57 protein-coding genes, 1 rRNA gene and 1 riboswitch (1 of these 59 running past the window's edge) are annotated in these 57,671 nt (G+C 45.7%); of the genes, 54 read left to right on the top strand and 4 right to left on the bottom strand.

The features are described 5' to 3' along the window. Positions 1-88 (top strand): 5S ribosomal RNA (gene rrf / locus BK120_RS30400); the annotation flags it as partial. A 111-nt stretch (positions 89-199) separates the two neighbouring features. On the opposite strand, the gene BK120_RS30405 is transcribed toward rrf, so the two are convergent. After that, on the bottom strand, positions 200-730 hold the full coding sequence (locus BK120_RS30405; protein ID WP_076271261.1) for a hypothetical protein: 531 nt from the start codon (positions 728-730) through the stop codon (positions 200-202). A 232-nt stretch (positions 731-962) separates the two neighbouring features. Here BK120_RS30405 and BK120_RS30410 point away from each other — a divergent pair, with 232 nt between their 5' ends. The 10 genes from BK120_RS30410 to rsmI all read left to right on the top strand — a co-directional run bounded on the left by BK120_RS30410 (position 963) and on the right by rsmI (position 8,432). Then, positions 963-1,154: a sigma factor G inhibitor Gin gene (locus tag BK120_RS30410; RefSeq protein ID WP_076271262.1), complete on the top strand. Its 192-nt coding sequence runs from the start codon at positions 963-965 to the stop codon at positions 1,152-1,154. A 105-nt stretch (positions 1,155-1,259) separates the two neighbouring features. Continuing rightward, positions 1,260-2,789, top strand: a complete 1,530-nt coding sequence (locus BK120_RS30415; RefSeq protein WP_076271263.1) for an aminotransferase class I/II-fold pyridoxal phosphate-dependent enzyme — start codon at positions 1,260-1,262, stop codon at positions 2,787-2,789. 113 nt (positions 2,790-2,902) lie between these two features. Then, positions 2,903-3,559, top strand: coding sequence for a dTMP kinase (tmk, locus tag BK120_RS30420; protein ID WP_076271264.1), 657 nt, complete (start codon positions 2,903-2,905; stop codon positions 3,557-3,559). Between the two features lie 127 nt (positions 3,560-3,686). Beyond that, on the top strand, positions 3,687-4,016 hold the full coding sequence (locus BK120_RS30425) for a cyclic-di-AMP receptor (protein ID WP_054025787.1): 330 nt from the start codon (positions 3,687-3,689) through the stop codon (positions 4,014-4,016). Between the two features lie 16 nt (positions 4,017-4,032). After that, positions 4,033-4,476: a YaaR family protein gene (locus BK120_RS30430; RefSeq protein WP_076271265.1), complete on the top strand. Its 444-nt coding sequence runs from the start codon at positions 4,033-4,035 to the stop codon at positions 4,474-4,476. 33 nt (positions 4,477-4,509) lie between these two features. After that, the gene (gene holB / locus BK120_RS30435) at positions 4,510-5,487 is read left to right on the top strand and encodes a DNA polymerase III subunit delta' (protein WP_076271266.1); all 978 of its coding nucleotides are present in this window, start codon (positions 4,510-4,512) and stop codon (positions 5,485-5,487) included. Between the two features lie 3 nt (positions 5,488-5,490). Continuing rightward, a complete protein-coding gene (locus BK120_RS30440) occupies positions 5,491-6,294 on the top strand; it encodes a PSP1 domain-containing protein (RefSeq protein WP_053373398.1) in 804 nt (267 codons plus the stop codon). Between the two features lie 62 nt (positions 6,295-6,356). Next, positions 6,357-6,758: an initiation-control protein YabA gene (locus tag BK120_RS30445; protein ID WP_076271267.1), complete on the top strand. Its 402-nt coding sequence runs from the start codon at positions 6,357-6,359 to the stop codon at positions 6,756-6,758. 127 nt (positions 6,759-6,885) lie between these two features. Next, positions 6,886-7,554, top strand: coding sequence for a tRNA1(Val) (adenine(37)-N6)-methyltransferase (locus BK120_RS30450; RefSeq protein WP_076271322.1), 669 nt, complete (start codon positions 6,886-6,888; stop codon positions 7,552-7,554). Beyond that, on the top strand, positions 7,551-8,432 hold the full coding sequence (gene rsmI / locus BK120_RS30455; RefSeq protein WP_076271268.1) for a 16S rRNA (cytidine(1402)-2'-O)-methyltransferase: 882 nt from the start codon (positions 7,551-7,553) through the stop codon (positions 8,430-8,432). The genes BK120_RS30450 and rsmI overlap by 4 nt, the downstream gene beginning before the upstream one ends. A 131-nt stretch (positions 8,433-8,563) precedes the next feature. Here the strand turns inward: rsmI and BK120_RS30460 are convergent, their stop codons facing one another. Continuing rightward, the gene (locus BK120_RS30460; RefSeq protein WP_054025791.1) at positions 8,564-8,818 is read right to left on the bottom strand and encodes an AbrB/MazE/SpoVT family DNA-binding domain-containing protein; all 255 of its coding nucleotides are present in this window, start codon (positions 8,816-8,818) and stop codon (positions 8,564-8,566) included. A gap of 270 nt (positions 8,819-9,088) precedes the next feature. Between BK120_RS30460 and BK120_RS30465 the strand changes: the two genes are divergently transcribed. The 25 genes from BK120_RS30465 (at position 9,089) to urtE (ending at position 35,627) form a co-directional block, all read left to right on the top strand. After that, entirely contained in the window at positions 9,089-10,387 is a 1,299-nt protein-coding gene (locus BK120_RS30465) for an HD domain-containing protein (protein ID WP_076271269.1), read from the top strand. Between the two features lie 17 nt (positions 10,388-10,404). Beyond that, positions 10,405-11,178 carry a TatD family hydrolase gene (locus tag BK120_RS30470; RefSeq protein WP_076271270.1) on the top strand — a complete coding sequence of 258 codons (774 nt, stop codon included), beginning with the start codon at positions 10,405-10,407 and terminating at the stop codon, positions 11,176-11,178. Positions 11,179-11,362: 184 nt separating this feature from the next. Then, a riboswitch (cyclic di-AMP (ydaO/yuaA leader) is annotated at positions 11,363-11,544 on the top strand. Between the two features lie 248 nt (positions 11,545-11,792). Next, positions 11,793-12,941 carry a resuscitation-promoting factor gene (locus BK120_RS30475; protein WP_076271271.1) on the top strand — a complete coding sequence of 383 codons (1,149 nt, stop codon included), beginning with the start codon at positions 11,793-11,795 and terminating at the stop codon, positions 12,939-12,941. Positions 12,942-13,065: 124 nt separating this feature from the next. Continuing rightward, positions 13,066-13,614: a ribonuclease M5 gene (gene rnmV, locus BK120_RS30480; RefSeq protein WP_076271272.1), complete on the top strand. Its 549-nt coding sequence runs from the start codon at positions 13,066-13,068 to the stop codon at positions 13,612-13,614. Positions 13,615-13,618: 4 nt separating this feature from the next. Next, positions 13,619-14,536, top strand: a complete 918-nt coding sequence (gene rsmA, locus BK120_RS30485; protein ID WP_076271273.1) for a 16S rRNA (adenine(1518)-N(6)/adenine(1519)-N(6))-dimethyltransferase RsmA — start codon at positions 13,619-13,621, stop codon at positions 14,534-14,536. Positions 14,537-14,612: 76 nt separating this feature from the next. Further along, positions 14,613-15,497: a sporulation peptidase YabG gene (gene yabG / locus BK120_RS30490; protein ID WP_076271274.1), complete on the top strand. Its 885-nt coding sequence runs from the start codon at positions 14,613-14,615 to the stop codon at positions 15,495-15,497. 282 nt (positions 15,498-15,779) lie between these two features. Continuing rightward, entirely contained in the window at positions 15,780-16,055 is a 276-nt protein-coding gene (gene veg / locus BK120_RS30495) for a biofilm formation stimulator Veg (RefSeq protein ID WP_053373389.1), read from the top strand. A gap of 205 nt (positions 16,056-16,260) precedes the next feature. Further along, a complete protein-coding gene (locus BK120_RS30500; RefSeq protein WP_054025797.1) occupies positions 16,261-16,446 on the top strand; it encodes a small, acid-soluble spore protein, alpha/beta type in 186 nt (61 codons plus the stop codon). A 137-nt stretch (positions 16,447-16,583) separates the two neighbouring features. After that, the gene (gene ispE / locus BK120_RS30505; protein ID WP_076271275.1) at positions 16,584-17,438 is read left to right on the top strand and encodes a 4-(cytidine 5'-diphospho)-2-C-methyl-D-erythritol kinase; all 855 of its coding nucleotides are present in this window, start codon (positions 16,584-16,586) and stop codon (positions 17,436-17,438) included. A gap of 83 nt (positions 17,439-17,521) precedes the next feature. Further along, the gene (gene purR / locus BK120_RS30510; protein ID WP_076271323.1) at positions 17,522-18,349 is read left to right on the top strand and encodes a pur operon repressor; all 828 of its coding nucleotides are present in this window, start codon (positions 17,522-17,524) and stop codon (positions 18,347-18,349) included. Between the two features lie 51 nt (positions 18,350-18,400). Further along, the gene (locus BK120_RS30515; RefSeq protein WP_305953918.1) at positions 18,401-18,799 is read left to right on the top strand and encodes a RidA family protein; all 399 of its coding nucleotides are present in this window, start codon (positions 18,401-18,403) and stop codon (positions 18,797-18,799) included. 130 nt (positions 18,800-18,929) lie between these two features. Then, a complete protein-coding gene (gene spoVG, locus BK120_RS30520; RefSeq protein WP_028609566.1) occupies positions 18,930-19,211 on the top strand; it encodes a septation regulator SpoVG in 282 nt (93 codons plus the stop codon). Between the two features lie 319 nt (positions 19,212-19,530). After that, a complete protein-coding gene (glmU, locus tag BK120_RS30525; RefSeq protein WP_076271276.1) occupies positions 19,531-20,928 on the top strand; it encodes a bifunctional UDP-N-acetylglucosamine diphosphorylase/glucosamine-1-phosphate N-acetyltransferase GlmU in 1,398 nt (465 codons plus the stop codon). A gap of 256 nt (positions 20,929-21,184) precedes the next feature. Beyond that, positions 21,185-21,835, top strand: coding sequence for a 50S ribosomal protein L25/general stress protein Ctc (locus tag BK120_RS30530; protein ID WP_076271277.1), 651 nt, complete (start codon positions 21,185-21,187; stop codon positions 21,833-21,835). A 184-nt stretch (positions 21,836-22,019) separates the two neighbouring features. Further along, positions 22,020-22,580 (top strand): aminoacyl-tRNA hydrolase, encoded by a 561-nt coding sequence (gene pth, locus BK120_RS30535; RefSeq protein WP_076271325.1) that lies wholly within the window; start codon positions 22,020-22,022, stop codon positions 22,578-22,580. Positions 22,581-22,643: 63 nt separating this feature from the next. Then, positions 22,644-22,874 carry an anti-sigma-F factor Fin gene (fin, locus tag BK120_RS30540; protein WP_076271278.1) on the top strand — a complete coding sequence of 77 codons (231 nt, stop codon included), beginning with the start codon at positions 22,644-22,646 and terminating at the stop codon, positions 22,872-22,874. 109 nt (positions 22,875-22,983) lie between these two features. Then, positions 22,984-26,511 carry a transcription-repair coupling factor gene (mfd, locus tag BK120_RS30545; RefSeq protein WP_076271279.1) on the top strand — a complete coding sequence of 1,176 codons (3,528 nt, stop codon included), beginning with the start codon at positions 22,984-22,986 and terminating at the stop codon, positions 26,509-26,511. Between the two features lie 71 nt (positions 26,512-26,582). After that, a complete protein-coding gene (locus BK120_RS30550) occupies positions 26,583-27,653 on the top strand; it encodes a peptidylprolyl isomerase (protein ID WP_076271280.1) in 1,071 nt (356 codons plus the stop codon). Between the two features lie 85 nt (positions 27,654-27,738). Beyond that, positions 27,739-29,313, top strand: coding sequence for a helix-turn-helix domain-containing protein (locus BK120_RS30555; RefSeq protein WP_076271281.1), 1,575 nt, complete (start codon positions 27,739-27,741; stop codon positions 29,311-29,313). A gap of 147 nt (positions 29,314-29,460) precedes the next feature. Continuing rightward, complete coding sequence (locus tag BK120_RS30560; RefSeq protein WP_076271282.1) at positions 29,461-30,468, top strand: iron-hydroxamate ABC transporter substrate-binding protein; 1,008 nt, start codon at positions 29,461-29,463, stop codon at positions 30,466-30,468. A 326-nt stretch (positions 30,469-30,794) separates the two neighbouring features. Continuing rightward, positions 30,795-32,069, top strand: coding sequence for an urea ABC transporter substrate-binding protein (gene urtA / locus BK120_RS30565; protein ID WP_076271283.1), 1,275 nt, complete (start codon positions 30,795-30,797; stop codon positions 32,067-32,069). Positions 32,070-32,198: 129 nt separating this feature from the next. Beyond that, positions 32,199-33,104 (top strand): urea ABC transporter permease subunit UrtB, encoded by a 906-nt coding sequence (urtB, locus tag BK120_RS30570; RefSeq protein ID WP_076271284.1) that lies wholly within the window; start codon positions 32,199-32,201, stop codon positions 33,102-33,104. 22 nt (positions 33,105-33,126) lie between these two features. Further along, complete coding sequence (urtC, locus tag BK120_RS30575; protein ID WP_076271285.1) at positions 33,127-34,209, top strand: urea ABC transporter permease subunit UrtC; 1,083 nt, start codon at positions 33,127-33,129, stop codon at positions 34,207-34,209. After that, a complete protein-coding gene (gene urtD / locus BK120_RS30580; protein WP_076271286.1) occupies positions 34,181-34,954 on the top strand; it encodes an urea ABC transporter ATP-binding protein UrtD in 774 nt (257 codons plus the stop codon). Before urtC ends, urtD begins: the two co-directional genes overlap by 29 nt. Next, positions 34,932-35,627 carry an urea ABC transporter ATP-binding subunit UrtE gene (gene urtE / locus BK120_RS30585; RefSeq protein WP_076271287.1) on the top strand — a complete coding sequence of 232 codons (696 nt, stop codon included), beginning with the start codon at positions 34,932-34,934 and terminating at the stop codon, positions 35,625-35,627. The genes urtD and urtE overlap by 23 nt, the downstream gene beginning before the upstream one ends. 87 nt (positions 35,628-35,714) lie before the next feature. Here urtE and BK120_RS30590 read toward each other — a convergent pair whose 3' ends face one another. Beyond that, complete coding sequence (locus BK120_RS30590) at positions 35,715-36,587, bottom strand: phosphotransferase (protein WP_076271288.1); 873 nt, start codon at positions 36,585-36,587, stop codon at positions 35,715-35,717. 26 nt (positions 36,588-36,613) lie between these two features. Continuing rightward, entirely contained in the window at positions 36,614-37,105 is a 492-nt protein-coding gene (locus BK120_RS30595; RefSeq protein WP_076271289.1) for a hypothetical protein, read from the bottom strand. Positions 37,106-37,260: 155 nt separating this feature from the next. On the opposite strand from BK120_RS30595, the gene BK120_RS30600 reads away from it, so the two are divergent. The 18 genes from BK120_RS30600 to ftsH all read left to right on the top strand — a co-directional run. Continuing rightward, on the top strand, positions 37,261-38,133 hold the full coding sequence (locus BK120_RS30600) for an SPFH domain-containing protein (RefSeq protein ID WP_076271290.1): 873 nt from the start codon (positions 37,261-37,263) through the stop codon (positions 38,131-38,133). 12 nt (positions 38,134-38,145) lie between these two features. Then, positions 38,146-38,331 carry a type II toxin-antitoxin system antitoxin gene (locus tag BK120_RS30605; protein ID WP_076271291.1) on the top strand — a complete coding sequence of 62 codons (186 nt, stop codon included), beginning with the start codon at positions 38,146-38,148 and terminating at the stop codon, positions 38,329-38,331. A gap of 343 nt (positions 38,332-38,674) precedes the next feature. Next, positions 38,675-39,217, top strand: coding sequence for a stage V sporulation protein T (gene spoVT / locus BK120_RS30610; RefSeq protein WP_054025813.1), 543 nt, complete (start codon positions 38,675-38,677; stop codon positions 39,215-39,217). Between the two features lie 127 nt (positions 39,218-39,344). Next, entirely contained in the window at positions 39,345-41,699 is a 2,355-nt protein-coding gene (locus tag BK120_RS34730) for a polysaccharide biosynthesis protein (protein ID WP_083682657.1), read from the top strand. 1,393 nt (positions 41,700-43,092) lie between these two features. Further along, entirely contained in the window at positions 43,093-44,589 is a 1,497-nt protein-coding gene (gene yabN, locus BK120_RS30630; protein ID WP_076271292.1) for a bifunctional methyltransferase/pyrophosphohydrolase YabN, read from the top strand. Positions 44,590-44,769: 180 nt separating this feature from the next. Continuing rightward, a complete protein-coding gene (locus BK120_RS30635; RefSeq protein WP_053373361.1) occupies positions 44,770-45,042 on the top strand; it encodes an HU family DNA-binding protein in 273 nt (90 codons plus the stop codon). A 3-nt stretch (positions 45,043-45,045) separates the two neighbouring features. Continuing rightward, positions 45,046-45,336 carry an RNA-binding S4 domain-containing protein gene (locus tag BK120_RS30640; RefSeq protein ID WP_076271293.1) on the top strand — a complete coding sequence of 97 codons (291 nt, stop codon included), beginning with the start codon at positions 45,046-45,048 and terminating at the stop codon, positions 45,334-45,336. A gap of 130 nt (positions 45,337-45,466) precedes the next feature. After that, a complete protein-coding gene (locus BK120_RS30645; protein ID WP_076271294.1) occupies positions 45,467-46,210 on the top strand; it encodes a YciC family protein in 744 nt (247 codons plus the stop codon). Positions 46,211-46,376: 166 nt separating this feature from the next. After that, positions 46,377-46,664: a sporulation protein YabP gene (gene yabP, locus BK120_RS30650; protein WP_076271295.1), complete on the top strand. Its 288-nt coding sequence runs from the start codon at positions 46,377-46,379 to the stop codon at positions 46,662-46,664. Next, the gene (yabQ, locus tag BK120_RS30655; protein WP_076271296.1) at positions 46,661-47,269 is read left to right on the top strand and encodes a spore cortex biosynthesis protein YabQ; all 609 of its coding nucleotides are present in this window, start codon (positions 46,661-46,663) and stop codon (positions 47,267-47,269) included. The genes yabP and yabQ overlap by 4 nt, the downstream gene beginning before the upstream one ends. Positions 47,270-47,277: 8 nt before the next feature. Continuing rightward, a complete protein-coding gene (locus BK120_RS30660; protein WP_076271297.1) occupies positions 47,278-47,586 on the top strand; it encodes an FtsB family cell division protein in 309 nt (102 codons plus the stop codon). 148 nt (positions 47,587-47,734) lie between these two features. Next, positions 47,735-48,253: a S1 domain-containing RNA-binding protein gene (locus BK120_RS30665; RefSeq protein WP_076271298.1), complete on the top strand. Its 519-nt coding sequence runs from the start codon at positions 47,735-47,737 to the stop codon at positions 48,251-48,253. A gap of 503 nt (positions 48,254-48,756) precedes the next feature. Further along, entirely contained in the window at positions 48,757-51,249 is a 2,493-nt protein-coding gene (gene spoIIE / locus BK120_RS30670) for a stage II sporulation protein E (RefSeq protein ID WP_076271299.1), read from the top strand. A gap of 675 nt (positions 51,250-51,924) precedes the next feature. Then, entirely contained in the window at positions 51,925-52,650 is a 726-nt protein-coding gene (locus tag BK120_RS30675) for a vWA domain-containing protein (RefSeq protein WP_076271300.1), read from the top strand. After that, positions 52,634-53,557 carry a protein kinase domain-containing protein gene (locus tag BK120_RS30680; RefSeq protein ID WP_076271301.1) on the top strand — a complete coding sequence of 308 codons (924 nt, stop codon included), beginning with the start codon at positions 52,634-52,636 and terminating at the stop codon, positions 53,555-53,557. The genes BK120_RS30675 and BK120_RS30680 overlap by 17 nt, the downstream gene beginning before the upstream one ends. Before the next feature lie 39 nt (positions 53,558-53,596). After that, positions 53,597-55,009, top strand: coding sequence for a tRNA lysidine(34) synthetase TilS (gene tilS, locus BK120_RS30685; protein ID WP_076271302.1), 1,413 nt, complete (start codon positions 53,597-53,599; stop codon positions 55,007-55,009). 49 nt (positions 55,010-55,058) lie between these two features. Continuing rightward, positions 55,059-55,598: a hypoxanthine phosphoribosyltransferase gene (hpt, locus tag BK120_RS30690; RefSeq protein ID WP_076271303.1), complete on the top strand. Its 540-nt coding sequence runs from the start codon at positions 55,059-55,061 to the stop codon at positions 55,596-55,598. 98 nt (positions 55,599-55,696) lie between these two features. After that, a protein-coding gene (ftsH, locus tag BK120_RS30695) for an ATP-dependent zinc metalloprotease FtsH (protein ID WP_076271304.1) crosses the window boundary here: on the top strand, positions 55,697-57,671 show its 5' portion. 23 nt of this gene lie beyond the right edge of the window; 1,975 of the gene's 1,998 nt are visible here — the first part of the coding sequence; the start codon lies at positions 55,697-55,699; its stop codon lies off the right edge, out of view.

A 57,671-nucleotide genomic window follows, 5' to 3' on the forward strand; every position in this document is an offset into this window, starting at 1 on the left:
CGTTCCCATACCGAACACGACCGTTAAGCCCTTCAGCGCCGATGGTACTTAGACCGCAGGGTCTTGGGAGAGTAGGACGTCGCCAAGCACGAGAGACCTATCGCATGTGATGCGATAGGTTTTTTGTTTCTTCCGTGTCTAATTTTGATTAAAAATTCAGGCCTTAGAACGCTCTGTATGAGCTTCTAAGGCCTCTTTGTTATCTGCGATAATAAGATGCTTCTCTAGACTGAAGCCTAAGTACGCCGTCCTTCTGCTCCTTACGGAAAGAGAAGGACAGAAGCATACGCGGGATCAGCAGCCATAGGTGCCAACTTACAATGCTAATCATCAATGATTCTTTGATCCATGGATATAGAAGCGCAATGGCACAAAGGCCGATCCAGAACATATGACGATGAACTCGGCGAAATAGGAACAGCTTTATATCATTAGCCGGTTTAAATCCAATCCATGGGGGTGTAATACGCCACACCCATTGCCTGTCAGCTGCTTCGTCCACTCGGATAAAAGTAAGCAGTATAATCGCGATATGGATGATTTGCACGACTGCAAAGCCGAAAAGCCATGAAAACAGACCATCCATTTCATACATAAGCATTTGGAAAGCCAATAATACGGCTGCAATAAGCAAATGGCTCTGAATAAGTTCAGGGCGAATGATTTTTCGTTTTACAAGCTGATATTGATAAATTGTAGCATTTTGTTGTTCGGATAATTTTTGACGCATATTTACTTTTCCTTTCCTTCTCAGAGATACTGTGACTCTCGTTAACTATATCGGTATTTACAAGCATTCTGTCCATAGCTTTATGAAACATTTTTACATATGCTGTAACCATTAGCCCATACGGGGCATACGATATATAAATATTTGAAATGCGCTATGAAACAAGTATAAATAGATAGACTATGTGTCATAATAATAGTTAATAAGGGACGATCAGAAAGCGGGGATTGTTATGGACGATAATCGCGAGTATCAGTGTATTATTTGTAACGAAGAAAAGGCTGAAGGTCAGGGTATTCGGATAGTGACCGGTTTTATATGTGATACCTGTGAAGCGGAAATGATAAAAACAGATGTTAAAGATGCCAAATACCCTTTTTTCATTAACCAAATGAAGCAAATATTTTTGGGTAAAAATGCATGAGCGGTTTCTGATTACAGAAGCTGCTCTTTTTTTGTAGTGTTTATTGAATATTATATATAATAGAAATAGGAATGAATGTTTACTGGAGAGGATTGTACATAAACAATGAAGCCCTTTATTGCTCCGTTATTTGAAGCGATTGTGAATCATACCCGTATTAAGCCAATCGGATTTCACGTACCCGGCCATCATGGGGGACAAGCACTTAAGCAACCATCATGGAATGATCAATTAAATGATGATGTAGTCGATTATTTTTATAAAATAATGCAGCTTGATTTAACTGAAATCTCATCAACCGACGATTTGCATCATCCGGAAGCTTCTATTAAAGAAGCACAGCAATTGGCTGCAAAAACATTTGGTTCAGAGGAGACTTATTTTTTGGTTGGAGGAAGCACCTCTGGGAATATGGCGCTGCTGCTCGCCGCATGTGATCCAGATGATATTGTTATCGTTCAGCGGAATGTACATAAATCCATTATAAATGGTTTGAAGCTTGCTGGGGCCAAAGCAGTGTTCCTCTCGCCTCAGATTGAAACGTTATCGGGATTAGCAACGATTCCTTCTGTCCAGCAAGTGGAAGAAGCGCTTATTCAATATCCTGATGCAAAAGCTGTCTTTTTGACTAACCCGAATTATTACGGTATTAGTGTGAAGCTTAAATCATATGTTGAGACTGTCCATAGGTATAATAAGCCGATTTTCTTAGATGAAGCACATGGCGCGCATTATGGCTTGGAGCCAGCTTTTCCACAGTCGGCAATGTCAGAGGGAGCAGACGGCGTTGTACAGTCAGCGCATAAAACTTTACCAACACTTACAATGGGGGCTCTTCTTCACATTCAAGGCAACAGAATATCAAGGGAATTGCTGCGTCAGTCGCTTGCGATGATTCAAAGCTCAAGCCCGTCGTTTCCGATTTTGGCTTCAATAGATATTTCCCGAGCAATGATTGATGCTTTAGGCGCTGATCTTTTTAAACAAAGTCTTGAATCAGCGGCGTTTTTCCGTCAATGGCTGCATCGTCGCTCATCCGTTATACGGGAGATGAAAATCGAAGAAAATAGCGAATCAGGCTTGCGTTCAGATCCGCTGCGACTAGTGTTATACGATTCTAGCGGTAAGCGAACGGGTTATGAGCTGCTGAAGCACCTGGAGCAGCATGGCTGTTTTGCTGAGATGGCGGATCCTAAGTATATTGTACTTGTTGTAGGTATTCAGACATCATTAGAGGACATAAAGAGGCTGCAGGAGGCTGTTGAGGCACTTGAATCCAATGATTCGACTAATAAAAACTCTGATGGGCTGATGTCTGATGATAAAGAGGGGTGTGCGCTGCCAGCAGCTTCAATAGTTCCCTGTCATGAGAGCCGTTCGATCTCAGAGCCTGTTTCGTTTGCAAGATCTAGGTTTAAGAACAAATCAAGTGAGCGAATACAGCTGAAAGATGCTGTACATCATATATCAGCAGAGATGGTTATACCTTATCCGCCTGGCATCGCTATTTTGTATCCAGGAGAGAGAATCACGGCAGAGTTAATTGAGCATATACAACAACTTGCCGAGATGGGTGCAAAGTTTCAAGGCGCTGCTGATGGAATGATGAATACCATAGCTGTTTACCCTGAATAAGCGGAAATAGCAGAACGATTATGAACTTGAAGTAAATGTTGATTGTACTAGGAGTACCGCTTTGTTAATATAGAAGAAAGTATAGTTAACATAACGTTAGGAGAAGCCTTAGTTTGAAAAAAGGTGTATTCATTACCATAGAAGGCGGCGAAGGAGCCGGCAAATCGACACTGATTGAACAGTTGACGAATATAATGCTTCAAAGGGGAAAGTCGATCACGACGACGCGAGAACCAGGAGGCATTCCCATTGCAGAACAGATTCGTGCCGTTATATTGGATCGCGAGAATACTGCAATGGATGCAAGAACAGAAGCACTGCTTTATGCAGCTGCAAGAAGACAGCATTTGGTGGAAAAGGTCGTTCCAGCACTAGAGAAAGGCGAGTTTGTTATTTGTGACCGCTTCGTAGATAGCAGCTTGGCTTATCAAGGTTATGCGCGTGGGCTTGGGATGGATGAGGTCTGGGCCATCAATCAATTCGCGATTAAAGAAGTGATGCCTGATCTGACGATTTACATGGATGTGTCTCCGGAAGTAGGTCTCGGACGTATCGCACAAGCATCAGAGAGGGAAATCAATCGTTTAGACCTAGAGAAGCAGTCTTTCCATGAGAAGGTGCGAGAAGGCTATATGAAGCTGCTGCAGCAGAACCCGGAACGAATCGTGCTTGTAAATGCCGAAAATAGTGCAGATTTGGTGTTTGCTGACGTTTTATCAGCAATTGATGAGCGTTTTGCAGGATTTTTTGCAACCGATGTCAAACTTTAAAGTATAGACGTATTTCTATGCATCAAGAGATTTGTCGTTATGGGGCTTGAGATTCAACGAATGGTTTAATGGTTAAAATTGCAAGTTATTAATAACCTATTCTAATAGTAGTCAAGGGGGAATGAAGATGAAATTAGTAATCGCGGTTATTCAAGATAAGGATAGCAACAGACTGTCAAATGCACTTGTTCGTGAAGGGTTTAGAGCAACGAAGCTGGCAAGTACGGGTGGATTTCTAAGAGCAGGCAATACTACCTTTATGATTGGTATTGAGGACGAGAGAGTACATGAGGTTCTTCAAGTCATTAATGCAAATTGCAAAGTAAGAGACCAATTGGTTACTCCTGTATCACCGATGGGCGGATCAACAGATTCCTATATTCCTTTCCCTGTTGAAGTACAGGTTGGTGGAGCAGCTGTATTCGTAATGCCTGTCGAACGATTTGAGCATTTCTGAATGGGCGTGATATAGGGTGAAAATTGATCAAGGCTTTCGACCATTGGGACAAAACCGTACAAACAACGAAGCCACAAACAAACAGATACAGCCAAGAAGCTTTGCCGATGTAATGGTTCAGCAGGATGCTGATCGTACACAAGAGCAGCTTCAACTGAAGCTGCAGGACATTCATAGACAAGGTGATCGACTTGCTAGAGTGATGACTGTCCGTGAATTGAAAATTTATCGTCAAATGATCAAGCAATTTTTGGAGGACACCATCCGGCGCGGCGTTGTGCTGAAGGAAGTCAAAGGCTTCGATCGCAGAGGGCGAATTAAACGATATAAACTGCTGGATGAGATCGATGCGACACTCGTCTCCATGGCTGAGGATTTACTCGACAGTGAGCAAGGAAGAATTGACTTGCTTAACAGAATCGGTGAGATACGAGGTCTTCTTATTAATTTATTGTTTTGATGATAAGAGAGCAGGGAAAGGTAAGGAACGGCGATGAGCTTCGAAAATATTCCGGGGCAATGGAAAGCGCAGCGGATTTTGACCCACGCTTTGCAGAGCGGTAAAATTTCTCATGCCTATTTATTTAATGGTCCTTCAGGTACGGGAAGAATGGCGATGGCTCGCGAATTTTCTAAGGCATTGTTCTGTACGGCAGGTATTGCCGCTGCTTGCGGGGAATGCTTGGAGTGCAGAAAATTTGAACATGGCAATCAGACAGACTTAACGACGATAGCGCCAGATGGCCAGTCTATAAAAATTGATCAAATTCGCGAGCTGCAGCGGGACTTTTCTTATCGCAATAGCGGGACGAAGCGCAAAGTGTATATGATAGAGCAAGCTGACAAAATGACGCTGCAGGCTGCGAATAGTTTACTGAAATTTTTGGAAGAACCGTTGTCGCCCGTTGTTGCAATTCTAATTACGGATAATGGACAAGCTGTTCTTCCTACTATCCGTTCCCGTACGCAGTGGGTGCCTTTCCTGCCTATGTCGCCTGAGATTATGCTGCAAACTCTTATTGCTGAGGGTGCTCCGTCTATTTTGGCCCGAACCGTTGTTCAATTAACATCAGGTTTAGACGGTGCAAGACAATTTCTCCAGCAGAATCAGTTTGCAGAAATCAGAACCCTAGTGATACAATTAGGCAAGGAGAGTTTGACCCGATTCACCGCGGCGATGATCACTGCTGGACAACAGCTATTCAAAACAGATTTGGTAGAGCATACGCAACTGCTGTTGTCGTTATTAGTTATATGGTTTAAAGATTTGATACAGTTCCAGGCCGGCAGGCAGGACAACATCGTTTTTATAGATCAGTTGGATTGGATAAGTAAACATGCATTTAATCGTTCGTTCGCAGGTTGGGTGTCCTGCATCGAGCATACGTTAGAAGCGAGTAAGCGTATGCGAGCGAATGTTACGCCTCAGCTCGCATTTGAGCAACTATTGGTAAACTTACAGGAGGGCTAATTCTTGTATAATGTCATCGGCGTCCGCTTCAAGAAAGCGGGCAAGATCTATTACTTTGATCCGGTTGAGCATCCCGTGGATAAGGAACAACATGTTATTGTTGAAACAGCACGCGGAATCGAATACGGTAAAGTGGTGGTGGGACAGAAGCAAGTCGGTGAATCGGATGTTGTTCTTCCTCTTAAGAAAGTGATACGTATTGCAAGCGATGTGGATGCAAAAGTTGTTGAAGAAAATCGCGCCGCAGCCAAAAATGCGTTTTCTACTTGTCTTGAAAAAATTAAAGGTCATCAGCTTCGCATGAAGTTAGTTGACGTTGAGTTTACGTTTGACCGTAACAAAATTATTTTTTATTTTACGGCAGAAGGCAGAGTTGACTTTCGCGAGCTAGTAAAGGATTTAGCCAGCGTATTTCGAACTCGGATTGAACTCAGACAAATCGGAGTTCGGGACGAAGCAAAGATGCTCGGTGGTATTGGTCCATGTGGACGAGTGCTTTGCTGCTCCTCTTGGCTGGGTGATTTTGAGCCCGTATCGATCAAGATGGCCAAGGATCAGAACTTATCGCTTAATCCGACAAAAATTTCTGGATTATGCGGTCGTCTCATGTGCTGTCTGAAATATGAGCATGACAATTACGAAAGCATTCGAGAAGAACTTCCGGCAATTGGAAAATTCGTAGTCACCTCATATGGTGAAGGTAAGGTAACTGGTATTAATACATCCACCAAAAGTGTGTATGTGCAATTATTTGATACACCAGGTAAACCGAAAGAACTGTCGATGGATGATGTCGTCATCAAATAAGCGGCAGAGTGCGATTCTCACGGGTGAGGTTACACTCACGCTTGAAGCTCTGGGGTGGGAACTTGGAGAAGAACAATATTTTTGCGAAAATGGACGAGCTGGATAACCAAGTAGGTGTGTTCCATAAGGAGCTTACGGACTTGAAGCAGAAGGTAAAAGAGCTGCTCGAGGATAATAAGCGTCTAAGTGAGGAGAACAACCAGCTGCGTCAGTTGTTTAAGAGAGAGGCTGAGCTAGAGCATGAAGTTGTTGCAGCTCCAGCCAAAGGAATTAAACCGGGAGTAAGCAAAGAGGAACAGGTCATCACTGACCATGCATTCGCGGAAGCGGGAGCAGCTATTGGTGAAGGCCATGACAACTTAACTCGGTTGTATCACGAAGGATTCCACATATGCAACGTTTATTACGGGCATTTGCGGACGGAAGGCGACTGTTTATTCTGTCTATCCTTTCTTAATAAATAGTGGAATCCGTACGACATGCCGCCCTTGCCGCAAGGGGCGGTATTTTTATTAAATAAACAATCAAGGAGCGGCCCAAATCGTGTCGGAACATATAACCTTAGCAGAAAACGAACGTCTCGATGATCTCATGACAGAAAATGGTTTGAAAATTATACAAAGCCGGGAAGTATTCAGCTTTTCACTTGATGCCGTATTATTGTCACGGTTTGCAAGTGTGCCAAAGCACGGGCGAATTGCTGATTTATGTACGGGTAATGGTGTTATACCGATGCTTCTTACAACGAGAACAAATGCGCAAATTGATGCGGTTGAGATTCAACCGAGATTGGCGGATATGGCTAGAAGAAGCGTCATGCTGAATAAGCTGACGGAGCAAATAAACGTTATTGAGCAGGATTTGAAATTGTATCCTAAGATTGCGGGTAACGGGGTATATGATGCGATAACTGTAAATCCACCTTACATGCCAATAACAGCAGGTGAACAAAACGAAAACGAACATTATGCGATCGCAAGGCATGAGATTCATTGTACGCTGGATGATGTCGCAGAAGCATGCTCAAGGTTGGTGCGCCCTGGCGGCAAGGTCTCGATGGTTCATCGCCCTTCGCGTCTGCTCGATATTGTGGAAACGATGCGTAAATGGAGACTTGAGCCTAAGCGGATTCAATTTGTCCATCCTCATGCAAATGCAGAAGCAAACATGGTATTAATAGAAGCAATGCGTGATGGGAAGCCTGACATCAAGCTTCTTCCGCCAATAATGGTATATGAGAATGGGGTGCAGATCGTTTGAATATACAAAAAAGCTTTGCCGATGCTTCCAAAGAAAATGTTGGAAGCCTTTATTTGGTCGCGACACCAATTGGAAATTTAGAAGATATGACATTCCGTGCGATTCGTACTTTGAAGGAAGTACAGCTTATCGCTGCTGAAGATACGAGGCAAACACGGAAGCTGCTTACACATTTCGAGATTGGAACTCGTATTGTCAGCTATCATGAGCACAATAAACAAGCCAGCGGCCCTGAGCTGATCAGATTGCTTTTAGATGGGCAATCCATCGCACTAGTTAGTGATGCGGGTCTACCGGCTGTTTCTGATCCAGGTGCGGATCTGGTGAAGGACGCCATTGAAAATGGTATTTCCGTTATTCCTATTCCAGGAGCGAATGCAGCATTGTCTGCACTTATTATATCGGGTCTGCCTACGGACCGATTTTTGTTTGCTGGATTTCCGCCGCGCGAGCGAAAGTCATTAATGAAATGGCTGCTCGATATGCAAGCACAGAAAGGGACCCTGCTTTTCTACGAGTCACCCCATCGTATAAACAAAACACTTGATGCACTTCAGGAATGTCTCGGCGATCGCCAAATAGCATGTATCAGAGAACTGACAAAACGTCATGAAGAAGCGGTCCGCGGCCGAATTTCAGAATGTATAGCATGGTTTGCGGAGCATCCGCCGCTTGGAGAATTTTGTGTTGTGGTGGAAGGATCAGAGGGTGAAGGGGCAAGTGAGCTGCCAGCGGCAGATATTTGGTGGTCTGAGCTTGATCTTGCTGCCCATGTTGCTCATTATGAGGAACAATTTGATCGTAAGGAAGCCATTAAGAAGGTTGCGCTTGATCGAGGATTGCCTAAACGCGATGTATATAATGAAGTAAATAGATAGATGATTATCATGTATGTGAAATAGTAGACAAAAAAAGACCTTCCTGGCCGGGTTCAAGCGCAGGAAGGTATCAAGGAGTATAAAAAAGGTTAGAATTAACAAGTTAATAAGTACAGTATAACTTATTTTTTTTATTTTGTCACAGGTGTTGGCATTTCTGACAAACAAACATGACAAACAATTTTTCCTTTGAAATAAGATACGTTTTCTGCGTTGCCGCAGAAGATACATGCAGGCTCATATTTCTTAAGCATGATGCGCTCGCCATCTACGTAGATTTCAAGTGCATCTTTCTCGCCTATTCCAAGTGTACGGCGCAATTCGATCGGTATAACGACGCGTCCTAGCTCATCAACCTTACGAACAATACCAGTAGATTTCATCATAATCTATTATTGCCCCTCTCAAAATACGTTTCGTCATCGTTCGACATAGTTTTTGCTTTTATGATTACTATAATACCAACGATTACCATAATAGTCAACCAGGAATATTCCCCGGATAGCTGAATTCACAAGTATTTGACTAGTTAGTACGGTCATATTACTCTGTAATAGAATACAACAGCTTCGACAATTTGGAAACTAATTTCCGACACTATTCGACATGAAAATCATTTTTTGTGTCGAAAATATGAACAAAGGAGATGAGAGACGATGAAAAAACAGCTGACCGAAGAGAAAGTTTTTAAGGATCCTGTTCATCATTATATATATGTACAAGACCAAACGATTTGGGATTTGATCAATACAAAAGAGTTTCAAAGACTGCGCCGGATACGACAGCTAGGAACCTCCTATTTGACCTTCCATGGAGCAGAGCACAGCCGGTTTTCACATTCACTTGGCGTATATGAAATTACTCGAAAAATTATTTCTCAGTTTGAGCGAAACAGCTATCCTGACTGGCCAGTAGAAGAAAAGCTAGTCTCGCTTTGTGCTGCTTTATTGCATGATGTTGGTCATGGTCCGTTCTCGCACTCCTTGGAAGAAGTATTCGACACGGATCACGAAGAGTGGACATGTAACATCATTTTGGGAGATACAGAAATCAATCGCGTGCTAAGTGCTGTATCGGAGCAGTTTCCTGCTCAGGTCGCTGCAGTCATACAAAAAAAATATCCAAAGCCGATTGTTGTTAGTTTGATTTCAAGCCAAATGGATGCTGATCGGATGGATTATTTGCTCCGAGACGCGTATTTTACAGGTGTTAACTATGGAACATTTGATTTAGAGCGCATTTTGCGCGTATTGCGTCCTTATAAAGGGCAAATTGTAGTTAAAGAGAGCGGTATGCACGCAGTCGAACATTATTTGATGTCTCGTTATCAGATGTATTGGCAAATTTACTTCCATCCGGTGACTAGAAGCTCGGAAATTATTCTACGTCAAATATTTCGTAGAGCACAGGAGCTTTACGTGGGTGGTTACTCCTTTCAGTGGATGCCGAAGCAGCTGAAATGCTTGCTTCAAAACACGATGACGGTGCACGATTATCTGAAACTGGATGAAGCGCTCGTTCAGACCGCTTTCGCAGAGTGGGCGGAGGAGCATGATTCTATTTTAAGCGATCTATGTGAACGATTTCTGAACAGACATTTATATAAGTACATTACGCTTGAAAACCCAGATGAAGAGCTGCTAAATGAGATTAGCGAATGTTTCTCTTCTATAGGAATGAATCCGGATTATCATATGGAAATCGATTTTCCATTTGACCTGCCATATGACGTATATCGACCAGATAAAAAAGAAGGAGAAAAGAAAGAAAAAGCGCCGATTTTGTTGTTAGATGGTTTGGAAGATATAAGCGAAATATCCTCTAAATCCGACATTGTTCGTTCTATTACTGGCCTGCATCAAGGACAATATCATCTTTATTATCCAGAAGAGCCGCTCAAACAAAATATTCATCGATTGCCGGATTCACTTCGTAAGCTTTTCAAACTCGAATGAAGGAGCATAACATCAACATGACATTACTTTTTGATACACATACCCATTTAGATTCGGAAAAATTTGATGAGGATCGCGACGAGGTCATCCAGCGTGCGAAGGATGCAGGCGTGCATATGCTTGTCAATATTGGTTTTAACCGTGAAACGATCCCTACAACGATGGCGCTTGCCGAAAAATATGATTTTATATACGCTGCGGTTGGTTGGCATCCGGTTGACAGTATAGATATGCTTCCAGAGGATTTGGAATGGATTGAACGTCTATGCGCGCATGAGAAGGTTGTTGCCATTGGTGAGATTGGACTCGATTATCACTGGGATACTTCTCCAAAAGAGGTACAACAAAGGGTTTTTCGTGAGCAAATTCGTCTTGCTCGTAAGGTGGGCAAGCCAATTGTCATTCATAATCGGGATGCTCATGAGGACATTATTCGTATTCTTCAGGAAGAGAATGCAGCAGAGGTTGGCGGTGTCATGCATTGCTTCTCCGGCAGCTGGGAAACGGCTAAACAATGTCTTGATATGAACTTCTATATATCATTTGGTGGACCCGTTACTTTCAAAAATGCAAGGGTGCCAAAAGAGGTGCTTAAGCAGGTTCCGATCGACCGAATTTTGATCGAAACCGATGCTCCATATTTAACTCCTCACCCGTTCAGAGGGAAGCGAAATGAGTCCTCTTACGTCTCTTTAGTTGCAGAGACAGCAGCCGAATTATTGGGCAAAACGGTAGAAGAAATAGGTGTAATTACGACTGAAAACGGTCGAAGATGTTTTGGTATTGTCTAAAAACGAGAGAAATAATGAGAAATAGAGACCTTTATCGCGTAAAAACTAATTTTTATAGCGATAATCGCTTATTTTTTCCTGCTTTATCCTGCTTTTTCGCTTAAATCGTCTTTTATCGTATCTTTACAATTGACCTCGTATGAAGGTATGATTCATCTCAGAGCAATAAAATTTTGTATTGGATTTCCAGTTTACGCTTAATCTCCATTCGGAGAGCGGGGGAACCATGTACGGTTTTTCGATACCGTATTTTGAATTCTTCAGGGGTGAATTTCGAAGCCATTGCCATGAGCATTGTGTAACGAATAGGGCGACTCTCTTGTCCGAATCCGTCAGCTAACCTCGCAAGCGTTATAGAGAGTGATCAACCTCGTGCATCCATTTTTCTGTATCCCAGTGAATCATTTAACCGGGAAGCCACGAAACAGATCCTCTGTCGGCGGCTTCTTTTTATTTTCGAATAATCGGGAATTTGTCGACATAGGGATAAAAGATGGGGGTGGGAGGATCGATAGCAGTACTGGATTGCGTGCTCGCACGCCAATATACTATAGTCGCGTCAGTTGTATCATGCGTAACACTTGGCGGCGGGGCTATGAAGGAGGACCGATGAAGTGGGAATACTCCAGGTTAAGGACACCCATGGGAAACGATCATCCAGCATGTCTTTCGCATTGCGATGGAAGCGTGAAAACTTGCGTTTGATTCTTTTGAGTGCTACTATCTCAATCGCTATGACTTTCATGTTTTTGGTGTTGTTGTACGGAACGGCTGTCAAAAGCGTCTCCGTAGTAGTGAACGGACAAGAAACCATTGTGGAAACGAAGCAATGGGTCCTGCAACGCCTACTGGATGAACAAGCTATCGCAATTGGACCACATGATGAGGTGTCCATACCGCTTAATGCGGCAATAAAGGACGGAGATCGTATAGAGGTGACTCATGCGATACCGGTAATTGTGAAGGCTGATGGCAAGACCTCTACTGTATATACGACAGAGAGAACAGTGCAGGCAGCGATCGAGGAATTACATATTCCAGTTCGTGGTCAAGATAAAGTAATACCTCCGCTTCATACCGTTTTGGACAACGAATTGACTGTAACCGTCGTTCGTGTAGATAAGAAGGTAGCTGAGACAGAACGTGCAATGCCATTCTCTATTGTGAAGAAGAACGATCCAACGCTGGAAGCGGGCAAGCAGAAGCTTGTTCAACCCGGCAAGGAAGGTCTGATCGTAGAGAGTATCGAGAAGCAGTACGAGGACGGAATTCTTATATCGAAGAAGATGGTCAGCAAAGTGGTTGAAACCGCTGCGGTTAATCAGGTTGTCGCTATCGGAACGAAGAAGGAAGAGCCTAAAGTATCTGTGCTCTCGAACAAGAGCCCGAGCTTTACTTCGCTTACGAAGAGCGGTGTAACGTTTAAGGCGAGAAAAGTACTTAAAAATGTCACGTTGACTGCTTATTCAGCAGACATCTCTTCAACAGGCAAAGATGAAAGCCATCCGCAATACGGGATTACATCATCAGGTACTCGTGTGCAAGAAGGTCGGACGATAGCTGTTGATCCGAAGGTAATTCCCATCGGTTGGTGGGTTTATATTGAAGGAATCGGCTTCCGCCGCGCTGAGGATAAAGGAAGTGCGGTTAAAGGCAACAAAATCGACGTATACTTTGATAGTACAAAGATCGCGAACAAATTCGGCAGGAAAAAAGGCATCACCGTATATGTGCTGGGGCCGAATAAACCAACTGCAAGCTAATTGAGCGGTTACCATCATCTTATCGCAATAATCAATTAAATATGCCATCATAAGGAGAGGCACTGCCTCTTCTTTTTGCATGTCTAAGGGTCTAATACAGTTTATGTAGAAGGGGATGATCTTGGTGATCAAAGAGATCATTGTCGTTGAAGGCAAAGATGATACCGTTGCAATAAAAAGGGCGGTAGATGCAGATACCATAGAGACGAATGGTTCCGCTATCGGTGAGGATGTATTGAAGAGGATTGCGCTGGCCAATGAGCGTCGCGGCGTTATTATATTCACTGACCCTGATCATGCAGGAGAACGCATTCGCAAAATTGTTGCGCGTCATGCGCCAGGATGCAAGCATGCTTTTTTGCCGCAGGAGAAGGCTTTGTATAAAGGGGACATCGGCATCGAAAATGCGAGCCCCGAAGCCATTCGAGCGGCGCTATCAGAGCTTCGTACAGAGTCGGCAGATGAAGCGGGAGAAATTAGCTGGGAAGACTTAATGGATGCAGGTCTGATTGTACATCCTGATGCGTCTAATCGTCGCTTGGTTATAGGAAAGCTGCTCGGAATTGGTTATGCGAATGGCAAGCAGTTCTATAAGCGCTGTACAAGCTTTCGAATTTCCAAAGCAGAGTTTACGGAAGCTTTCCGTCAAATGGAAAAGGAACTGGAGGGATAGCTGAATGAGTCAAGAGCATAGTGAGCTCAGCAAGGAAACGGTAAAGCCATCCGCGATAGAGGTGGCTACGCCCAAACGCACTAAAGAAATCATTGCGAAATACGGTTTTTCCTTCAAAAAGAGTTTGGGGCAAAACTTTCTGATCGATCAAAATATACTGAATAACATCGTAGCGGCAGCTGAGCTTGATGAAACGAAGGGCGCGCTTGAAATCGGCCCCGGTATTGGCGCGCTCACACAGCGGCTTGCCAAAGCGGCTGGTAAGGTGACGGCTGTCGAAATCGACAATAGGCTCATTCCGATTTTGAAGGATGTGCTGGAGGGCGAGGAGCATACAACCGTCATTCATGGCGATGTGCTTAAGCTCGATTTGAAGAAGCTGTTCGAAGAGCAGTTTGCGGACGTAACAGGCGTAAGTGTTGTTGCCAACTTGCCTTATTATGTGACAACGCCAATTCTTATGAAGCTGCTTGAAGAGAAGCTGCCGCTTGAGCATATCGTCGTCATGATTCAGAAGGAAGTCGCGGAGCGGATGGCAGCGAAGCCAGGCGGCAAGGAATATGGCAGCCTTAGTGTAGCCGTTCAATATTACTGCGTGCCTAAGGTTGTCTGCATGGTGCCTCATACGGTGTTTATACCGCAGCCAAATGTAGATTCAGCCGTTATTAAGCTGTCTTTGCGCGACAAGCCTGCTGTTGATGTACCCGATGAGGATCATTTCTTTAAAGTGGTGCAAGCCAGCTTTGCACAGCGACGGAAGACCCTGGCGAATAATCTAACTGCATTCGTGGGCAAGGAGCGCCGCGAAGCATTAACGGAAATGCTTTTAAGCAACGATATTGACCCTATAAGACGCGGTGAGACGTTGTCGCTCGAGGAATTTGCGCGGATTAGCCGCAGCATGCTGGAGGCCGGCTGGTAGAGCTAGGCCGTTTCATCATAAAATACTCACCATTCGCACGTTCTGCCCATAGGATAGACGAAGAGGTGATTTACCCATGAAGCAAGGGGACCTGGTCGTCCGCAAATCGTATGGCGGTGACGTGCTGTTCAAGGTTGAGGCTATTCGTACACATACTGCCGTTCTGAAAGGCACGGATTACCGATTGCTTGCGGATGCTCCGATTCCTGATTTGTCGGTCATACGCGATCCAGAAACGACAAGTGCGGTGCAAGAAGTTCGAATTAAAGTGAATGATTCATTAAGACGTATGCATTCTGAACGGGAACGTCAAGCGGTTGAGAATGAGGAGCATATTCGGCATGCGCTGCAGCAGACTCAACCATTCTTTGAAGTGCCAGGAAAGGTACTTCACCTTGATGGTGATAGTAATTATTTGAAGAAGAGCATGCAGCTGTACAATACGATGCAAGTTCCTTCCCACGGTCTCCATGTGCATGAGTCTCAGATGGCTGATGTGCTTTACCGTCTGCTGCCCCAAATTCAACCGGATATTGTCGTAATAACAGGTCATGATGGCGTACTGAAAAGCCGTTTGCCCATGGATCTGTACAGTTTAAGCAGCTATAAAAACTCACAACATTTCGTTAATGCCGTACGTGTCGCTAGAGAATATGAGAGAAGCCGTGACGGGTTGATCGTTATTGCAGGTGCTTGCCAATCCCATTTTGAAGCTTTGCTGCAAGTGGGCTCGAACTTCGCAAGCTCGCCAGGACGAATATTGATTCATGCGCTCGATCCTGTTTATATAGCGATTAAAGCAAGCTATACATCCATAAAAGACACGATTAACTTAGCAGATGTCATTCATGGTACGATAAGCGGAATTGACGGCGTGGGCGGTATTGAGACAATGGGCAGCTTCCGTGTAGGTCTGCCAAAGCCAAAAATTACGTCACCGAACTCTGTATTAAAGCAGTAACAGATAGCGATATGCTCTGAAGGGATGAATAGAGACTATTTTCAGGCTGAAAATAGTCTAATCAAACATGTCCTTTTCGCCACAATTTTGTATCAAATGTTACGTTTAAATTGAATCAACTTCTTAATATGTATATTTTTTGCTTCGTTATGTATGGTTTTTTAAAAAATGGGTGAAATCACCGTTGACAAGTAAATATACCGACTGATATAATATTTTGCTTTGTTTGACAACCCTCCTCCTTTTGGTTATAATGGACAAGGAAAGAGGTGGTAGTGGACAATGGCAAAAAATGCGCTATTGGATATTAAACGCAGCTTGGAAGCTCATGTTGGCTCCAAAATCCGTCTTCGAGCGAACGGTGGACGACGAAAGACCATCGAACGAACCGGTACGTTGGAAGAAACCTACCCTTCTGTTTTCATTGTAAAGCTGGATGAAGAGCAGCATGCCTTTAAGCGTGTCTCTTACAGCTATGCGGACATACTGACTGAGTCGGTGGAAGTGACCGTATGCAATGATGAAGGTCAAGTCCGTATCGCCCATTTGCAACAATAGAATATATATCGCCTAGTGAGGCATGTTAGCGCAGAATAGCATCTGCGCTTTTTTTTTGCGTTCATTCACATTTGCCTTTGCGAAAAGAAGGCGGCCCTTTCCATCTCCGTATGGTCGCTAGTCATTTGAAGCATACTACCTGTGCAATAGTGACAGCCGTATATTTTGATTAGAATGATGTAAATTCGAATATGGAGGTAATGAAATGGGTCGCAGAAGACGCGGAGTAATGTCTGAGGAATTGAAATATGAGCTTGCTAAAGATCTTGGTTTTTATGATACAGTGCAGCAAGAGGGCTGGGGAAGCATACGCGCGAAGGACGCCGGAAATATGGTGAAACGCGCAATACAAATCGCTGAGCAGGCTGCTGCCAAAACAAATCAACCCTAAGTGATGGCTCCTATTTATTCGTGAAAAAGCTAAGCGGATGACTGTCGAAAAACATTCGATTGTCATCTCTTAGCTTTTATTGCGTTGGTTTGATATAATGATGCTTAAGCTTACGAACGAACGGGTGAACTTATCAGATGAAAATTTATGAAAAAGCTCCTGCCAAAATTAATTTATTGCTCGATGTACTCCGCAAGCGTGATGACGGCTACCATGAAGTCGAAATGATTATGACGATGGTTGACCTTGCAGACCGCCTTGAAATGGAAGAGCTACCTAGAGATACGATCATTATTTCAAGCCAAGTTGGATACATACCGTTAGATGAGAAAAACTTAGCGTTTCAGGCAGCTAGGCTTATTAAAGACCGTTATGATGTTAAGCAAGGCGTATATATTCATTTGGACAAAAAAATACCAGTCGCTGCGGGACTCGCTGGCGGAAGCAGTGATGCTGCTGCTGCCCTGCGAGGGCTAAACCGTTTGTGGAAACTGGAGATCCCTGAGGACGAGCTGTGCAAGCTAGGCGCAGAGCTTGGCTCTGACGTTCCGTTCTGTGTAACGGGCGGCACTGCCATCGCAAGGGGACGTGGCGAGAAGCTTGAACATATCGCCAACCCTCCGCAATGCTGGGTTGTACTTGCCAAGCCGCCAATCAATGTGTCGACGGCTGACGTATATGGCAGATTCCGCGCAAATGAGCTTAAAGAGCATCCATCCATTTCAAATATGGTTGGTGCACTTGAGCGCGGCTCTTTTGCCGATATATGTGAAGGACTTGGCAACGTACTCGAAAAAGTTACGCTGGATGTGCATCCTGAGGTTATGCAGCTGAAGGAAAGTATGATTCGGCTTGGTGCCGACGGTGTGCTTATGTCTGGCAGCGGACCTACTGTATTCGGCCTTGTGTCGAAGGAAGCCAAGCTTCCTCGTATTTATAATGGGCTCCGCGGTTTCTGCAAAGAAGTATATGTGGTAAGAATGCTCACATAAGGCTGACGTTCTCCTTGATTAAATCCGTATAAAAATGTTATATTTACATTATAATATTCGGATTTAGGTGGGGGGAGATGTGTTTGAAAAAGTTGAAACGGAGCTCGCGGTTGGTAGAGATGACCCAATACCTGTTAAGTCGACCCCACACGTTAATTTCACTGACAGCATTTGCTGATCGATATCAATCGGCAAAGTCTTCAATTAGTGAGGACCTGGCGATCATAAAAGAAGTGTTTGAGGAAGAAGGTATCGGCGAGCTTCATACACTTGCAGGAGCAGCAGGCGGAGTAAGATATACGCCTAAGATGCAAGAAACGACGGCTCTTACCATTATGACAAGCATATGCCGCCAGTTAGAGCAGCCTGAAAGGGTCCTTCCCGGCGGTTATTTGTATATAACGGATATGTTAGGCCAACCAGAGCTTCTCGCGGATGTCGGCAGAATGTTTGCAACTGCGTTCGCAGACCGGAAGATCGATGTCATTATGACCGTTGAGACAAAAGGAATACCTCTAGCTTACGCAACAGCTGCGTGCTTGAATATTCCGGTTGTTATTGTACGGCGTGACAATAAGGTAACGGAAGGCTCTGCAGTGAGTATCAACTATGTATCAGGATCAACCAAGCGGATTCAGACGATGTCACTCGCACGTAGAGCGCTTAAGGAGCAATCCCGCGTTCTTATTATCGATGACTTTATGAAGGCAGGCGGAACGATCCAAGGCATGATGGATTTGCTGTTTGAATTTAAAGCTATCGTCGCAGGCGTTGGCGTATTTGTTGAGTCAGGCGAGGTAGAACTCGAGGAACGGCTTCTTGAGGACTATGTCTCTCTAGCTAAACTGACGGCTGTTGATATGAAGACAAAACAAACGACGGTAATTCCAGGCAACTATTTTAAAGAATAGATACGTGTAAATGAGAGCTTATTACATCTTGTTAGGAAGGCTGGGACCATCATGACAACAAAGCAACAAATGCAAGTGATTGCAACGGACAAAGCTCCTGCAGCAATCGGACCTTATTCGCAAGCGATTAAGCTCGGAGGATTATTGTTCACTTCAGGACAAATTCCGCTCGATGCGGCTGGGCAGCTTGTTGATGGCGGCATTGAGGAACAAACGCATCAGGTGTTTAGAAATTTGGAGGCCGTGCTTGCTGCTGCAGGTGCCAGCTTTCAAGATGTCGTAAAAGCGACCGTATTTATGAAAGATATGAATCAATTTGCAACGGTAAATGGCATTTACTCCTCTTACTTCGGAGAGCATAAACCGGCTCGTTCGGCCGTGGAGGTCGCAAGGCTGCCAAAGGATGTTCTTGTCGAAATAGAGGTCATTGCATCGACAATTGTCGAATGAAAACGAAAAAGATTCAAAATAAAAAAAATATTTTAAATTGAGTATGAATTTACCAAAAATGTAGAAGGAATTGGCACAAAAACGTGGAAGTATACACCAAGTCTCTGATAGACAAAGGTGGTGAACACAAGTGCAAATTACTGATGTCAGACTCCGCCGTGTAAATTCCGAAGGGCGTATGAAGGCAATCGCATCCATTACTATTGATAATGAATTCGTTGTTCACGATATTCGTGTCATCGATGGAAACAATGGTATGTTCGTTGCAATGCCAAGCAAACGTACTCCGGATGGAGAATTTCGGGATATCGCTCATCCGATCTCTTCAACCACCCGGGAGAAAATCCAGGCTGCTGTTCTCGCTGAATACGAGCGCGCAGCAGAAGAAGTTGCGATTGAAGAAGGAGCTTAAGGCACTGCATTTTATGTTTTTGGGGTTGATTGGAGAAGAGAGCCATGGCTCTCTTCTCTTTTTTTTGCGAGAGGTGATTGCTAAGCATATGATTACGTGCGACTTATCTTTTTACTATGAAACGAATAGGTTGTAGTGTAGAATGACAGGCAGCGATTCCATACACTTGGAAATCGAGCAACATATTCGTATAATGGAATAGGATGTACGACTTGAATCATTGCAGCTTTCAGCGTTTGCTGATGAAGATAGCACTTTTTTCACACTTATAAAGCTATACTAAAATAATCATTTATTGCAGGTCTAGGGGGTCTTTCATTTGAAAGTTATGGCGATTGTGCTTGCTGCAGGACAGGGCAAGCGTATGAAATCGAAGTTATATAAGGTGCTGCATCCGGTGTGCGGCAAGCCGATGGTAGGCCATGTGCTTGATGTTGTGAAGGAAGCGGCTGCGGAGCGGTCGGTCGTTATTGTAGGTCACGGAGCTGAAAAGGTTAAATCGTATTTGGGCGATGGCGCTGAATACGTCTTGCAGGAGCAGCAGCTAGGTACCGGTCATGCGGTGCTGCAAGCGGAAGCACTGCTTGGCGGCGAGAAAGGTACGACGATTGTGATTTGCGGCGATACTCCGCTTGTGCAAGCATCGACAATTGAAGCCATGCTTGAGCTGCATCATTCGAGCGGAGCGGCTGCAACGGTGCTGACAGCCGCTTTTGACGATCCTACAGGGTATGGCCGCGTTATTCGTGGCGAAGATGGCACTGTACAGCGGATTGTTGAACAAAAGGACTGCTCAGCTGAAGAAGCAGCAGTTAAAGAAATTAATACAGGCACATATTGCTTCGACAATGAGAAGCTGTTCGCTGCGCTTGCTAAGGTAACGAGTAATAACGCACAAGGCGAGTATTATTTAACGGATGTTATCGGAATATTCCGTGAAGCGGGCGAATCTGTCCAAGGCTACTGCACGACAGATGTGTCAGAAGCCATAGGCGTGAATGACCGCGTGGCGCTTGCTGAGGCAGAGCGTTTTATGCGTGATCGAATTAACCGCAATCATCTGCTTGGCGGCGTCACTTTGATCGATGCGTCTTCAACTTATATCGAAGCGGGTGTTCAGATCGGATCTGACACCGTCATATATCCAGGTACAGTGCTTCGCGGGTCAACAATTATCGGAGAAGATTGCATTATCGGTCCTCAAGCTGATATTGCGGACAGTACGATCGGCAACGGCGTCGCGATTAAATATTCAGTTGTTTCTGAATCGGTAATTGGCGATACAAGCGCTGTGGGGCCTTACGCTAATTTGCGTCCAGGCTCGAAGCTTGGCGTTGGCTGCAAAGTTGGTGACTTTGTGGAGCTCAAAAACGCATCGCTTGATGATGGCAGCAAAGTATCGCATCTAAGCTACGTTGGTGACGCTAAGGTTGGCAAAGACGTCAATATCGGCTGCGGCGCCATAACGGTCAATTATGACGGTTACAATAAATTTGTAACGGAAATCGGCGATAATGCCTTCATCGGCAGCAATGTCAATTTGATTGCACCATTGAAAATTGGTGATGGCGCATATGTTGTTGCCGGCTCTACGGTTACGCATGATGTACCAGCTGGTGATCTTGCGATCGCACGCGAGCGCCAAGTGAATAAATCAGGTTATGCGGATAAAATCCGTGGACGTGCAAAAGCAAAAAAAGAAAAGAAACAATCATAATATCAAATGGTTGATATAGAGGATGCAGTGACGAATTCAGAGGATGAATTCGTTGCTGCATCTTTTTTTATGCAAATGTCGTTTAAAGTTTAATTTTTGGCTGTAGTGGGTAAGTTATAGGGAAATCAAAACAGAAGCGAGTTTTTGCTTCACAAAAACTAAGCATATGCTTACGAAGCAAGTTTTGCTTCACAAAACTAAGCGTATGCTTACGAAGCAAGTTTTTGCTTCACAAAAACTTTAGGAGGTAATCAATATGGCGATAGCTATGAACGCGGATCAACGAACTGGCACGACGAAAGGTGAGTTGCGCCAATTGCGGCTCCAAGGGAAAATACCGGGCGTTATTTATGGTAAACAGTTGAATGATGCAGCACAGGTCATGGTGGATAGTAAGGAATTGCAGACTTTGCTGCGTTCTCAGCCGAATGCGGTGCTTGAAATTAATATTCCATCCCATGGAAAAACCTCCGTTATGATCGCAGAGGTGCAACGCGATTCTTTGAGCAGACAAGTGCTGCACGTTGATTTCCATCAAATTAATATGAACGAGAACGTGCGGGCGAACGTTCGTATTCATGCAGAAGGCGATTCTCAAGGTGTACGCGAGGGCGGTATCTTGCAGTTGATTTTGCATGAGCTTGAGGTGCAATGCTTGCCGGGCAGTATTCCTGATTCTATTTCTGTCGACATATCGTCGCTGGAGATTGGCGGAAGCATACTCGTAAGCGATTTGTTGCTGCCGAGCGGCGTGGAATTACTAGCGGAGCCTGAGCAGGTCGTTGCAACGATTCTTGCGCCGCAAAAAGAGCTTACAGAAGAAGAAGCAGAGGCTGCTGCAGTGGAGCTTACAGAAGCAGAGTCACGCTCCAACGAAGCGAAGCTTGAGGGCGTTAAGAGCCTGTAGAATCTCTTTTGAAAAATTACGTATACAACGCAGTACCGAGCATATTCAGGCGCCGTCCTTCATCAGGGCGGCGTTGTTTGCTTTTTGGGGAAAATAGAATGAAAGTTCTGCCGCAGGACGGCTTCCGATGTTTACGCTTGTAATAGATTATGTTACATTTGTCCGTAAAGGAGTGGAGAGAGCAATGAGGTGGATTGCAGGACTTGGCAATCCCGGTGCTGCTTATCAAGGAACCCGGCATAATGTCGGATTTATGGTTATTGATGAGCTTGCAAGGCGCTGGGGCATTAGTGTAACGCAAAATAAATGCAAGGCATTAATCGGAGAAGGCAACGTACAAGGCACGAAGGTTGTCCTTATTAAGCCGATGACATATATGAATTTGTCTGGAGAGTCAGTAAGATCATTTCTAGATTACTTTAAGGCTGAGGTCCAGGACGGCTTAATCGTTTATGATGATTTGGATACGGAGATCGGCAAGCTTCGCCTTCGTTATCAAGGCAGTGCGGGCGGGCATAACGGAATCAAATCATTGATTCAGCATTTGGGCACGCAAACTTTTGACCGCGTTCGGATGGGCATTTCGCGCCCGCAGCCAGGCATGAACATTGCGGACTATGTGCTCTCCACTTTTCCAAAGAGCGAGCATGAGAAATTGTCTGCTATGGTTGCTGACGCATGTGATGCTATTGAGTTTAGATTGAAGGCGCCTTTCGAGGAGACAATGGCAAAGTTTAACCGATAATCTGTTAGAAATTGATTATGAGGGCATACTGAAGGATATAACTACCCTTCAGGAGGCATACATATGGCAGTAAACTATATTTGTCGGCACTGCAGAACATCGATAGGGTCGCTTAGCGGGTCAAATATAACGGAGCATCAACTGGGCTTCCATTTCTTGACCCCCGAAGAACGCAGCGATATAATAGCGTATGACCCAAATGGAGATGTAACGGTAAAAGTGGTCTGTGATTATTGCCGCGAGGCGATTGATGCGAACCCAGAGCTTCATTTGGTAACTAGTCCTCTTCAATGACGGAAAGTGAATAGTATGAGCCTTAGCAGATGGCTGAGGCTTATTTTCAATGTACAGGGAGCGATCGTATCACTCTCCGATTGTGTAAAGAAACGGGGTGTCGCAAAAGTTGAAAGCTTTAATTAATGCTTTTGCCGCGGATACGGACGTTCAGTCCGTTATATCCGGTATTCGTAAAGGCATGCGTGAGCAGATGATATCTGGCCTCGCAGGCTCTTCCAGACAAGTGCTCATTGCAGCGCTGCGGGAGGATGTAGAGCGTCCTATGCTTGTTGTGACGCATAACATGTTCTCTGCGCAGAAGATTGCGGAGGACTTGCAGGAATGTCTTTCGTCAGAAAATGTATTATTATATCCCGCAAATGAGCTGGTAGCTGCAGAAGCGGCGATCTCGAGTCCTGAGACGCTTGCGCAGCGAATGGATGTGCTGATCAAGCTGTCCCAAGGCTATCGCGGGATTGTTGTCGTGCCCTTCTCCGGCGTTCGGCGCTATTTGCCTATAAGCAGTGTTATGGCTGAAGCGCAAGTAGAGGTTCAAGTTGGCCAATCACTGCCGATAGATGCTTTTCTGCGGCAAATGACCGCTCTTGGCTATACACGGGCTGACCGCGTAGAATTGCGCGGCGATATGAGCGTGCGCGGAGGGATTGTTGACTTCTATCCGCTTACGGCTTCACAAGCGTACCGGATCGAATGGTTTGGCGATGATGTTGATTCCATACGTACCTTCGATCCAGCAGATCAACGTTCTTTGGATCGCTTGGAATCTTATGTGGTTCCGCCATGCCAAGAGCTGCTCGCAGACGGCCACCGTATGGAGACTGCGGCTAATCATGCGCAGCGGCTGCTGGAGAAGCAGCTCGATAAGATGACAGATCGTACAGCCAAGGATCGACTTCGCACGGAGCTGGGCGGAGAGATTGAAAGGCTGCGCGAGCATGTTTATTTTCCGGAAATTTATAAATATATTTCGTTGTTATACCCAGAGCGTCAAACGATTCTCGACTATATGCCAGCTGATACGCTGCTCATACTAGACGAGCCAACGCGTTTAATAGAGACAGCGAAGCAATTGGAGCGGGATGAAGCGGAATGGTCCATGCATTTGCTGCAAAACGGCAAGTCGCTTCCGGATCTTGCTCTAGCCCGCGATACAGAGGAGATTTTGCATCACCGTCCGTTTCCAACGCTGTTCCTGTCCTTATTCTTAAGGCAAATCCCGCATTCGCAGCCGCAAAATATATTGAACATGACAAGCCGCTCGATGCAAAATTTTCATGGACAAATGAATGTGCTGAAGGCAGAAATGGAACGTTGGCGCAAGACGGGTGCCACAGTAATGATGCTTGCCGGCAATGCAGAGCGTATGGAACGCATGCGCCGAGTTCTTGACGACTATAGCATTGAGACGCCTACTCTGCTAGAAGGTAATTTGCAGTCCGGTTTTGAGCTGCCATCCTCTCACCTTGTCATTATTACTGAAGGCGAGATGTTCTCCCAGAAGCAGCGCAAAGCCCGGAAAATGGATAAAAAAGTTGATAATGCCGAGCGTATTAAGAGCTATACAGAGCTTAAAGTCGGTGACTATGTTGTTCACCATAATCATGGTATAGGCAAGTATGTAGGTATAGGCACGCTAGAAATAGCAGGTATTCATAAAGATTATTTGCATATTCTCTATGCTGGCGGCGATAAGCTGTCTGTTCCAATCGAGCAAGTGGATATGATTCAGAAGTATGTCGGCAATGAAGATAAAGAGCCTAAGGTCAATAAACTCGGCGGCAGTGAATGGACACGGGCGAAGAGCAAAGTAAAAGCATCCGTTCAGGATATTGCTGATGATTTGATCAAGCTGTATGCAGAGCGGCAGACGGCACCAGGGTACGCTTTTGGACAAGATACGTCGTATCAGAATGAGTTCGAAGCGATGTTCCCTTATGACGAGACGCGTGACCAGCTCAGAGCGATCGAAGAGATTAAGAAGGATATGGAGAAAACCCAGCCGATGGATAGGCTGTTATGCGGAGACGTCGGTTACGGGAAAACCGAGGTTGCCATTCGTGCTGCCTTCAAATCAGCAATGGACAGCAAACAGGTAGCAGTGCTAGTTCCGACGACTATTTTGGCGCAGCAGCATTATGAGACATTCCGCGAGCGTTTTGCAGGTTATCCGATTAACGTTCAGGTGCTCAGCCGTTTCCGTTCACGCAAGGAACAGAACGAAACGATGAAGGGCTTGAAAGCAGGAACAGTAGATGTCGTTATTGGGACGCATCGACTGCTGTCGCAGGATATTATTTTCAAATCGCTCGGCCTTCTGATCGTGGATGAGGAACAACGTTTTGGCGTATCGCATAAGGAGAAGCTGAAGAAGCTGAAAACTAATGTCGACGTGCTTACGCTGACTGCAACACCGATTCCAAGAACGCTTCATATGTCGATGCTTGGCGTGCGGGACTTGTCTGTTATTGAAACGCCGCCGGAAAATCGTTTCCCTGTGCAAACCTATGTGGTGGAATACAGCCCGTCCCTCGTACGGGAGTCGATAGAGCGCGAGCTGGCACGTGGAGGCCAAGTCTATTACTTGTATAACCGTGTTCAAGGCATCTACCAAATGGCGGAGCAAATCAATGCGCTTGTACCAGGTGCTAGAGTTGCGGTCGGCCATGGGCAAATGTCAGAGCAGGAGCTGGAGAAGACCATCCTTGATTTCCTCGATGGCGAATCCGATGTTCTGGTAAGCACCAGCATTATTGAGACAGGCGTCGATATTCCGAACGTGAATACGCTTATTGTGCATGATGCTGACAAAATGGGACTCTCTCAGCTGTATCAGCTGCGCGGCCGCGTTGGTCGTTCGAATCGTATTGCATACGCTTATTTCACGTATCAACGGGATAAGGTGCTTACGGAGGTTGCGGAGAAGCGTCTGCAATCCATCAAAGAATTTACTGAGCTCGGCTCAGGCTTCAAAATCGCAATGCGCGATCTATCGATTCGTGGAGCGGGCAACCTGCTTGGGGCGGAGCAGCATGGCTTTATTGCCTCGGTAGGCTTCGACATGTATTCGCAAATGCTGGCTGATGAGATTGCGAAGCGCAAAGCGGAAATGAGCGGCGAAGAAATCAAAGAAGAGAAGCCAGTTAGCATGCTTATTGATATTAGCGTAGATGCGTATTTGCCTTCGGATTACATTTATGACAGCATCCAAAAAATTGAGATCTATAAAAAAGTGGCTGCTATCCGAACGTTCGAAGAGGCAGATGATGTGATTGATGAGCTTGTGGATCGTTTTGGCGATTTACCGCAAGCGGTAAGCAATTTGCTCGCAGTGGCTAGATTAAAAGTGTATGGCACGATGTATGGTATTGAACAGCTCAGCGGCAAAGGTGATGATCTGCTGCTTCGTTACGCAGCTAGCGAGAAGCGGAGGATTGACCGTAAGAAGGTTGATCAGCTTTGTCTGAAGCATGAGAATCGCTTTAAGCAGGGCAGCGAGCAGGAGCCAAACCCAAGTATTTTGCTGCGCGGCAAGGGATTGAATATGGAGCAGAAAATTCATATGATTGAACAATTTTTGCAAGCGTACAAGGATGTTCTCCTTTATAAAGACGAATTGCAAGATGCGACAACATAGACAAGATTCGCTTTATACGCCCCTTTTCTGATACAATACTATCAAGTTCTCAATATGAAAGGGGATTCAACATGTTACACAGTTCACGCAAATCGGCATGGCGCAAAGGCGCGCTGCTTATCGTGGCAGTCGTGCTGGTCTTGACGATGGCGGCATGCGGCGGCGCGAAGGAAACAGAAGTTGCAACCTATAAAGGCGGCAATGTGACAGACAAGGAATTCAACAAGTATTTGGATGTATTTACGGTTATGCAGCCAGCGTATGCGCAAGTTATTGAAATTCCGCAATTTAAGGAGCAGCTGCTCCAGCAGTATATTTCCTACAAAATTTTAAGCAGCCAGGCTTCTAAGGAAGACGTTAAAAAGGCTGAAACAGAAGTAAAAGAACAAATGAAGCAGTATAAGACAGCACTTTCCCAAGATGCGGAACTAAAAGCTGCTGTAGATGCTAAGAAATTGAAAGACAAAGATATGGAAAACTATTTGCTTATGACTTCCAAGCTTGTAGCTCATATGAACGCTCAAGTAACTGAGGAAGAAATGAAAGCAGAATATGAAAAGAACGGTATTAACTATGCAACCGTTTCTGTTCGCCACATCTTGGTATCAACTAAAACAACGGATCCAACTACACAAGAAGAGAAAGAAATTCGCACGGATGCAGAAGCTTTGGCTCGCGCTAAAGAAGTGAAAGACAAGCTGGCAGCAGGCGGAGATTGGGCTGCCCTTGCCAAAGAATATTCCGACGATCCAGGCTCGAAGGACGCAGGCGGTCTATATGCGGACAAGAAGAATGGCCAATGGGTAGAAGAATTTAAACAAGCTGCTTATAAACAAGAAATTGGTGTTATCGGCGAGCCTGTGAAAACAGATTTTGGCTACCATGTTATCCTTGTTGAGAAACGTGATACGCCAGCATTTGATAAATTAACTGATGCAGATAAAGAATCAGTAAAAGGTACAGTTGCTTCTGAGAAAATGAACAAATACATGACAGACGAGCTTCCTAAGCAAGAAATCGTCATTAAGCTTCCAAAAGCAAGTGATACTCCTGCCAGCGATGCTCCTGCTGGTGAAGAAACGCCAGCTACGGATGCGCCAGCTACAGATGCTCCAGCTACAGAAGCACCTGCAACGAAATAAGTGCAAGACAAACATGTCAGACCCTTTAACCATTCACCGGTTAAGGGGTCTTTTTCTGAAACTATGCTGAGTAAGGATGGATTGTATGCTGAACACAAATCAATATTTGCTGCGCGGAGCCAAAAGCATTTTATTGAAAAAGACGGAGATGTCTAACGAGATGCTTATTAGCACCCCTTCCTTATTTATGCTCGGAGAAGGTTACGGAGCCATGAAGATGGATGATGATGCGTATGAGCTAAGCTTCGGCTGCTTGTTGTTTGCGCATGCCGGGACGAGGGCATCGATTTCCAGCTCAGAGCACTCCGATCTGCATTTGTATATGATCCAATTCGACCAGTACGTTCAAATTCAGGATACACGCGACCAGCTAGTCTATCATCAGAGCTGCGAAGGCCTTCCCGATAATGGCTATATTGCTTCTAATCGAATAGGCATTTTATTAGGTTTATTTAAATCGTTAATCGAGGCTCATCAAGCGGAAGCGAGCAGCAATCCATTTGAAGCTCAAAAACTGCTTCTAGAGCTGTTGTATGAGGTATTGATTGCAGGCCATAAAACGCCTTATTACGATTATGCAACGCCCGTACAAAAAGCAGTGCAGTACATTAAAGAAAATTACAGTACGAAGCTGCAGCGTAATTTCTTGGCCCATTTAACCGGCTATCATCCGCATTACTTATCAAAGCAGTTCAATAAAGAGATGGGACAAAGCATATCGGACTTTATATTGCAGCTTCGTGTGGACAAGGCTAAGGAGCTTCTCTCCATAACAAGCAGCCATATTAATGAGATTGCGGCAATTGTCGGCTACCAGGATGCATTATATTTTAGCCGGAAATTCAAGCAAGCTACCGGCATGCATCCATCTAATTTTCGCCAAAGGCCAAAGCGCATCGTGGCGTTTCAATTTATCGGCACTTTGCTTGCGCTAGGCATTACCCCTGTTGGTGTAGATGCTCGTTTAGCGTATCATTCACAGCAGCTGAGGAGCGAGCTCGAAGGCGTCATATCCTTTGAAGATTGGGACAGCCAGAAGGTGCGTATGCTTCAGCCTGATATTATCGTTGCACCCGATTACCTTAGGCCAGAACAGCTTGGACAGCTGCGAACAATCGCGCCTGTGCTAGTCCAACCATGGGAAAACATCAATCCGATTGAGCGGCTGCGATTCATGGGTCATATTTTTGGGATACAGCATGAGGCAGAAAAATGGATCTTGCAGTTCTATCAAATGGCTGAGCAGTTGAAATACAGGTTGAGCAATGTATTTCATTCAAATGAGACAGCAGCTGTTTATGAAATTGCAGACGGTAATATTTATGTGCTAAGCAAGCAGGATCGTGGTGCATATGCGTTATATGATGTGCTGGGCTTCCAGCCGCCTGACGCTGTGAAGGAGCATGTGCTTGATGCGGGGAAAAGTAAAATCGTTACTCTCGACGAGCTTTCTTTATTTGCAGCCGATCATATGATTATTAGTATTTTTGAGGAGACGGGGATGGAGAAAACGAATCGATTGCTGGCAAGCGAAGCATGGCAGCAGCTTCCTGCTGTTAAGAGCGATTTGGTTTATCGTATCCCAGTCAATAAATGTTACTCCAACGATGGTGTATCCTTACAAAAGCTGACGTTCACACTAGCCCAATTATTTTTATAAACACGATATGAAGCTGACAATAATCCATGTGACATGGTTATTTTTATCTATAGACGATGGATAAAGTGATCTGATATGCTTCTAACGATAATGATTCGCATTATCAAAAATGAAAGTTTATCGTTGAATGTACATAGGAGGTCCACCATGTCAAAGAGAAAACCATATTTTATCCTTACTTTATTCCTTATGCTGTCTGTCCTCGTATCCGCCTGCGGCGGTGCGAATAACACAAATAGCAATGCAGCAACTAACGTACCCTCCGAAAGCGAAGCACCTGCAGCTACAGAAGCGCCGGCAGCGGAATTCCGCGGCTTCGAGACAACGAAGGGGACGATTCAAATTCCGGTTAAGCCGCAGCGTATCGTTACCGACTATTATGGCGGTGAATTGCTTTCTGTAGGAGCAAACGTGCTTGGCGTAGAGCCATCTACCTTCGAAAACCCGTTCCTTACTGAGCAGCTTAAGGGAGCAGTTGATGTAGGGTCGCCGATTAACGTTGAAAAAGTGCTTGAGCTTAAGCCTGACTTAATCGTGGTTATGTATGAAGAAAGTTATGAGAGCTTATCTAAAATAGCACCAACATTATATATTCCTTATGGAACAGCGTCCAATATTTACGAAAGCGTTAGATTGTTTGGAGACATCGTAGGTGAGAAAGAGAAAGCGGAGCAATTCATCACGGCATATGATGAGAAGGCGAAAGCGGGCCGCGAGAAGCTGAAAGGTGTTGTCGATGAAAATACGACAGTCGGCATTTTTGAGCTTACAGATAAAGGCGAAATATGGATGTTTGGCGAAAATTCGGGCAGATCGGGTCAAGCGGTATATAATGCACTGGGTCTAAAAATTCCTGAATCGATTAAAAAGCAAGTGGATGCCAACGACGGCTTTTTCCAGCTGTCTAAAGAAGCACTTCCTGAGTATTCGGCAGATTATATGTTTATGACCGTCTATGACCCGGAGAAGAAGGGTGAGGCGATTAAGCAGCTGACAGACTTAGCGGTTTGGAAAAGCTTAGACGCCGTGAAAAACAATCAATATTTTGAAAACGATTTTAATACATTCTATCGTTATGATCCTATTGCTATAAGCGGACAAGTCGATCTTATTGTAGACATGCTTATTGCAAGAGCAGAAGAAAATAAAAAATAACATATGAATTTAAACAAGTTAACCCAACTTGAGGCATTTGCCTTAGGTTGGGTTTTTTATGTGAATAAAAATGTCATACATTCAATCTTTCGTACATAAAAGAAGTGCACCGACAAACAAGTGTCAATATACCTAACATAAATATAAATAAAACACCCCTAAATGACCATTTTTAAGTGAAAATGTATCCCTTGAAAAAATTAGTGTTAACTATATTGACATTAACTTAATTCCCAATCTATAATAAAAGCACGAACAATGGAAGTTAATCCCATGTAAATGTTCGGAAATATAGAGACAAATATGAAGCGATGGGGAGTGGGAAGATGAAAAAGAGAATGTTTTATTCATTTGGCCTTATGTTTGTAGCTTTAACGATCGTATTGACAGGTTGTGGCGCAAACAACAACAAACCAGCATCTACGAATGGGGAAACAGATAAACCTACGAATGCTGCCAATGCCGGATCGGGAGCAGATGGGGAAATAAAAGTGGGAATATTGCACTCACAGAGCGGCACCATGGCAATTAGCGAGGTATCGGTTATCGATGCTGAAATGATGGCTATCGATGAAATTAATGCAGCAGGCGGCGTTTTAGGTAAAAAGATTGTACCTGTACTTGAAGACGGCGCTTCGGATTGGCCCACCTTCGCTGAGAAGGCGCGCAAGCTTATTTCCGAAGATAAAGTGGCTACCGTATTTGGTGGATGGACATCCGCAAGCCGGAAAGCAATGAAGCCGGTATTCGAAGAGTTAAATGGCCTGCTGTGGTATCCGGTGCAATATGAAGGTCTTGAATCTTCTCCGAATATTTTTTATACAGGCGCTACGACAAACCAACAAATCGTTCCATCTGTCTCGTGGCTGCTTGAAAACCGCGGCAAGAAATTTTACTTACTCGGATCGGACTATGTATTCCCTCGTACCGCAAACCTCGTAATTAAAGAACAGTTGAAGGCTGAAGGCGGCGAACTGGTTGGAGAAGAATACACGCCGTTAGGCCATACAGATTACAGCACGCTAATCAGCAAGATCAAAGAAGCTAAACCAGATGTCGTATACAACACGCTTAACGGTGACAGCAACGTTGCGTTCTTCAAGCAATTGAAGGATGCAGGCATTACAGCTAAAGATTTGACTACATTGTCAGTATCGGTTGCAGAAGAAGAGATCCGCGGTATTGGCGTCGATGTGCTGGAAGGCCATTTGGCGGCGTGGAACTATTATCAAACAACGGATACGCCAGCTAACAAAACGTTCGTCGAAAACTACAAAAAGAAATACGGTGATGAGCGCGTAACGGCGGACCCTATCGAAGCCGGCTATACAGCGGTCTACTTATGGGCAAAGGCGGTCGAGAAAGCAGGCTCCACTGACGTAGATAAAGTAAAGGAAGCAGCCAAAGAGCTGGAGTGGGATGCTCCAGAAGGAAAAGTGAAAATCGACGGCGCTACTCAACATATTTACAAAACGGTTCGTATTGGCGAAGTGCAAGCGGACGGCCAATTCAAGGAGCTGTGGAACTCAGGTGAAGCGGTTAAGCCGGATCCGTATCTCAAAGGCTACGACTGGGCAGCAAGCATTCAACCAACGCAATAATCCATAAGCAAACAATGGTCTAATACACAGCAATTAATGGGGGAGTATTCGATCGCTTCGAATGCTCCCTTCTGCTTTTTTTGTGACAGAGGAAGGCGACAGCCGTTTACGCTAGAGAGGAGCGGTCATATGGAAGTGTTTCTGCTGCAGCTATTTAATGGTTTAAGCATCAGCTCCATTTTATTGCTGGTTGCTTTGGGGCTTGCGATTACGTTTGGCTTGATGAAGGTCATCAATATGGCGCATGGCGAGTTAATTATGATCGGTGCGTACTCCACGTATTTGACGCAAAATGTGTTTCATGATTATTTGCCGAAATCGATGTTTGATTGGTATTTTGTATTGGCCATTCCGGTCAGCTTTATCGTTGCATTTATCATTGGTCTCATTCTCGAAATGTCGCTGATTCGCTTTCTATATGGACGGCCGCTTGATAGCTTGCTCGCCACTTGGGGTGTGGGTCTCGTGCTGCAGCAGCTTGCAAGATCTATTTTTGGGGCGCCAAACGTTGCAGTCACAAGCCCAGCGTGGCTAAATGGCGGCTTAAAGATTATGGATGGAACATTGCTTCCTTACAAAAGGTTATTCATCATCGCACTCGTCATCGCTTGTTTAATTGCTATGTATTTCTATATTTACCGCAGCCATGAAGGCAGAAGGATGCGGGCAGTGATGCAAAATCGCGATATGGCTGCATGCCTTGGCGTTTCGACAAGACGAGTGGATGCGATGACCTTCGCTATCGGCTCGGGTATTGCCGGCATTGCCGGCTGTGCGCTAACGCTGCTTGGTCCTATCGGCCCGTCCCTTGGCACTTATTATATCGTTGATGCCTTTATGGTCGTCGTGCTTGGCGGAGTCGGCAAGCTGGTTGGGACGGTGCTCGGGGCAACAGGGATTGGGATGTTTAATACGTTGTTTGAGTATTGGACGAATGCTTCGCTTGGCAAGGTGCTAGTGTTTGTCTGTATAGTTGCTTTCCTCCAATGGAAGCCTATGGGACTCGTTGCCATGCGTTCGCGGTCGCTTGACTAGGGAAAAGAAAGGTGGAACGCTTATGCGCTTGCAAAAGTTTACTCCTGCGCGGATTTGGATCTTAATTGGCTATGCGGCAGCGGCGGCAGCACTCTTCTCCGCTCCGCTATTTGTAAGTGATTTTCGGCTCAACTTGTTAGCGAAATTTCTAGCCTTTGCCATAGTAGCATTAGGGCTTGATCTGATATGGGGCTACACTGGCATTTTAAGTTTAGGGCATGGCATTTTCTTTGGATTAGGCGCCTACGCTATGGCGATGTATTTGAAGCTGGAGGCAAGCGGAGGAAGGCCGCCGGATTTCATGGGCTGGAGCGGACTTAAGGAGCTTCCGCTTTTCTGGCAGCCATTCCAGAGCTTCTGGTTTGCGGTAGCGATGGGAATTGTCATACCTGCGCTGCTCGCGCTTGTGCTTGGTTACGTCACGTTCCGCAACCGAATTCGCGGCGTTTACTTCACAATCTTGACGCAAGCGCTCGTTATTATTACGACGACACTGCTCATTGGTCAGCAAGCTTTTACAGGCGGTACGAATGGGATAACAGGCTACTCTACCGTGCTTGGTTTCTCTATAGGTTCTCCTGAGACGAAGCGCGTGCTTTACTATATTACCGTCATTGCTCTCATTGCTATCTTCATCTTTTGCCGCTACGTCATCGGCAGCCGCTTCGGCAAGGTGCTTCGCGCGATTCGTGATGGCGAGAACCGGGTGCGGTTCATCGGCTACAATCCGGCAATTTATCAAATGGTCGTATTTACGATTTCGGCTGGCATTGCAGGTATAGCGGGCATGCTGTTTGTACTCCACGTCGGTATTATTTCACCGTCGATGCTCGGAATTGTGCCTTCGATTGAAATGGTTCTTTGGGTAGCCATTGGCGGACGTGGAACGCTGGTTGGAGCCGCACTAGGCGCTATCCTTATGAACTGGGCTAAAAGTGAGTTCAGTACCGCTTATCCGCAGGGCTGGTTATTCTTTATGGGTCTGCTGTTTGTGGTCGTGGTCGTATTTATGCCTAAAGGTGTTGCTGGCTTAGTTGGCCAATTGAAATTACGCAAAAAAGGGAGGGAGCCGAAGCATGAAGGAGTCCGCAATCCTGCTGTGTGATGATGTAACTGTTGAGTTCGATGGCTTTAAAGCAGTCCAAGGCATGAACCTAAAGCTTGAGAAAGGGGAGCTTCGTTTCCTCATTGGGCCAAATGGAGCTGGCAAAACGACAATTCTGGATGTGATTTGCGGGAAAGTAAGGCCTACGGCGGGACGTGTCACATTCGGGAAGGTAGATATAACGAAAAAGAAAGAGCATCAAATTGCTGAGCTTGGCATCGGTCGTAAATTTCAAGCTCCTTCGATATTCCCTTCGATGACGGTTGCTGAGAATTTGGAAATCGCGATGCGTCAGAAGCGTACCGTGTTCGCGACGTTGTTTGCAAAGATGGTTGAGGATGAGCGGGCTAAAATTGACGGGCAGCTCGTTATGATTGGTTTGCAGAAAAAATCGAACTGGCGGGCAGGCGGTCTGTCGCATGGAGAGAAGCAGTGGCTCGAAATTGGCATGATGCTGCTCCAGGAGCCGGAAATATTGCTGCTCGATGAGCCGGTGGCGGGGATGACCGATAAGGAGACGGATAAAACGGGCGAGCTTCTTCACCAGATAGCCCGTATGCGGTCGATTGTAGTCGTGGAGCATGATATGGAGTTTGTTCGTAATTTTGCGAGCAAGGTCACCGTCATGCATGAAGGGAAGCTGCTGAAGGAAGGCTCGATGGATGAAATTCAACGAGATGACCGCGTGGCGGAAGTGTACTTGGGGAAAAGGCGGGATGCCGATGTTAGCCGTTCAACAGCTTGAGGCTGGTTATGGTGAGAGTATTATTTTGCGTGATGTGTCGCTGAAAGTGAAGCAAGGGCAGGTTGTATGTCTGCTCGGGCGGAATGGCGTAGGCAAAACAACGCTTATGAAAAGCATTATGGGGCTGCTGAAGGCGCGCGAGGGTTCTGTTTCTTATAATGGCTCGGATTTAACGAAGAAAGCGCCGGGACTGCGGGCTAAAAGTGGAATCGGCTATGTACCGCAAGGACGCGAAATATTTGCTCAGCTATCCGTTTATGAAAATTTGCTGCTTGGCCTTGAGGCTTCAAAGTCGAAAATATCTTCTATTCCAGAAGAGGCTATTGCAAAGTTTCCTGTGCTGCCGGCAATGTATACGCGCCGCGGCGGCGATCTTAGCGGCGGACAGCAGCAGCAGCTTGCCTTCGCGAGGGCGTTAGCTTCAAGGCCTCAAGTATTGCTGCTTGATGAGCCTTGTGAGGGGATTCAGCCCTCCATTGTCGATGATATTAGGGATGTTATTCGCTCAATTAAAGCGGATGGCAAGACGGCTATTTTGCTGGTGGAGCAAAGCCTGGATTTCGTGAAGAGTGTAGGAGACTACTTCTACGTGCTGGAAAAAGGGGCGATTGCGTGGGAAGGCGGCTTGGAGTCGCTGGATGATGAGGTCATACGCAAATATTTGACGGTATAAAGCGAATGATGAGCAAAAAGCGCCTTTATGAGAGGCGCTTTTTTCTTTGAGTTGTTAGAGCTGTTTTTGAGCTGTGATGATAGTGGTTTATTCATTGCTTATTAAGGACTTCCAGTAACGCCATGCTTGTAAGTAGTCGTCTATATCGTGAGGGTGATGCTTGAGGCAAATGCCTAAACGGTAATAGAGCTGGATGATCACTTCTTCAATTAGCCTTGGTTGATCCTCATCCGATTGATTAAGCATAACGAATGCAGGCATTAACGTCTCTATGCTCAAGTCATCAGGTGAGGAACAGAATGCATAAAGCAAGTCATAGAGCGGAGGTCCGATTATTGGTGAAGGATCGATAACGCCAATTAACTCGTTATGACTAAAAATGAAGTTGTGAACACCGCAGTCGCCGTGAAGCAAAAATTTTCCCTGAGATTCGCTCATCGTTGCTTTCTTTAAAAGTGATTTTACAAGGGTATGATCCTCTAATGGCAAGCGGTCGCCGATATAACTTCGAGCGTAATCGACTTTCTCCTCCATAAATTCTCGCCAAGTATTGCGGGGATTATCCAGCCAATCTCCCCATTTCTGTGATGGTGAGCAGCTTATGTAATGCTGAATAAGTCCGCTCACTAAAGCCTTCAACCATTGCTCCTTAGAGCCGACAATATAATCGGTTGAACCCTTGAGAAATGTATAAACGATATATGTTTTATCTGGAGCGGTGTAAGTAAGCTTAGGCAACATAGGTGCATCTGGATATGTTTTTTTATATTGTTCAACTAAAGAAAGTGCAACTGGCTGATCGAGCTTTAGCACATATTTGGGTGATTCATCGACTTTAATGAGGTATACAAGACCTTCCGTCGTTCCGTCCATTTGTTTATGGATTTCGGACTGATTTTCAATGGCACCTATATGCCGAAGGTTTTCGATGATTTCCTGCACGTCGTTCTTTATTTTCATATAAATCCCCCTGTATATGGAATGCTTTATGCTTCATCTGGTGAAGTGCTTTTATATTTCTCAGTCCAGCTTTTACGCCACTCTTGATAAGACATTCCTTGAATATCTTCTAAATTTTTGCCTTCTATAGACCAATACCCGCCGTCTGTAGTGTCTCCGTATGGAAATGAAGTTCCTCCTATGGGCTGACCATCAGCCAAATAAACAAAAACATCTACCTTATCTTTGCTTAGCGGGTGGTTCGTTACGGTAAATTTCTGTATATGAATCGTTTTTCCAATATAATCGGAGGGGTTCACCCGCTGCAACCCCCAGTACATCATATAGGGCAATACTGATAATTTCTGTTCGGTAAGCTCGTAGCTCTCAACTTGCCCATCTTTTGAGCTGATTCGATATCCTTTTTCTTCAAGATAGCTTCGAGAAATGGATTGCTCTGACGTTGTTTTGGTTTCTCCTGTACAACCGATCGACAAGGAAAGCAGAAATAGGATTAATAAATATTTCAATGTATTCATCCCTTCTTTATCTCTTTGCTTTTTGTGACGAAGCAGCAGCTGCCTTTGTTGCAAAAAGAGGTTGGATGTAAAAAGAATTAATTGCTTATATATGTAAAAAGTGATATCATATTTATATCAAAACAATATAGAAAAAGATGAAGGAGTGGGGTTTAATGAACGAGAAGAAAGCCTGGTATGTTAGCGGATACATGGCATTGCTGTTTTCGGTAGTTGCTGCTGCTGGCGGTATTTTTCTAACGATATCGGAAGCATCCAAGGACGGTGGGTCTGGGGTAATTATCGGTGTTGGCGCCTTTTTGATTTTGCTGTCAGTCATTTGTTTATCCTCTCTTACGATCGTTCAGCCGAATGAGGCGAAGGTGGTTACTTTTTTCGGAACGTATATGGGTTCTGTTCTTGAAAGCGGCTTATGGATGGTTCTTCCGCTTACGAACAAGGTTAATATTTCACTTAAAGTACGCAATTTCAACAGCCAAACACTAAAGGTGAATGATGCGGAAGGAAATCCGGTGGAGATTGGTGCGGTTGTTGTATTTAAAGTAATGGATACGGCAAGAGCGAGCTTCGACGTTGATAATTATGAGCGTTTTGTAGAAATTCAAAGCGAGACGGCGATACGTCACATTGCCGCGCAATATCCTTACGATGTTTTCTCTTCGGACGCGGCTTCCTCACTTAGAGGCAATGCGGATGAGGTAGCAGCGGAGCTAGGCAATGAGTTGCAAAACCGTCTTGCAGTTGCCGGCGTAAAGGTGCTTGAGACTCGCTTGACTCATTTGGCGTATGCTCAGGAAATCGCTAGTGCCATGCTTCAAAGGCAGCAGGCGATTGCAATTGTAGCGGCACGTTCCAAAATTGTTGAAGGTGCAGTTGGTATGGTAGATATGGCACTGCGGCAGTTGGAGGAAAACGGGATTAGTCTGGATGCCGAACGGAGAGCGGCGATGGTGAACAACTTAATGGTGGCGATTGTATCTGATCGCGCTGCAACTCCAGTCATTAATACAGGAACTCTTTACGGCTAGAGGCTGATTATTATGGCTAAAGAAAAGAAAGCATTTCCGCTTCGTTTGGATCCCGATATCCATCGTGCTCTTGAGCAGTGGGCCGCAGACGAATTCCGCAGCGTCAACGGGCACATTGAGTTTTTGCTCAGAGAAGCGCTTGGCAAAGCAGGCAGGCTCAAAAAAACGAATCAGATGGACAATAATGAAGGTAAATAATATTCAGGCAAAGGGCGGTTATCGATACAAATCGATAATTGCCTTTTTTAATCCATAAACAATTAAAAAGCATTTGCTTCTCATGCAAGCAAAAGGGAGAAATGGGGAATGCTGAAAACGAGCTCGGGGAAGCGTAAAACGAAGGCTGGACGATACGTCGACGGCCTTTTTCACAAAGAGATGGAACGTTTGGCTTGAACTGTAGTCCGTGCATAAGAAATTGGGAGCGGATGAATACTATGGTCAGATTCAAAATCTTTTGAAGGAAGTTTCTTCTTCGTTATAAACAAGCTGCAAGAATCCAGTCGATTCAAAATCCTCTAGGAAAGCGGGGCAACAAGAAATGAAAGCAACTGGAATTGTACGTCGCATCGATGATCTCGGGCGTGTCGTCATTCCGAAGGAGATCCGCCGTACACTGCGTATTCGCGAGGGAGACCCTCTAGAAATATTTGTAGATCGTGATGGCGAAGTTATTTTGAAAAAATATTCTCCTATCGGTGAGCTTGGCGACTTCGCTAAGGAATATGCGGAATCGTTATTTGAGGGAACAAATCATGTTACATTGATCACGGACCGGGATACCATAATTGCTGTAGCTGGAGCCTCCAAGAAAGAACTGCTTGATAAGCAGGTAGGCACTGTTCTGGAGAGCTGTATGGAAAATCGCAAGACGCTTGCTGAAGCAAATGGCGGTGCCTTTGAAATTGTGAAGGATACGCAGGAAACTTACAGCTCCTTCGTTATTGCGCCGATCATAGCGGGTGGCGACCCCATTGGAACAGTCGTGCTGCTTAGCAAGGATGAATCGGTAAAAATGTCTACTATGGAAACAAAAATGGCTGAGACGGCAGCGGGCTTTTTGGCAAAACAGATGGAGCAATAGTAAGAAATGTGGCTATAACAGCTTCTTTGATCGAGAAACACTCGATTGGGGAAGCTTTTTCCACGTTTACGATTGTGAGGTATAATAGATACCAATAGAAATCGTGCGATAGGCAGGAGTGAACGGGATGAACCGCAAGCCGGGGGAAAATGGGCAATCGGCGGAAATGCTGGGGCAGGCGGGTAAGCGAAAAACAAGCGTGGGAGGGGTCGAAGCACGCCAAGCTGAGGCTGAACTTACGGAGAGCCAAGAGCGACCTTGTGCCGGCGAACAGTCGCTAGCTAAAGCAGCAGAAACAACAGTTGAAGGACGGGTTCAAGTAGAACGAAGCTCGAAGCAGCATCTCATGAATGGCGTTGCGCTCATGGCGGGTGCGGCGCTGCTGTCAAAGCTGATTGGTGTTTTTCAAAAAATACCTCTGCAAAATCTAGCTGGGGACCGCGTGTTTGGTATTTACAACGCCGTGTATCCGTTTTATCAGCTGGCAGCTGTTCTAGCAACTGCGGGATTGCCAACGGCCGTATCGCTTCTCATTGCAGAGAGGCTGCGCAAGGGAGATGATGCAGAAGGCGTCAGGCGAACGTTATACGCTGCGCTTTTGCTGCTTGGTGTGACGGGTATTATTTCGTTTGGCTTGATGTGGGGTGGAGCGAATCAAGTAGCTGGTTGGATTGGCGATGCGGAGACGGCTGGTGCAGTGCGCTCGGTCTCGTTTGCGCTGCTGCTTGCTCCGTTCGTTGCTGCATTAAGAGGATATGTGCAGGGAATTGGACAAATGGGATTGTCTGCCGCCTCACAAGTTGTTGAGCAAATGATTCGTGTAGGCGTAATGCTGCTGGTGCTTGCATTAAGCTGGTCCGCTGGATGGGCAGATGCATCTGTGGCGTCTGGTGTGATGAGCGGTTCGGCATTCGGAGCTTGCGCATCGCTTTTGCTGCTTGCTATATATTTATGGCGCAGACGCAGCGGGGAGCGGCTTAATCGAATGGCAGGGGCAATACGAGCAGAGATGAGAAAGCTTGCCGTTATTGCACTGCCTGTCGCGCTTGGTGCGGTGGTTGTTCCTGTTCTTGGCGTTGTGGATGCCTTTATGGTTCCTCGCTTATTGCAGGAAGGCGGGGCTTCGGAAGCGGCGGCAATGACATCGTTTGGCGTGTACAGCCGAGCGCAGCCGCTTGTGCAGCTTGTTGTTATGGTAGCCGGAGCGGCTGCGGCGGCGCTCGTACCAAGCATTGCGTTAGCGCGTATGCGTGGTGCATACGGACAGCTTCGAGTGCAGCTCTCGCTTGCAGAGCGGGCGGCTTGGGCAATCGGCGCTGCGGCAGCTATCGGCTTGGCGCTGCTCGCGGAACCGCTCAATATGATGCTGTATTCGGATACTCAAGGCACATTCGCCTTCGCATTGGTTGGCTGCACTGCTCTTGCGGGCAGTGTGAATGCGGTGACGGCTCCAGTGCTTCAAGGGTTAGGCGCTGTACGTATTCCAGCTATTTTGCTGCTGGTTGCAGCGCTGCTTAAAGGCGTAATTAATGCTGTGCTTGTGCCCACTTATGGCATTGAAGGTGCAGCCATCGCAGGTGTCGCGGCGCTAAGCGTGGCGGCTTTGCTTGGGATCATTGCAGTGCGGTATGCAGCAGCGGGTTCTGGAGCAGCGCTAGCTGGCGGACGAGCGGGAGTGGAAGGGCGAGTGATGCCGGGTGAGCGGGTAGTACGAGAGCGGGTGCAGGGGGAAGAGCAGGGACGAGAGCAGGAGCAAGTGCAGGGACGAGTGCGAGAGCGGGAGCAGGAACAAGAGCGGGGACGAGTGCGAGAGCGATGGAGAGAGCAAGGGCAAGAGCAAGGGCAAGAGCAAGGGCAAGAGCAAGGGCAAGAGCAAGGGCAGGAGCAAGGGCAGGAGCGAGTGCATGGGCGAGTGCAAGAACGAGTGCTTGAGGAAGAGGGAGAGCATGGGCAGGAGCGAGTGCAAGGGCGAGTGCAAGGGCGAGACCAAGAGCAAGGACGAGTGCAAGAGCGAGTGCAGGAGCAAGTGCAGGAGCGAGTGCATGGGCGAGTGCAAGAACGAGTACTTGAGGAAGAGGGAGAGCCTGGGCAAGAGCAAGAGCAAGGACGAGTGCAAGAGCGAGAGCGGGAGCAGGAGCATATACATGGGCGAATGCAAGAACGAGTGCTCGGGGAAGAGGGACGCCAGCCGTCGCATGGGCGTGCGGCGGCTGGCACGGTCTTTGCGCTCGCGGTCATGGCCGCGGCGCTTGTTATCGCCGAGCGAGCGCTGAGCGCAGCGCTTGGCGGGCTGCCGCCTAGGGCGGCAGCAGCTGCGCAAGCGCTGACGTGCGTTGCCGTCGGCGCTTGCGCCTTTGGCGCCGCAGCTTTGCGTGGCGGCGCTATCAGCGCGCGCGAATTGCGCGCGTTGCCGGGCGGCGCGGTGCTAGCCGCCCGTTTGCAGCGCTGGCGGCTTATTCCGCCAGCAAAAGATGAGCGCTAGCGCCGCAAGTTGGCGGCGGTGAGCGCTTGTAAGGCAAGTGTTTTTCATGGAGTAATATGAAAAACACCAACTGTCTGAACTGCACAGGTTATCTCGTGTAGATTATTAGGGTTTTCTCTAAAGTTGAGAAAACCTAAGCATCTTTCCAGCACAATCATTGCTGTGTGGCATCGCTTGCAACGGTTGAACATGTAATCTCTCAACGTGATGAATCCATAGATCTATTTCCGACCATTCCGCACTTCTGCTGCCAATGGCAGAAAGCGCTGCAAAATAAGACTAATATCTAGGCTTATTTGTGGAATATTAATCATTTTGAAGGAAATAGAACTAAATTCTAGTCCTATTTACGACCATTCCGCACTTCTGATGCCCAATGGCAGAAAGCGCTGCAAAATAAGACTAATATCTAGGCTTATTTGTGGAATATTGATCATTCCGAAGGAAATAGAACTAAATTCTAGTCCTATTTACGACCATTCCGCACTTCTGATGCCTAATGGCAGAAAGTGATACAAAATAAGACTAATATCTAGTCTTATTTGTGCATTATTGAGCATTCTGAGGCAAATAGAACTAAATTCTAGTTCTATTTCCGACCATTCCGCACTTCTGCTGCCCAATGGCAGAAAGCGCTGCAATATTAGACTAATATCTAGGCTTATTTGTGTAATATTGATCAATCCGAAGCAAATAGAACTAAATTTTAGTCTTATCTCCGACCATTCCGCACCTCTGATGCCCGCTGGCAGAAAGCGTCGCAAAATAAGACTAATATCTGGACTTACTTATGCAATTTTGGTCATTTTGAAGAAAATAGATCTATTTCTAGATCTATAACAATCTCTAAGAATCTAGCAATTATGAGCAGAATTAGTAGAGGTTATTGCATAATCATTACATATTTTTATAAATAATTCTGTTAAATAGGTTAGTTTCGCGGGCAATAAATCTGGTTACCAGCTCATTTATTCTGATCAATAACTCTCTCAAATAGATAAACTATTTTACGATAGATACGCTATTGAGACTAAACTATCCGTTATGCCCATATCCCATATTGTTTCCTACGAATTGACTATTTCAAATATGAACATCCAGTGTGATATGCTAATCGCAAGCAATTTTTACGGCTATATTGATGTTTTTGCCAAATTGGTTCATTATTGATTTTTGAGCAAAAATAAACGATGATTAGTCGTGTTTTTATGTATGTGCGCTAGTTTTCGAACTTATTTTTGAATGCATCAGAGCTCTTTACCGAACATACTTCCGAACTCGTTTCAATCCCTATAAACGACCCTAAAAGGTCTTTTTTAAGCCGCTGGCATTATAGCTACTCCATCAAATTTCGACCATAATACGAATGAATAGTTAAGGAGGCTTTACCACTATGGCAACCCCATATCTTACTGTTGTTGGGCTCGGCTCAGGTGATCCTGACCAAATGACGCTTGGCGTATGGCGCAGGCTGCAGGCAGCGAAGAAAATTTTTGTCCGTACGGCTGAGCATCCTGCAATGTCGATGCTTCTGGAAATCGGTATGGAATATACCTCATTTGATACTTTGTATGAGCAGCATGACTCCTTTCCGGATGTGTACAAGGCAATAGCCGAGGCGCTTATTTCCGAAGCGAAAAGCATGAGCACAAGCGTGGACGAGCCTATTATTTATGCGGTTCCCGGGCACCCAATGGTTGCTGAACGCACGGTTCAGCTGCTGCGTGAGCAATGTCCGGAAGCGGGTATTGAGCTGCAAATTATCGGCGGTGAAAGCTTCCTTGATCAAGCTTTTATTAGTCTTGGAATCGATCCAATAGAAGGTTTTGCGCTGCTTGATGCAGCTGAATTACAGCCGTCTTTGTTGCAGCCGCAGTTGCATACTCTGATTGGACAGGTGTATGATGCCTTCACGGCATCTGATGTTAAGCTTGCGCTTATGGAGCGTTATCCCGATGACTACGAGGTTGTGGTAGGGCATGCTCTTGGTGTTGCGTCCCAGCAGCAGATCATTCGCGTTCCGCTATACGAGCTTGATCGCACACCTGGTTACGGTAATTTATCGTTGATTTGGGTACCGCGCTCTGATGATGCAGCGCTTCGCAATCGTTCCTTTGAGCGATTGCATGAAATTGTATCTATTCTTCGCAGCCCTGAAGGTTGTCCATGGGATCAGGAGCAGACGCATCAGTCTATCCGTAAAAATTTTATCGAAGAGCTGTATGAAGCGCTTGAAGCCATCGATAATGATGATCCGGATGCCATGCAGGAGGAATTTGGCGATGTTATCCTGCAAGTGATGCTTCATAGCCAAATGGAAGAAGAGACTGGCGCATTTTCTGTCTATGATGTGATACAATCACTTAACGAGAAGCTTATTTTCCGCCATCCGCATGTATTTGGTGATGTTGATGCGAGCAATTCGGAAGAGGCGCTGGTTAACTGGGAACAAATGAAGGCCGAGGAAAAACGAATAAAAGGAACCGATGTTTCGCGTACATCGGTGCTGGATGGCATTCCTCCAGATCTGCCAGCACTCATGAAAGCCTACAAGCTTCAGAAAAAAGCGGCTAAGGTAGGTTTTGATTGGGACGAGCTTGGCCTTGTGCTTGCCAAGATTGAAGAGGAGCTTGCAGAGCTGCGCGCAGCGATAAACTCACAATCGGAAGAGGAGCAGGCAGCTGAGCTTGGAGATTTGCTGTTTGCAGTCGTCAATGCCTCGCGCTTCATCCACGCTGATCCGGAAGAGGCGCTTTCCCGCACGAACAAAAAATTCCGCAGTAGATTTGAATATATTGAGGAACAGCTTCGTATAAGCGGTAAAAATTTTGACCAGACTGATTTAACAGAAATGGATCGTTGGTGGGAAGAGGCAAAGCGTCAATCCTAGCTTGCAATTCGTCATGAATCGCCTTTATTCCGCAACAAACGCAAAAAATTTTCAAATAGCGGCAGGATTTATTTGCTACAAGGCAGAATAAGTATTCTTCGTGAGAGTAAAAATGGGAAGCAAAGGCGGCGCCACAAGCGTCGACCACAAATAATGGTTAAAAATTAGGAGGATTTTATAATGAACAAAACAGACTTGATCAACAACATTGCAGAAAAAAGCGGTTTGACTAAACGTGACGTAGAAGCAGTACTTAACGGCTTCTTGGGCGAAGTAACAGATGCACTTGCTGGTGGCGATAAAGTACAATTGATCGGCTTCGGTACTTTTGAAACTCGCAAACGTGCTGGACGCACTGGCCGCAACCCGCAAACAGGCGCTCCAATCGAAATTTCAGAAGCAAAAGTTCCTGCATTCAAAGCAGGCAACAAGTTGAAAGAAGCTATCCAATAATCTATGCGATTAGATAAGTTTCTTAAGGTATCCCGGCTGATCAAACGCCGTACCGTTGCGAAGGATGTTTCCGAGCAAGGTCGCGTATGGATCAACGGCCGCGAAGCGAAAGCTAGCAGCGCCGTCAAAGTCGGTGATGAGCTCCAAATCCAGTTCGGTCAAAAAATCGTAACCGTTCGCGTTGAGCGAATTGCGGAGACGACCCGTAAGGATGAAGCCGGAGAGCTGTATACCTTGGTGAAAGAAGAGCAACGCCAGCGCGAGAATACGCTCGACTGGGAAGTACCGCAATAACAACAAGGCTGCCTACAAGCATAATACTTGCAGGCAGTCTTTTTTTGTGCCCAATAAGTAGCTTCTAAATTTTACGAGATTCGCTGTTTCAACCTCATAAATTATGTTTATATACTCGGAGGACTATTCGATGAATCATCTGCAGCTGCCCATTCCCGAGTATCGGCGAAAGGGTTTTTCATTGCTTGCGCATGCTTGTGCTCTCTATTTCAAAAACATTGTACCCATTATATTTTTAACAGCGATAATAACGATTCCGGTTGAGGCTATTAAAAACTATTACTATTTTGAACCGGAAGACGGCATTATTTATATGCCCGCCAACAGGATGGACAGTGTGACCATTTTATTTTTCCTATGTGTCATCACGCCGATGATTATTTATTACATACTTGGTAAAATGACGGGGAATAGCAGTGGCATTGTGCAGCCCATTCTGTGGGGGCTTCGCAAATGGCCGCGCATGATTGTGTATACTTTTCTACACGGAGTCATTGTAATTGCGGGATTTATCGTATTTATTGTTCCGGGTTTCTTGTTTGCCGTATGGCTGATGCTGATGCCTATTATTGTTTCTATTGCTGATACATCACGGATAAATCCGATGACAGTTAGCCGTGATTTGGCACGCTGGCGTTATTTCAAGCTTGTAGGCTATGCGATTAGCGGATACGTTATGATCATAGTGCTTACCAGCATTATTGTTTTTATTTTCTCTCTCTATGTGAATCAATCATGGATAACCGCGACGATATTTGATTTATGCTATAGCCTATTCAACCAGTTGGTAACCATTGTACTATTGCTAGTTTTTTTACAGGTATATACAGAAAGAAACGACGACGCGCTGAATGCTATGAATCAAGCAGATTAGGTTCTAATTCTCGTCCACGCCCCATAAGCTAGTCTTAACATATAAGACAGGATAAGCTTTGCGCCTATGCCCTTCTTATATTTGAACGCGAAACGTATGCTGCGCCGCACTAGCTCGGCTGTAGCCGTTTACGCCAAGACATGTTAACGAAGCGGAGGACGAGTCTATGGTTGACCAAGGCAAGGGGCAGAAGCGTCAGGAAGTCAAAATGCTAAATCGCAAGCTGCTGGAGCTTACCGGCGTCGTAAACGTAGAGAGCTTTGACAGCGAAGAGTTTTTACTCGAAACAGAGCTTGGCTTCTTGGAGGTTAAGGGCCAAAATTTGCATATGAAGCTTCTTAGCCTTGAACAGGGAATGGTAACTATTGAAGGACTCGTCCATTCGCTCGCCTATATGGACAGCAACAATTCCTCCTCTAAATCCAAAGGATTGTTCGGGAAGCTATTTAAGTGACGCTTAATATGCAATGGTTAACGATGGCGGTCATGCTATTATCAGGCCTTGGCATGGGAACAGTATTCGACGGCTACCGAGTCGTGACGAATGAGCTCAAGCTTCCGCGCTGGTGGCTTCCGGTGCTTGATGTCGTTTACTGGATGGCAGCAGCATTGATCGTCTTTCGGGTACTGTACGCTAGCAACAATGGCGAGGTGCGAGCGTACGTTTTTATCGGACTGGCTATTGGGATGGTCATCTATTATTTCTTTTTTAGCAGTATCGTTATTCAAGTTGTAAAATGGATCATCGGAGCCGTTCGCAAACTAATCCAAATTGTGCTAAAATGCCTGGATATTCTTATCGTTAAGCCGATTTTACTGCTCTATAAGTTGGTAAAGGTAATTTTGGCATTTGGGTCTGCGCTCACTATTTTCACTCTAAAAATTGTGATACAATTAGTCCGTCCATTTTGGAAATTGTTTGTTTGGATGGCAGGTCCAGTCATTCGTCCGCTTGGACGGTGGCTATCGCGCTACGCTGCCAAATGGCAATTAGTTGGCAAGCTGAGAGGATTTGGACAACGAATAGCTCGATTGTGGAGCAAATGGTTTAGGAGGTAACACCGCTCATGGCAAAAGCAGCTGAGAATAAAACGCCAGGGAATGCTGGCACAAAACGCCGGTTCAAACTATGGATGATGTTCATCGTGCTATTTATGGGCTGGGCGGGGTATACAATTTTTGGCCAAATGCAGCAGAAGAACGCAACAGGTTTGAAGCTGACTACAATTCAAGATAAGCTTGATGTTACCACCAAAGAAACCGAGGAGCTTAAACGTCAAATTGAACGATTAAACGACCCAGAATATATCGAACAGCTAGCAACAAAAGAGCAGGGCATGGTAAAGAAGGGCGAGCAGCAAATTTTCAGTGACTAATTAGGGCGTCAATTCGGGTGAACGTCTGTTGACCTTACTTGAACGGTTCGGTTATAATCACGTTAATAGCGTTTTCGCAAAACTTTTAGCATATGCTTATGAATTCAGTTTTGCTTCGCATAACTTTTAGGGAGGAACATTTTATTTTATGGCAATTGAAGTGGGCGCTAAGTTAGAAGGAAAAGTGACAGGCATTACGCATTTTGGGGCATTTGTCGACTTGTCGGGAGGTGTCACGGGTCTTGTTCACATTTCGGAAATTGCTGATAATTACGTCAAAGACGTGAAGGATCACCTGAAGATCGACGATGTCGTGAAAGTCAAAGTGATCAACGTGGACAAAGACGGAAAGATCGGGCTTTCCATTAAGCAAGCCATTGACCGGCCAGAAGGCCAACCAGCGCCACAACAACGCGAGCGTCACAGCGGAGGCGGCGGTGGAAGCACTGGCGGTAGTGGTGGTGGTGGCGAACGTTTCAACCGCGGTGGCGGTGGTGGTGGCGGCGGACGTCCCTTCAACAAGCAATCGGCTGGCAGACCGGCATACGGTAAACCGTCATTCGAGGATAAAGTGTCACGGTTCCTGAAAGACAGCGAAGAGCGCATCTCCTCTTTGAAGAAGAATACGGAGGGCAAACGCGGCGGACGCGGTGCCAAGCGAGTATAAGCTGAATCGTCATAACATTATACATGAAGCAGAACCTAACCGGTTCTGCTTTTTTTGCGTCCAGCTGCACAATATTCCCTGCGATAATAAGTAAGCGCATACAGGTTGCTGTCGAAGCAGGACAATAAGACTGCGTATATGCTGGTGAATGTTTGGACGAGCCTCTAATTGTCACGGTCAATGTCGTTTGTAAAGCGCGCAGAATCGTAAAAAAAATACTTTTCTCTAATCCTCCATCATTCCCGACACATTATAACCTCGATTCGCCATCATTTCGAAAGCACACAACACATATTTTGTTGTCGGACCTGTGTGATTTGGTTGTGCAGGAGGCATTGAAATCCCATACGGGATATATGTTTGACAGTGAAATGACAATGACCGCAATGCCATTTATTTTTGTCGGAAAAAATTTACAATTCAGTTGCTTTAACTGACAAACTTTATGCGGACAACCTCCTATAATGAAAAACACATTACATTCGGAATGGTGGTGTCTGCTCATGGAAAAGGAAAACGCGGTTGTGCTTCCAGGTATGAAACGGTTAGGACTAGCTCAGACGATGTTGCAGAAAGGTCGGGAATGGGCGGCTGCAAGGCGGTTCATTCAAGTCATTTTAGCAAAAAAGTGGACGTTTCTACTCGTAGGTGTAGCTTTCTTGCTCGGAAGAGCGGTTATACTCGAATCGCTGATGCCGTTTGCCATTGCTTATTTCGCCGTTATTTACTTTATGAGAAGGGATATTTACCCGTGGGTAGCAATATCCTTAGTAGCCGGGAGCTGGTTTGCAGCTGATCCTGCCCCGATGTGGATTGCGATGGAAATTGCTGTACTCTTTCTTTTCCTAAAGGGATTAGAAACCTACGAGAAGGCAGAACTGTCGACGGCGCCCATTCTTGTGTTCGCATCAACGTTAATGGTGCAAATGTTCAGCGTATTTATAGGGGACGAGCTGAGCTGGTACAATTTCATGCTCGTTGTGGTAGAGGCAGCGCTTGGTTTCGTGCTCACATTGGTGTTCATACAAGCGATACCAGTGCTTACGATGACCAAAAAATCAGCTTCTCTCAAAAACGAGGAAATCATTTGTTTAATGATTTTACTCGCGTCGGTTATGACGGGGGCGGTTGGATGGGTGTTTTACGGAATGTCGGTAGAGCATGTGATGTCACGTTATATGCTGCTCCTCTTTGCTTTAGCAGGGGGCGCGCCGCTTGGCGCTTCGGTCGGTGTGGTTGCAGGACTCATTCTAAGCTTGGCTGATTTTGGTGCAGTCGTTCAAATGAGCTTACTCGCTTTTGCGGGCTTGCTTGCTGGTCTGCTGCGTGATGGCGGCAAAATGGCAGCGGCATTCGGAATGTTGCTTGGAACATCGATTTTATCCATATATGTAGGAAGCCAGGCTGATGTTATGAGCTCAACCTGGGAGTCGGTAGCAGCCGCAACGCTGCTTATGCTGACGCCGCGTATTATGATCCGCACGATATCAAGGTATGTGCCGGGTACGAATGAGCATGCCAAATCGCAGCATGATTATGCGAAGCGGGTACGTGAGGTGACTGCAGACCGCGTATCACAGTACTCAGAAGTGTTCCGTCAGCTGTCAAAGAGCTTTGGCCAGCTGGGTAGCAGCGTTACGACGGTTAAAAGGGAGGATGAGATCAGCCATTTTATGAATGCGGTTGCTGAGCGCAGCTGTGCCAGCTGCCATCGGCAAAATGCTTGCTGGGAGGACAAGTTTTTTCATACGTACAAAATGATGACCGATATGATGACGGTCGTTGAGGAGAAGCGGATTCCGTCCCCTAAGGAAATACCGCGTGCGTGGTCGGCGCATTGCGTGAAATCCTCGCAGGTTCTTGTGGATATGAGCCAGCAGTACGAGCTATATCAAAATAATATGCACTGGAAGAAGCAAATATGCGACTCCCGTCAGCTTGTAGCGGATCAATTGCAGGGGGTATCGCAGGTAATGGAGGATTTGGCGAAAGAAATTAAAAGGGAGGGACAAACGCTTCATCTGCAGGAGGAGCAAATTCGAGAGGCGGTGGAAGGACTCGGTTTATCCGTACAAGGAATTGATATTGTGAGCTTAGAGGAGGGGAATGTGGATATAGAGGTGTATCATACGTTTGGACAAGGCTATGATGAGTGCCGAAAAATAATCGCGCCGCTGCTTAGTGATATTTTGGGAGAGCATATTGCAGTGAAATCGGAGCACTCCCCAACGAGAAGCGGTGAGCCGTCCCTGGTCGCGTTTGGCTCAGCCAAGCAGTACGAGGTGGAGACGGGCATAGCTGGTGCAGCTAAAGGAGGAGATCTGCTGTCTGGCGACAGCTTCAGTATGGTGGAGCTTGGAAATGGCAAGTTTGCAGTTGCGATCAGCGATGGTATGGGCAATGGTGAACGTGCGCGTCAGGAAAGCAGCGCGGCATTGTCGATTCTGCAGCAGCTGCTGCAGTCAGGCATGGATGAGAAGCTGGCCGTGAAGTCAGTTAACTCGGTACTCTTATTGCGCTCATCCGATGAAGTATTTGCTACCGTCGATTTAGCGATCGTTGATCTGTATACGGCGCAAACGACGTTTATGAAAATAGGATCAACGCCAAGCTTTATTAAACGAGGAAATGAGGTTATTCCGATAACTGCGAACAATTTGCCGATTGGCATTCTTCAAGATATTGACGTCGACTTCGTCTCGATGCAGATGCAATCGGGCGACACGCTCGTCATGATGAGTGACGGCATTTATGATGCGCCGGGCCTTGCGGTTAATAAAGAGCTCTGGATGAAGCGAATTATTAGCGAGCTGGCGACAGATGATCCGCAGGAAATGGCGGATGCGCTGCTTGAGAAGGTGGTTCGTCATCATAATGGAGAGATTATTGACGATATGACCGTGCTTGTAGCACGTATCGATAAGCATTTGCCGGAATGGGCATCCTTCCGTTTTCCGGGTGTGACGCGCATGGAGCGTCCAAGGACGGTGAGCTGAGTATTGAAATAAAATATGGACTGTGAAATCATTTATAAATTTAAAACAATGATGAATGGATACTTGAACGGTGAGCTTGTATCTATGATATTCATTGAGCAAGCAGTAGCCTATTTGTTGTCGGCTGACTCACGCTGACAGGAAATGGGCTATTGTTATGGTTTGTTACATAATAGCAAGCATATAGTACATAGAAGCTTTAAAGTGACAAAGACATGACATGCTCTGTTGAATTAACTCGCGAAGCGGAATTCACACTAATATTAATACATACACGTAGATTTTATTTTTGAAACATCAATTTGTTGCTGCATTCATTTATCACTCAATTACGACCGATGAAAGATAAAGGGGCATATGAAGTTTAGTGATTTTCAACTGTGGTGCATAGTAAATGCTTAAAACAAAATAGTTATACATATTGCTATGAATATCAAACCTATTTTCAGTGAGTGGACGGAAGTGCCTTATTAATACAAGTAATATTGGTTTGTTATATGTGTAAATATCATTTTTTAACTAGTCTAGCTGTTTATCCCTCTCAAAAAAGGCAAAGCTAATAGAAAGGCAAAGGGCGAAGCCTATGCTTACGAAGCTGCGTTTGATTCTCAAACGCTAAGCCTATGCTTACGAAGCCGTGTTTGTTTCTCAAACACTTGAGGAGGGTAAATCATTATGAAGCAAATATTGTTGATTACAGATGGATGCTCTAATGTGGGTCTAAGTCCAGTCATAGCGGCAGCACATGCGCAATCGGAAGGGATTTCAGTAAATGTAGTAGGCGTACTCGATCATGGCGATGTAGGTGAGCTTGGCGCGGCTGAGATTGATGAGATTGCGCGTGCGGGCGGCGGTCTAAGCAGGATGGTAAATATGCGTCAGCTGTCGCAGACGGTACAGATGATGACTCGCAAGACTGTAGTGCAGACGATTCAACTAGCAGTTCAAAAGGAATTGAAGCAGGTGCTTGGCAACGGCTCAATCGAAGCATTGTCACCGGATAAGCGTGGCGATGTTGTACGTGTTATCGACGAGCTGGGGGAGACATCAAATTTGCAAGTGGCGCTTCTTATTGATGCCAGCGCCAGCATGAAGCCAAAGCTGGCGGCTGTGGAGGAGGCTATACGCGATTTAATGCTCAGCCTGCAAGCGAGACAAGGGAAAAGTGAAATCTCGGTATTTCATTTCCCAGGCTCAAGACATGGGGATGACTGTTTGATGGATTTGAGCTGGACGAGTCACTTGAATGGTGTGCACGCCATCTTTCCGAAACTGCAAATGGGCGGAACCACGCCGACGGGCCCTGCGATTATGCATGTCATTGATTTTTATCGTCAGGGCGATTATGGTAGACAGAGCAGAGATGAAACGGATGGGATGATGAGTGACTACGTCGTTTAAAGTTGATCTTCGCCGTGGCATGGTGGTGGTTGGCAAGTGGAAACAAGGGCGTTACCGGGTAGAGAGGTTGCTTGGAGAGGGCGCAAACGGTAAAGTATATCTCGTACAGCGTGATCGCAGCTGGTATGCGATGAAGCTCGGTTTAGATGCACTCGATCTGCAATCGGAGATCAATGTGCTGCAGTCGATCGCCAAGCAGAAGCAATACGGGCAGGAGTCCTTTTTGTTCGACGTAGATGATTTGTACGGTCCGGATGGAAAGGAATATCCTTTTTATATTATGCGCTATGTACTGGGAGCTAAGCTGGACGATTACCTAAAGCAGCATGGTTCGGAGTGGTTTCCGTTAGTTGGCTTGAATCTGCTGGGCAAGCTGACAAAGCTGCACCAAGCAGGATGGGTGTTCGGCGACTTAAAGGTGGAAAATGTGCTTGTTGCCGATTATGGTCATGTTGAGCTGGTTGATTTCGGCGGGGTGACTGCAGCAGGCAAAGCCGTTCGCCAATTTACTGAGATTTATGATCGGGGCTACTGGAATGAAGGCTCGCGATCTGCTGATCCGAGTTACGATTTGTTCTCGTTTGGTGTGCTTTGCATACAGCTGCATGAACCAAAACGGCTTCATCAGTTAACGGTGGAGCTATTGCCGCAAAATCGCTCAGCTATGGAGCTCATCCAGATAGCTGAATCCAGCTCGGTATTAAAGCCAGTTGCCGGATGGCTACGTAAAGCTTTTGCGGGACAGTATTCGGACGCGGGTGAGGCTTCAGCGGCTTGGCGTTTACTGATGCATAGACGAGACACGCATAGACCCTCTGCTACACCAGGGTGGTTAAAGGGGCTTGCTGCCCTGTCAGCGGTCTTGCTTGGAACGTCGGTTTACTGGCTCATACGCAATGTGCTGTAGCGGCAGCACGCAACGGGAAGTGAAGGTGAGGTGCAATCTATGAATCTGCGAAACGAGCTTGAGAAAACAGCTGCAGACCGCAGGCTTTGGTCGAAAGGGGATTGTATTGTTGTAGCGGTGTCCGGAGGTTCGGATTCGATGGCGCTGCTGCATATGCTGTCTGCTGTAGCGAAGAGCAATGAAATCTCCATTATTGCAGCTCATGTGAATCACGGCTTTCGAGTAGAGGAGTCGGCGCATGAGCTGATTGTCGTTAAGCAATTTGCGGAGCAGCTAGGGGTTATTTGTGAGACGGTAACGTTCGACATGCCGTCTTATATAGAAGAAACTCGAATGAATGGACAAGCTGCCTCACGCGAGAGGCGGTACGGCTTTTTGCATGAAATCGCGACCAGATATGGAGCCTCGCGTATCGCGCTCGCCCATCATGCAGATGATCAGGCGGAAACCGTCCTTATGCGCGTCATTCGTGGGACAGGCTTAACTGGTTTGGCGGGAATTCTCAGTAAAAGAAGAGAAAAAAACGTGGAACTTATCAGGCCGCTGCTTCGTATGAACAAGTCAGACCTTCTGCGTTACTGCGAAGAACACCAAATTCCTTACTGCACGGACAGCAGTAACAAGGAACGCCATTATTTCCGAAACATCATTCGGTTAGATATTTTACCGTATTTATCAAAGCATAATCCGCACATATCCCAATCCCTTCAACGACTTGCTGAAGTAGCGGGAGCGGAAGACGAATGGATGGAGAAACAAACCGAAGCGTTATTTGCGCAGCTCGTTACGTTATCCCCCAATGAATGCGCGATAAGCTGCGACGATTTGCATGGTCTCCACGTCGCTTTACAAAGGAGATTGATTAAACTAATATTAAGTTATCTTTCTAAGGAAACGGAAAAGATATCTTTCGAGCAGATTGAGACGATGAGGCTTGCTGCTTCCACTCATGCGCCTGCAACTTGGCGAATCGATGCTGGTGCCGGCATATGCTGCGCTCGTGAATATGATAGAATGCGGTGGATTAAAGTGCCACAGCATGTATCCAAAGAAGCGAGTGTCTATTTGTGCGAGGTGGGAAGGGATAAAGCTAGCCTGGCGATCGAGCAATGCGGGTGGACATTTGAGTTTGCTTATACATCAGCGTTAGAAAGTTGTAAGCCTGCATCGCGTTATGAAGCCTGCTTTGATGCGTCGGAACTAACGTATCCGCTCGTTGTTCGAAATCGGCAGCCGGGAGACAGAATTCAGGTTTTAGGATTAAATGGTTCGAAAAAAGTGCAAGATATGTTCGTTGACGAGAAAGTTGCTCCGCTGAAGAGAGAGCTGTATCCATTGCTGTTTGATGGGTCAGGCAAATTACTCTGGATTCCGGGCATTCGCAGATCAAGTCATGCGCTTACGGATGTACACACAAAAGACGTGTTATTCATAAGGGCAGGCAACGAATAAGAAGCACTGGTACACTCATAAACATAGTTAAGCGTAGGGGGATTTACACTTGCAGAACGATATTCAAGAAGTATTGTACGACGCGCAGCAAATTGGTGAGAAGGTTAAGGAACTTGGTGCAACACTGAGTAAAGATTTTAATGGGCGTAATCCGCTCGTTATTTGTGTTTTGAAAGGCGCGTTTATTTTCATGGCTGATTTGGTTAAGGAAATTACAGTGCCGCTTGAAATTGATTTTATGGCTGTATCTAGCTACGGACAATCCACGAAATCATCTGGCGTTGTCAAAATTATTAAAGACCTCGATGTATCTGTCGAAGGCCGAGATGTTCTAATCGTTGAAGATATTATCGACAGCGGATTGACGCTTAGTTACCTAATTGACGTGCTAGAGCGTCGCAATTCGAAGTCTGTTACAGTTGTAACTTTGTTCGATAAGCCTGCTCGCCGTACAGTTGAATTGGAAGCAGACTATAAAGGCTTTACACTGCCTGATGAGTTTGTTGTCGGTTATGGACTGGATTATGCAGAGAAATATCGTAATCTCCCTTATATTGGTATTTTGAAGCCGCATGTTTATCAAAAATAATTGCGATTCACCCGTACATGCCCTTCTCCGTACACCTCTATTGTTATGGAAAGTCATGATATGGTAAAATATTTTAAGCGTCTGAGAGGAGGTTGGGGATGAATCGGATCATCCGTAATACTGGTTTTTATTTAATTATCTTTTTGGTGACCGTTGGGATTTTTCAATTTATCAGCAGCCAAAATAACACGACCGTTGGATTGCGTTACGATGAACTCGTTGCAGCAATTGAGTCAGGGAATGTTAAAGAGTTAAGTGTTAAGTACGAGAACCAATCTTATTTTGTTTCCGGAAAATATAAAGTGAAACCTGCGGATGCAGAAAACGATCAATTCGTATCAAGGACCGGCGTTAGCGCTGAGGCTAAGATCGCTGAATGGTCAAAACAGTATGGATTCGCTTATGAGACGAAGGAAATGGATCAGCCAAGCATTTGGCTTACATTCCTTACCTCCATTATTCCGTTTGTCATCATCTTTGTCCTGTTCTTCTTCTTGATGAATCAAGCTCAGGGCGGCGGCGGCAAAGTTATGAACTTTGGCAAGAGCAAAGCGCGGCTTTACGATAATGAGAAGAAGCGGATTACATTCGAAGATGTAGCTGGCGCAGACGAGGAGAAGCAAGAGCTCGTTGAGGTCGTAGACTTCTTGAAAGACCCGCGGAAATTCAATTTAGTAGGCGCTCGTATACCGAAGGGTGTATTGCTTGTTGGTCCTCCGGGTACAGGTAAAACATTGCTTGCACGTGCAGTAGCAGGTGAAGCGGGCGTGCCGTTCTTCAGCATTTCCGGTTCTGATTTTGTAGAGATGTTCGTCGGTGTCGGTGCATCCCGTGTACGCGACTTGTTTGAGAACGCGAAGAAAAATGCACCTTGTATTATCTTTATCGATGAGATTGATGCGGTAGGTCGTCAACGTGGCGCTGGTCTAGGCGGCGGACATGATGAACGTGAGCAAACGCTCAACCAATTGCTCGTTGAGATGGATGGCTTTGGTGCCAACGAAGGTATTATTATTATTGCAGCAACAAACCGTCCGGATATCCTTGATCCAGCGCTTCTGCGTCCAGGCCGTTTTGACCGTCAAATTACGGTTGACCGTCCAGACCTTAAGGGCCGTGAAGCGGTGCTTAAAGTACATGCGCGCAATAAGCCGCTATCCAAGGATGTTAAGCTTGAAGTTATCGCAAGACGTACAACAGGCTTTAGTGGCGCTGATTTAGAAAACTTACTTAATGAAGCAGCTCTTTTGGCTGCCCGTCGTAATAAGAAAGATATCGCAATGGTTGAAGTTGATGATGCGATTGACCGAATCATTGTTGGTACGGAGAAGAAAAGCCGTGTTGTCAGTGATCGTGAGAAACGTATTGTTGCTTACCATGAAGCAGGCCATACGATTGCAGGCTTCTTCTTGGAGCATGCGGATATGGTGCATAAGGTTACGATTATTCCTCGCGGACGTGCTGGCGGATATGTCATCATGCTTCCAAAAGAAGATCGTATGCTTGTAACGAAACAGGAGCTTCTGGACAAAATCACTGGTTTGCTTGCAGGCCGAGTAGCAGAGGAACTGTTTATTGGTGAAATTGGTACTGGTGCATATAGCGACTTTAAACAAGCGACAGGCATCGTACGCAGTATGATTATGGAATACGGTATGAGCGATAAGCTTGGACCGATGCAATTCGGCAGTTCACAAGGCCAAGTATTCCTTGGACGTGATATTGGACATGAGCAGAACTACTCTGATGCCATTGCATACGAGATAGATCAAGAAATGCAATCCATTATTACAGGCTGTTATGATCGTGCGAAGAAGCTATTAACAGAGAAGAGCAAAGAAATGCATTTGATTGCTCAAACACTGCTTAATGAAGAAACGCTCGAAATGGATCAAATCAAACGTTTGGTTGAGACTGGTACTTTGGAAGGCGGTCCTTCTACTGATGCAGTTGAAACAAATGAGCCGACAACCGAGCCTATTATTGAGACGGTTGGAGACGTAAAGGTGCGCATCCAAACTCGTGATCAAGACGAAGCGAAAGCTCCGAACCTTGAGAAACGTGATCTAACAG

This window comes from Paenibacillus sp. FSL A5-0031, assembly GCF_001956295.1.
Taxonomy (GTDB): Bacteria; Bacillota; Bacilli; order Paenibacillales; family Paenibacillaceae; genus Pristimantibacillus.

Coding starts and splice junctions, on each gene's coding strand:
- BK120_RS30405 (WP_076271261.1), bottom strand. CDS start 730: ATGCGTCAAAAATTATCCGAACAACAAAATGCTACAATTTATCAATAT.
- BK120_RS30410 (WP_076271262.1), top strand. CDS start 963: ATGGACGATAATCGCGAGTATCAGTGTATTATTTGTAACGAAGAAAAG.
- BK120_RS30415 (WP_076271263.1), top strand. CDS start 1,260: ATGAAGCCCTTTATTGCTCCGTTATTTGAAGCGATTGTGAATCATACC.
- BK120_RS30425 (WP_054025787.1), top strand. CDS start 3,687: ATGAAATTAGTAATCGCGGTTATTCAAGATAAGGATAGCAACAGACTG.
- holB (WP_076271266.1), top strand. CDS start 4,510: ATGAGCTTCGAAAATATTCCGGGGCAATGGAAAGCGCAGCGGATTTTG.
- BK120_RS30450 (WP_076271322.1), top strand. CDS start 6,886: ATGACAGAAAATGGTTTGAAAATTATACAAAGCCGGGAAGTATTCAGC.
- BK120_RS30460 (WP_054025791.1), bottom strand. CDS start 8,818: ATGATGAAATCTACTGGTATTGTTCGTAAGGTTGATGAGCTAGGACGC.
- BK120_RS30465 (WP_076271269.1), top strand. CDS start 9,089: ATGAAAAAACAGCTGACCGAAGAGAAAGTTTTTAAGGATCCTGTTCAT.
- BK120_RS30470 (WP_076271270.1), top strand. CDS start 10,405: ATGACATTACTTTTTGATACACATACCCATTTAGATTCGGAAAAATTT.
- rsmA (WP_076271273.1), top strand. CDS start 13,619: ATGAGTCAAGAGCATAGTGAGCTCAGCAAGGAAACGGTAAAGCCATCC.
- yabG (WP_076271274.1), top strand. CDS start 14,613: ATGAAGCAAGGGGACCTGGTCGTCCGCAAATCGTATGGCGGTGACGTG.
- veg (WP_053373389.1), top strand. CDS start 15,780: ATGGCAAAAAATGCGCTATTGGATATTAAACGCAGCTTGGAAGCTCAT.
- BK120_RS30500 (WP_054025797.1), top strand. CDS start 16,261: ATGGGTCGCAGAAGACGCGGAGTAATGTCTGAGGAATTGAAATATGAG.
- ispE (WP_076271275.1), top strand. CDS start 16,584: ATGAAAATTTATGAAAAAGCTCCTGCCAAAATTAATTTATTGCTCGAT.
- BK120_RS30515 (WP_305953918.1), top strand. CDS start 18,401: ATGACAACAAAGCAACAAATGCAAGTGATTGCAACGGACAAAGCTCCT.
- BK120_RS30530 (WP_076271277.1), top strand. CDS start 21,185: ATGGCGATAGCTATGAACGCGGATCAACGAACTGGCACGACGAAAGGT.
- pth (WP_076271325.1), top strand. CDS start 22,020: ATGAGGTGGATTGCAGGACTTGGCAATCCCGGTGCTGCTTATCAAGGA.
- fin (WP_076271278.1), top strand. CDS start 22,644: ATGGCAGTAAACTATATTTGTCGGCACTGCAGAACATCGATAGGGTCG.
- BK120_RS30550 (WP_076271280.1), top strand. CDS start 26,583: ATGTTACACAGTTCACGCAAATCGGCATGGCGCAAAGGCGCGCTGCTT.
- BK120_RS30555 (WP_076271281.1), top strand. CDS start 27,739: ATGCTGAACACAAATCAATATTTGCTGCGCGGAGCCAAAAGCATTTTA.
- BK120_RS30560 (WP_076271282.1), top strand. CDS start 29,461: ATGTCAAAGAGAAAACCATATTTTATCCTTACTTTATTCCTTATGCTG.
- urtA (WP_076271283.1), top strand. CDS start 30,795: ATGAAAAAGAGAATGTTTTATTCATTTGGCCTTATGTTTGTAGCTTTA.
- urtB (WP_076271284.1), top strand. CDS start 32,199: ATGGAAGTGTTTCTGCTGCAGCTATTTAATGGTTTAAGCATCAGCTCC.
- urtC (WP_076271285.1), top strand. CDS start 33,127: ATGCGCTTGCAAAAGTTTACTCCTGCGCGGATTTGGATCTTAATTGGC.
- urtD (WP_076271286.1), top strand. CDS start 34,181: ATGAAGGAGTCCGCAATCCTGCTGTGTGATGATGTAACTGTTGAGTTC.
- urtE (WP_076271287.1), top strand. CDS start 34,932: ATGTTAGCCGTTCAACAGCTTGAGGCTGGTTATGGTGAGAGTATTATT.
- BK120_RS30590 (WP_076271288.1), bottom strand. CDS start 36,587: ATGAAAATAAAGAACGACGTGCAGGAAATCATCGAAAACCTTCGGCAT.
- BK120_RS30595 (WP_076271289.1), bottom strand. CDS start 37,105: ATGAATACATTGAAATATTTATTAATCCTATTTCTGCTTTCCTTGTCG.
- BK120_RS30600 (WP_076271290.1), top strand. CDS start 37,261: ATGAACGAGAAGAAAGCCTGGTATGTTAGCGGATACATGGCATTGCTG.
- BK120_RS30605 (WP_076271291.1), top strand. CDS start 38,146: ATGGCTAAAGAAAAGAAAGCATTTCCGCTTCGTTTGGATCCCGATATC.
- spoVT (WP_054025813.1), top strand. CDS start 38,675: ATGAAAGCAACTGGAATTGTACGTCGCATCGATGATCTCGGGCGTGTC.
- BK120_RS34730 (WP_083682657.1), top strand. CDS start 39,345: ATGAACCGCAAGCCGGGGGAAAATGGGCAATCGGCGGAAATGCTGGGG.
- yabN (WP_076271292.1), top strand. CDS start 43,093: ATGGCAACCCCATATCTTACTGTTGTTGGGCTCGGCTCAGGTGATCCT.
- BK120_RS30635 (WP_053373361.1), top strand. CDS start 44,770: ATGAACAAAACAGACTTGATCAACAACATTGCAGAAAAAAGCGGTTTG.
- BK120_RS30640 (WP_076271293.1), top strand. CDS start 45,046: ATGCGATTAGATAAGTTTCTTAAGGTATCCCGGCTGATCAAACGCCGT.
- BK120_RS30645 (WP_076271294.1), top strand. CDS start 45,467: ATGAATCATCTGCAGCTGCCCATTCCCGAGTATCGGCGAAAGGGTTTT.
- yabP (WP_076271295.1), top strand. CDS start 46,377: ATGGTTGACCAAGGCAAGGGGCAGAAGCGTCAGGAAGTCAAAATGCTA.
- BK120_RS30660 (WP_076271297.1), top strand. CDS start 47,278: ATGGCAAAAGCAGCTGAGAATAAAACGCCAGGGAATGCTGGCACAAAA.
- BK120_RS30665 (WP_076271298.1), top strand. CDS start 47,735: ATGGCAATTGAAGTGGGCGCTAAGTTAGAAGGAAAAGTGACAGGCATT.
- spoIIE (WP_076271299.1), top strand. CDS start 48,757: ATGGAAAAGGAAAACGCGGTTGTGCTTCCAGGTATGAAACGGTTAGGA.
- BK120_RS30675 (WP_076271300.1), top strand. CDS start 51,925: ATGAAGCAAATATTGTTGATTACAGATGGATGCTCTAATGTGGGTCTA.
- tilS (WP_076271302.1), top strand. CDS start 53,597: ATGAATCTGCGAAACGAGCTTGAGAAAACAGCTGCAGACCGCAGGCTT.